This is a genomic window from Niveispirillum sp. SYP-B3756 (assembly GCF_009495745.1).
Lineage (GTDB): Bacteria > Pseudomonadota > Alphaproteobacteria > Azospirillales > Azospirillaceae > Niveispirillum.
Genome location: NZ_WIDQ01000016.1, coordinates 55,298 through 96,561, shown reverse-complemented (window position 1 = coordinate 96,561; position 41,264 = coordinate 55,298). Strand labels below are relative to the sequence as shown.

Sequence of the window (41,264 nt, the reverse complement as noted above, 5' to 3'; positions counted from 1 at the left end):
CCGCGCTTCAACGCGTTCCCGAAGATCTTCTGAATACGCCTTGCCCATGATCCACCTCCGATAAAGATGAATCACATCCAGACCAAAAAGGGAATCCTTCGATTCCGCTTTCTCGCGCGATGCTCTAGCAGACTGCGGAAAGCGGAATCGCTTTGGAGCGTGATTCCGCTCGCTGAATAAGGGCTTAGAGCCGAGCGCGTTTCCGGTTAAACGCGCCCGGCTCTAGCCAGTACCGGCCATTGGGGGCGAAACCGGTCAGGGAGCGTATTTATATTCCGGCAGGCTCTTCAACGATGCCTTGGTAGCGTCACGGAGGATGAACTTCTTGTCCGACACGTTGAGCGCCGCGTAGGAGACGACGACATATTTCGATCCCACGCCGAGAAAGCCGCCGACCGACAGCACGGCGAAGGGCACCTTGTCGTTGGGTGTTACGATCAGATCGTCGATGGTGCCCACCGTCTCGCCCATGGCGTTGTAGACCGTGCTGCCTACAACCTTTGAGGTACGATAGCCCGTGGCCAGCGTGGTCGGGTCCACCTGCGTCAACGCGATGGTCTGCGGGGTGCCCTGCGCGAAGGCCGGGGAGCCGGCAGACAGTGTGGCAAGGGCAACCCCGGCCAGAAGAATGTTGAAACGCTTCATGATTGCTTCCTCCACCTGTGGACTGGATATGGAAAGAGTGCCGGCGTCGGAGGGGCGCCCGACGCCGGCACAGCCAAGCAAAGGGCTATTTCTTCTGCGCGTGCTTGGCGTTGGTGTCCTTGTCATGCTTGTCAGCATGAGCGGCCGGAGCATGGGCCGGCGCCAGGGCGGGCTTGCCCTTACCGGTGTTGGTCGGCGCGACCGTGGGCTTGATCGCGGGCTTGGTGCCAGACTTTTCCATATCGATATCTTTCCTGCTGCTGCCCCCAGGAAGGGGGCAGAGGTCCGGTCGCATCGCGTGTGCTGAGAAAATCGCGCCAGCGACCCTGACAATTCAATCGCTGCCCAAGAGGAGCAGGCCATCAAACATGCCTAAAACATAAAACATATTGCTAATAATGATAGGATCGGAAAATACCCATGTGACAATGTTCAATATTGAAAGAAAAATGAATAATAATGTTGCTTATTACTTAAAATTCATCAATGATAAATTTTCATGATGGGCCGAGTGATTTTCCGTCACCTCCCAGATGCCGAAATCACGGGTATCGTATATTTCGACCTACAGAAAGTCTCCCCAATGACAACCCGTACAATCCGCCAAGCTGTGCGGTTCCACCGCCCATTCGGTTTGCTGGGTGTCGATGGCCTGCTGCCCGCCGGCCAGTATGAGGTCGAAACCGAGGAGGAAACAATGGACGGACTATCCTTTCCGGCTTGGCGGCGGGTGGCAACAACCCTGCATTTGAGCGAAATCGCCAGAGGTTATGGCTTCGCACTCCGCATGGAACCTGAAGTTCTGGATGCGATTATCACCGCGGACGAAGCCGTGCCGGCCCCACCCGTCCCCCTGGACGATATACGCACCCGTAGCAAACGGGATTGGTTCGGCATGTTCACCCCGCCGATGGTCATTCCCATCGTCCTCGGCATGGCGGCCATCGTCGCCGTCATTCTGGGATCCTTCTCCTGACGCCGATGGGTGAGCCGGGAAAGAGCCGGACAGGCCGGCGCCTCCTCACCTCCCGTCCTCACCGATATTCACCACCATGCGAATGAAATCCCGCGCATACTGGTCGGTATCGATGAAATCATGCTCATTGTCTCCTATGCCATGAGGCTTGGAGAATTTCACCTGCAGCCGTTCCAGAAACTTCGGCTCCGCCTCCGTCATATGGGCGATCAATATCTGGAGGATGCGTTCGTGCGCCAGGACGCGCCGTTCGAGGTCGGTATTCTCGATGATCATGATCCGTGCTTTCCAATTGGGTATGCGCCCTTCGACCGGTTGCAGGTGTTGCACCCGGTCGAAGGGCGTTGCATGGCTGAATATCTGTCGGTTACTTGACGACGCCTTCCACCACGCGGTTGAGCGGCTGCTGCGCCCCGTCGCGCTGCGGCACCGGCAGTTCACGCTCGCCGACCCAGCGCACATCGATGCGTGACGCCGGCACGCCGGCAGCGATCAGCGTGTTGCGCACGGTTTCCACGCGCTGGCGTGACAGGTCCATGTTGTAATAGTCGGTGCCCGCCCTCGACGCCTTGCCCACCAGGGCGACACGCCGGTCGGGGTTGCTGAGGATCTCCCCGGCGGCATCGCGCAGGATGGCTTCCCCATCCTGGGTAAGGGTCGCCTTGTCGAAATCGAAATAGGTATTGTAAGAGGTCTGGCGGTAGACGGAAGCCACCGGCCCCGGCGCGGCGATGACCGCCACGACCAGGGTCGTCTGACAGGGTGTGGCCGTGCCCTCGATGGTTGCCGGCGCCAAGCCGATCGCCAGGTTCTGGCAAGCCACTTCCTCCACGGTCATTCCCTTGGCCCAATCCCGGGTGGTTTGCGTGGGCATCAGCCCATGGCCATGGGTTATCGCCCGGCGCAGGAACGGCTCGGCCAGGTCCATACGGCCCTGTGACTGGTAGGAAGCGCCCAGGTTCAACTCGTCAATCGGACTGTTCGGCCACTTGATGTTCGACGCTTCGAGAAGGCGGGTGGATTCCGCGTAATCCCCGGCCTTCAGGGCGACATAGCCCGGTGAACTTGCCGTCACATTGTGTCCCGTGCAGCCCGCCAGCAGAAGTAAGCCGATGGGCAGAGCGTGCATCATGGTGATTCTCAACATGAGGATATTCCTGCATTCGAAATCCAGAAAAGTCTGAATTCATTTCACTACGATTATGAGTATTTATAGTAAAATAATAAATTATCGGAAAATACCCATGTGCGTTAAAAGTGATTTTTTTGTTTATGATAAAGAGCTAAAGCATCAAATAAAACTCACCAGTAAATGATTTTATCCAATATTTGTTTTAAAGACACCTATATTGTTTCCGGGATCATTTCTTAAATTTCTCCCGGCGTGCAGATAACAATTCGGAAGGGTACGAGCCTGCGCTTATCCCCCACTATTCCCCGATCCGTCCCAGTCCGCAGCCAGCACCAGGCGCGCCAAGGCCGGCAAGGAACGCGAACCTGTCTTTTGCATCACCGCCGCGCGGTGCTTTTCCACCGTGCGCTGACTGATGCCGAGGTCGGCAGCGATATTCTTACTGGGATGACCGGCCAGCACCATGTCCATGATCTGCCTTTGCCGCGCCGTCAGTCCCGCGACATGGGTAGCCGCCTGCTGCTGCCACGCCAGCAACTTTCCACCATCCTGTGCCCGTTCCAGTGCCTGACCGATGCTGGACAGCAGGTCGGCGCGGCGGAACGGCTTCTCGATGAAGTCGGCGGCGCCAGCCTGGATCGCCGCCACCGCCACCGGAACATCGCTGCTGCCGGTGATGATGATGGCGGGCGTCGTATCCCCGGACTGACGCAAACGGTGCAGAAGGTCCATCCCGCTTATTCCCGGCAGATAGGCGTCGATCAGCAGGCAGGCAGGCCCGGCCGGCCGGAATCCGGCCAGAAAATCCTCGGCATTGGCATATTCGACCACGCGCCGCCCCTCCCCATCCAACGCCTGGCGGAGGCTGTCGCGCAGCAGCGCATCGTCGTCAATGACATGGATGGTGGTGGCGCTGGTATCGGCATCGGCAGTTCCAGTCGGCATCCGTGCCGTCAGCGGCGGAGCGGACAGTAATCGCTGAATGGCGCGCAGCAGGGCGGCCGGGTTCACCGGCTTGTGCAGTTGCACCTCGTTGTGCAGCGCGATGGCGCGCAGCGTCTCCGTGGAAATGTCGGCCGTCAGCAACAGGCCCGGCACTTGGCGGTGCAGGGCGCGGCGCAACGCCCCCAGCAGATCCAGGCCGTTCATGCCACCCGGCAGGTTGAAATCCACCAGCAGCAGGTCCGGGCGGAAATCCCCCGTCGCCATCTGGCGCAGCGCGGACGGTCCATCAACCGCCAATATCGGCCGATGCCCGGCCTCCGCCAATACCATGCCCAGCAGGTCGCGCACTTCCGGGTCATCCTCCACCACCAGGACGGTAGCCGACACGGTAACCATCGGCTCCGGCGCCGACACCACCGATGGTTCCGGCAGCAGCACCGCGCCGGGGTCGGGTAGGATGTCCACCGCGAACATCGATCCCTTGCCCGGTGTGGAACGGACCCGCACGGGATGGCCAAGCAACTCGCTCAGCCGCCGCACGATGGACAGGCCCAGGCCCAATCCGTTGCCGGGGCGCTCCCCGGCCTCCAGGATCTGGTGATGCTCCTCGAAGATCATCTGCTGTTCGGTCTCCGGGATGCCGACACCGGTATCCCAGATCTCGATGCTGACGATGCCGCCTGCCCGGCGCCGGCACCCCATCAGCACCTTGCCCGTCCTGGTATATTTCAGCGCGTTGGACAAAAGGTTGCGGATCATCTGTTCCAACAGGTGGCGGTCGCTGAACACCATGGCGCTGCAGGAGACCGTGCGCAGGACCAGACGGCGGGCCTGGGCATGATAGCTGAACTCGTCGCGCATCCGGACCAGCAGGTCGTTGAGGGAAAAGCGGGTGACGGTCGTGGTGACGATGCCGGCCTCGATCTGGTTGATGTCCAGCAGGGCGTTCAGCATGCCGGACATGGCCCCAACCGTCTCCCCCATCCGGTCCAGCAGTTCCCGCTGACCGCCCGTGGCCCTGTTGGCCAGCACGCCCTGCAGCAGGGTCAGGGTCTGCAAGGGCTGGCGCAGGTCGTGGCTGGCGGCGGCCAAGAAGCGCGATTTGCCCCGGTTGGCCACGTCGGCCTCGCGCTTGGCCGCGTTCAGGGCGTTGGCCACATGCCGGCGCTCGGTGATGTCGGTGAAGGTGATCACCACGCCTTCCACCCGGTCATCCTGGGTGCGGTAGGGCAGCACGCGGCGCAGGTACCAGGCTCCCGTCCGTGCCTCGATCTCCCGTTCCATCGGCACGCAGCTGCGCAGCACCGACTGCGCATCGGCAATCAGGGCGCCATCGGCGGCCAGCGAGCTGAGATCGGCCAGGGGCCGACCGACATCACCGGGCAGGATGCTGAACAGCGATCGCGTCGCCGGCGTGAAGAACCGGATGGCCAGCCGAGGGTCCAGGAAGATTGTGGCCACATCGGTGCTGTACAGCACGTTCTGCAGATCATTGGCGGTGGTGCGCTGCCGTTCCAGGGTTTCCTGCAGCTGGCTGTTCAGGGCGGTCAGTTCCTCGTTCAGCGACTGCAACTCCTCCTTGGAGGTCAGCAGTTCCTCATTGGCGGACTGGTACTCCTCGTTGATCGACAACGCTTCCTGGGCGATGGCCTTCTGTTCCACCCCGGCCAGTTCCAGGTTGCGGATGGCCGCTTCCAGTTCCGTCCGCGTATAGTCCAGCTCGCGTTCAAGCGCGCGGACGGGGGCTTCGCCGGAGCGAGCGGCCGAAGGGTCGACATGCGTGTCGACCTGGGCCTGGTCCATGAAGCAGACCAGCATCAGGTCTTCCCCGTCATGGCGGACAGGCTGCACGGCGATGCTGAAGGCTTGATTGTCGCCGTCACGGCGGGACCGGCCGCCCGCGACCACGATCCTCATCTGGTCCTGCCGCGCCCGCTGGATGGCACCGCGCAGCTTCACTGACAGGCCGGGAAGCACCATGGACAACAGGTCATGGGTCGGATGACCCGGCGGCACCCGCAGATAGCGTTCCGTCGGCCCCAGGGAATAGAGGCAATCGTGCCGGCGGTTGATCAGCACTGCTGCCGGGGCATAATCCTGCGTCACCAGCCGCTGGCACAGCTCGGCCAGCGCCGCCTGCCGCGACGGCGCGGGGCCGACACCCACCCGGACCGGGGTGCGGACGCCGTCGCCGGCGCTCATCAGGAAGCTGAAATCGCCCGGCCGGCTCCGCCCGACATGCCGGTAGAGCCGGGCGGACTTCGACACCACCTCGAACCGGTCGGCACCGGCCGGCGCCACCGTCTCCGACCCGCCCAACAGCAGGAAGCCGCCGTCGCGAAGCGCGAAATGGAACAGGGCCAGCACCCGCGCCTGCGCTTCGGGCAGCAGATAGATCAGCAGGTTGCGGCAGGAGATGAAGTCCAGCCGGGAGAAAGGCGGGTCTGCCAGCACGTCCTGGACCGTGAACACCACCAGGCTGCGCAGTTCCTGGGTGACCCGGTAGCCCCCGTCTTCATGGATGAAGAACCGGGCCAGCCGCTCGGGCGACACCGCCTCGACGATGCCGGCGGGATACAGCCCCTCGCGGGCCTTCGCCACCGCGTCGGGATCCACGTCGGAAGCGAAGAGCTGTAGCTTGATCGCCGGGCCCAGCAGGGAGATCTGCTCCAGAAGCAGCATGGCCAGCGAATAGGTCTCCTCACCCGTGCTGCACCCGGCCACCCACAGGCGCAGGTGATCGTCCGGCCCCCGCCCCCGGATCAGGTCGGGGATGACGGTGGCCGCCAGCAGGTCGAAGACCACCGGGTCGCGGAAGAAGGCGGTGACGTTGATCAGCAGATCCTTGGCCAGATGGTCGCGTTCCACCGGATCACGGCGCAGCAGGTCCAGATAGGCCTCCATCCCGTCCGCCGCGATGTCGGCCATGGCCATGCGCCTGTCGATGCGGCGGCGCAGCGTGCCTTGCTTGTACAGCGAGAAATCATGGGGCGTATGGGTACGCAGCAGGTCGATGACCGCCGGCAGTCCGTCCAGGGCGCCGGCCTGCGGCTTGGCGCCACCAGCTCCTGAACGGTCCCGGATCATCGCCGGCATGGCGGCCACCGACAGCACATGGTCGACCAGGCCCGTGGCGATGGCGCTGCGCGGCATGCCGTTATATCCGGCCTCCATCGGGTCCTGGACGATGACCAGACCACCGGCCGCATGCACCGCTCTCAATCCCAGGCTGCCATCCGCACCGGAGCCCGACAGCACCACGCAGACCGCCCGCGGACCATAATCCCGCGCCAGTGCCGTCAGCAGGAAATCGAACGGCAGGCGCGCGCCATGCCGCGCCTGCGGCGACATCAGGCGCAAGCATCCATCGGCAACCGACAGGTATGTTCCAGGCGGGATGACATGGATATGACCGGGGCGGACCTCCATGCCATCGGTGACATCCCGGACGGGAAGCGCGGTATGGCCCGCCAGCAGGTCGGTCAGCAGGCTGTCATGGTTGGGGTCGAGATGCTGAACCAGGATGAAGGCTGCACCCCCGCCATCCCCCAGCGCCGCCACGAACCGGGTGGCCGCATCCAATCCGCCAGCCGACGCGCCGATGGCCACAACGGGAAACGCCGTCCCGGCCGGTGCGTCGCCCGGTGGACCTGGACCCTGAGTTGTCATGATAAAATAACCTTTAAATATTCGCCGGAGCGTTTACCGGCGTGATGCGCATTTTAACATGTTTCAAGAATCTGCATAATACGAAAAAATGTATAAAGATTAACACTTTTGGGTCTGGGTATTTTCCGACCCTCCCTACCAATTCTATCCATCATTTATGATCAGGATCGACGGCAGGAGTGATGACCATGCATCAAACGAACAACACCCTATCCGAAGCTGTTCGGGTTCGATCCGTCGAACTGCTGAACCGTCACTTGGCGGCCGCCATCGATTTGCACGCCCAGGTCAAGCAGGCGCATTGGAATGTCAGAGGCCCTGCCTTCAATGTGGGGCATAGGCTGTTCGACAGCACCTCCGTCAAGATCGAAGTCTATACCGACTTGATCGCAGAACGGGCCGGCGCCTTAGGCGGCACCGCACAGGGCAAGGTGCAGGCGGCCGTGGAACAGTCCTTCCTGGCACCCTATCCCCTGGGTTTGTCGGATGTCCGCCATCATGTCATCGCCTTGTCCAGGGCGATAACCGCCTTCGGCCGATCAGCGCGGGAGGCCGTCGATCTCTCCATCTCCCATGGCGATCCGGATACCGCCAACCTGTTCACTGAAATATCGAGAAACATGGGCCGGCAGCTGTGGCTGGTCGAAGCCCATGCGATGCCGTCTTGACGATGGCCGACCGACAGAGCCCGGACCCGTTGCCTCCCGATCCCCTGGCCCGATGGGATAATGAAGGCGGCGCCATCCCCAAGGCGATGGACACGGCCAGGAGCCTGCGCATTGTGATCGCGGAGGATGAACCCCGGATCGCGCTGCAACTGTCCACCCAACTGCACGCGATGGGACATGAAATCTGCGCCATCGTTCAGACCACCGGCCAGGCCATCACGGCCGCGCATCGTTTGCATCCGGATCTGATCATCATGGACGCCCATCTGCCCTGTATCCCGGCATTCATCGGCACGGCACCGATCCTGCGAGCACTGTTGGTTCCGCGCCTGTTCAATGACGGCATTCCGCTGCCCCGGTCTTTTCTGCCACCGGATGCGGTCGTGATCCGCAAGCCGTTCCGCGCCACACATCTTGCCCGGGCCATTCGGCAGGCCATGGATAAGGCAGCGTAGGTGCGAAACAACCGCCGGTATGCACCACCACCCGTCTTCAAAATGGAAGGATCAGCCAATGCCCATCCGTACGACGGAAATGACGGTTACGTTCGAACGTCCCTTTGCCCTCGCCTCGTTCGACAGGCTGCTGCCGGTCGGGATGTACCTTCTGGAAATCGATGAGGAAGAGATCAGCAGCCTGTCCTTTTCCGCCTACCGGCGCACGTCGGCAAGGCTCCATACGCCTGCCATCGGCGTTCTCAGTTCCATTCGCCAAGTTCTTCCCATTGATACAAGAGAATTGGAGGCAGTGCTCAAGGCCGATTGCGCACCCATAATTCTTCCTGCCGGAGAATGACACTTATCATGCAATATCTTGGCGGCCTTAGCGGGGCGGGCACCCTGATCTGCGGCGACGAGCTGATCGCCCCGGTCGAGTATGATTTCGAAGGCTTTCTCGAACTTTCCGGGCAGGTGGTCTGTGCCGGTGAAATCCGGCTGGCGCCGGAAACCCTGCGGGAGGTATTCGGACGCCGGGACCTGTGCCTGCGAACGGCTGACGGACGATGCCTTAGCCTGCGATTCTCCGACAAGCGCCAGCGGCCGCCTGACGATGCTGTCCATGTCGATGTCGGCGGCGACCTGCCAGTCCCGTCGGATTGGCGCCACTGATCACTCGCCGGCACGGCATGCGCTTGTGTCGTTTCCAACCCGAGGCCTGCCGCCCTGACATCAGGGCGCCCCGGGCGGGAGAAGTACCGATGATGCCCACCCTTCGCCGTATTCTGGGGCCGCGGCCGCCGGCCCCGCCCTGGACGGACCCACGGCCCGTCCGCGAGGAACTGTTCGGCATCGAGCGGCTTGAACAGCATGCCGGCACCCTGGCCACCGCCCAGGCCGTGACCAACAGCCCACCTGCCGTCCTGTCCCTCCATGCCAGGCTGGACGACAATGCCCGCGTGTTGCTGGCGGCCTATCGTGCCGGTGCCTTGGAACTGGAGGCGGGCCGGGGCGTGGTGCCCGCCGCCGAATGGCTGTTGGACAATTACCATCTGGTGGAAGAGCAGATCCGCGAAATCCGCGATGACCTGCCGCCGGGATATTACCGCCAGTTGCCCAAACTGGCCGGCGGCCCGTTCGCCGGATATCCAAGGGTGTTCGAGGTCGCCTGGGCCTTCGTCGCCCATACCGACAGCCATGTCGATCCCGACAGCCTGCGCCGCTTCATCGCCGCCTACCAGCGGGTCCAGCCGCTGACCATCGGCGAGCTTTGGGCGGTTGCCATCACCCTGCGCATCGTGCTGATCGAAAACCTGCGCCGGTTGGCAGACCAGATCACCACCGGTCGCCAGGACCGAGCCGAGGCCGGAACATTGGCCGACCGCTTGCTGGCCGCGGACTTCACCGGCCCCATCCCCGATATCAATCTGGGCCCGCTTTCCGAACGGTTCGCGGCCCAGCTTGCCAAGCGGTTGCGCGATCAGGATCCCCGAACCACCCCGGCCCTGGGCTGGCTGGAGGAACGGTTGGCGCGGCAGGGCACCAGCATGGAGGAGGTGGTGCAACATGCCCAGCAGCGCCAGGGCGCCTCCAACGTCACCGTGCGCAATGTCATCACCAGCATGCGGCTGATCTCTGCCATGGACTGGGCCGAACTGGTGGAGAGCGTGAGCCTGGTGGATGCGCGGCTTCGTGCTGAAAGCCCGTTCGCGGCCATGGATTTCCCGACGCGCAATCTGTATCGCAGCGCCATAGAGCAATTGGCCCATGGTTCGCCCCACAGCGAACTGGATGTTGCCGGGGCGGCGCTGATGGCTGCCGCGATGGCATCGGCTACCGGTGGCGGCGAAGCGGAACGACGGTCCGATCCCGGGTACCATCTGATTGCTGGTGGCCGGCCGGCACTTGAACGCCGTATCGGCTTCCGCCCCCCGCCCCGGCTGTGGATCAGCCGGTTCAATGTCCGGCTGGGCATGGCGGGCTATGTCGGCTCCATCCTGTTCGTCACCGGCACGCTGCTGGCGGCAGCACTCTGGGTGACGCTGCCGCCCGATGCAGGTATCATCCTGCCGCTGCTGCTGGTCCTGGCCGCCCTTCTGCCGGCGACCGAACTGGCGACGACCCTGGTCAACCGGGCGGTTACCTGGAGCTTCGGGGCCGTGACCCTGCCAGGCATGGACCTGGCCGGTGGGATACCGGCATCCCTGCGCACCCTGGTCGCCGTGCCGACCCTGCTGACCGGCGAGGCCGACCTGCGCGAGCAGATTGAGCGGCTGGAGGTGCATCATCTGGCCGGCGGGCGTGGTGACCTGACCTTCGCCCTGCTGACCGACGGGGTTGATAGCGACCGCGAGGTGCTGGACGGTGACGCCGCCCTGCTGGCACTGGCCGCAGCCTCCATCGCCCACCTGAACAGCCGCCATGGGCCGGGGCCCGCCGGCAAGCGTTTCCTGCTGCTGCATCGCCACCGCCGGTTCAACCCGTCCGAAGGCTGCTGGATGGGATGGGAACGCAAGCGCGGCAAGCTGCATGAGTTGAACCGGCTGCTGCGCGGCGCCACCGATACCAGCTTCATGGATGTGGACGGTCGGTCGCCTTCTGTGCCCACCGATGTGCGTTATGTTATAACCCTAGATGCCGATACACGCCTGCCTCGTGACGCGGCCCTGCGTCTGGTCGGCAAGATGGCTCATCCGCTGAACCGGCCATTGTTCGACGAAGCCGACCAGCGCGTCAGCGGCGGCTATGCCATCCTGCAGCCGCGCGTCACGCCGTCGCTGCCGCTGGGGCGCGAGGGATCGGCCTATCAGCGGGTATTCTCCGGCCCCGGCGGCATGGACCCCTATGCCGCCACTGTGTCCGACGTCTACCAGGACCTGTTCGGCGAGGGGTCTTACACCGGCAAGGGCATCTATGACCTGGATGCGTTCGAGGCGGCGCTGGCTGGCCGGGTTCCGGAAAACAGCCTGCTGAGCCATGATCTGTTCGAGGGCAGCTTCGCCCGCGCCGGGCTGGCATCGGATGTCGAGGTGGTGGAGGAATTCCCGTCCCGCTACGACGTCGCCGGCAAACGCCAGCATCGCTGGGTCCGGGGCGACTGGCAATTGCTGCCCTGGATCTTCGGGCGGCGGACGGGCCCCCATGCCATGCCCGCCACCGGGCGCTGGAAGATGCTGGACAATCTGCGCCGGTCGCTGCTGGCGCCGGCTGGCATCGCCACCCTGTTCCTGTGCTGGCGGCTGCCCCCGCCGGCCGCGACGGCGGGAACACTGCTGCTGCTGGCAGCACTGGCCGCCCCCGGCTTCCTGCCCGCCGCCTTTGCCCTGCTGCCCCGGCGCCGCGGCATCCGGCTGCGCGCCCACATGGAGGGGCTGAGCGCCGACCTGCGGCTGGCGGCATTGCAGGGCCTGCTGTCGGTCGCTTTCCTGGCCGACCAGACCTGGCGGAACGCGGATGCCATCATCCGCACCCTGACCCGGCTGTTCGTCAGCCGTCGCCACCTGCTTGAATGGACGACCGCCGCACAGTCGACGGGCAGCCCGCGCCTGGACCTGCGCGGGTTCTACAGGCAGATGGCCGGGGGTGTGGCGCTAGGACTGGCGATGCCGGCGGCTTCCATCCTGCTGGCACCGGCCAGTTGGCCGCTGGCCATGTGCTTCGCCCTGCTCTGGCTGGTGGCACCCACCATCGCGCTGCATGTCAGCCGGCCGGCCGTTTTGACGCCGGAACAGGCGCTTACGGGCGACGATGGCGATACTCTGCGCCTGATCGCCCGGCGCACCTGGCGGTTTTTTGAAAGCTTCGTGACGCCGCCCGACAATATGCTGCCGCCGGATAATTTCCAGGAAACGCCCCGGCCCGTCGTGGCCCATCGCACCTCGCCGACCAACATGGGCCTCTACCTGCTGTCCACCGTCGCCGCCCGCGATTTCGGTTGGACCGGCGCACTGGAAACCATCGAACGGCTGGAGACGACCCTGGCCACGATGCAGGGGCTGGCCCGATTCAGGGGCCATTTCTTCAACTGGTATGACACGCAGGATCTGCGCCCCCTCGACCCGGCCTATATCTCCTCGGTGGATAGCGGCAATCTGGCCGGCCATCTGATCGTGCTGGCCAATGCCTGCACGGAATGGACCGATACGCCCATTCCGGCAGCCATTTCCCGCCAGGGCCTGGCGGACAATCTGTCACTGGCCAGGCAGGCCCTGGCCACCCTGCCCGCCGCCGGCGGTGATCGCGGAAGCCTGCTGGCCGGCGGCCTGACGGAGATCGGTACCTTGCTGGCCGGTTCGCTCTCGCTTGATATCCTGGCGCCCGCCCTGAAACGCCTGGGTGACAAGGCGGCAAGGCAGGCGCGCGACCTGCTGCCCGCGAGCGGGGATGACGCTGCCGCCGACCTGCTGTTCTGGGTGGAGGCGCTGGGCAAAACCCTGGCGGAGCAAGCCCGCGACCGGGTTTCAGGCGAAACGGGGGCCATCCCGTTGCGCGACCGCCTGCTGCGGCTGGCGGAAATGGCCCGCGCCCTGGCGCTGGGCATGGATTTCGCCTTCCTGCTCGACCCGGAACGCAAGCTGCTGTCTATCGGCTATTCCCTGCCTGACAACCGCCTGGACCCGAGCTGCTATGACCTGCTGGCCTCTGAAGCGCGGCTGGCCAGCCTGTTCGCCGTGGCCAAGGGTGACGCGCCAACCAGGCATTGGTTCCGGCTGGGCCGGACAGCCGCCCCCATCGGCAGCGGCTCGGCCCTGATCTCTTGGTCGGGATCGATGTTCGAGTATCTGATGCCGTCCCTGGTGATGCGCGCACCCCTGGGCAGCCTGCTGGAACAAACCAACCGCCTGGTCGTCGACTGGCAGCGCTCCTATGCGCAGGCCCTGGGCATTCCGTGGGGCATCTCTGAATCCGCCTATAACGCGCGGGATCTGGAATTCACCTATCAATATTCCAATTTCGGCGTGCCCGGCCTGGGGTTGAAGCGCGGCTTAGCGGAAAACCTGGTGATCGCCCCCTATGCCACGGGTCTGGCCAGCATGGTCGATGCCCATGCTGCGCGGCGCAATTACGATAGGCTGGCCGCCCTGGGCGCCAATGGCCGCTACGGATTCTACGAGGCGGTGGATTTCACCCGCACCCGCCTGCCCGAGGGCACGGATCTGGCCATCGTGCGCAACTACATGGCCCATCACCAGGGCATGACCATCGTCGCCATCGCCAATACCGTGCAGGACGGGCGGATGCGCGCCCGCTTCCACCGCGAGCCGATGATCCAGGCCTGCGCGTTGCTGTTGCAGGAGCGCATGCCGCGTGACGTGCCCATCGCCCCGCCCCGTGCCGAGGAGGTAAAGGCCACGGCAAGCGAGGCCGGCGGTGCCGCACCGGTGGCCCGCCGCGTGGCGCCCCTGTCGCCCGGCGGCCCGGTGACGCACCTGCTGTCGAACGGGCGCTATGGCGTCATGCTGACCGCCACGGGCGGCGGCTACAGCCGCTGGCGCGACATCGCCATCACCCGCTGGCGCGAGGATGCCACCCGTGACAGCCATGGCAGCTTCATCTTCCTGCGCGATTGCTATGGCGGCGGGCTGTGGTCGGTCGGCGCGCAGCCGCTGGGTCCGACGGCGGACGAGCAGGAGGTGCTGTTCAGCGAGGACCATGCCGATTTCATCCGCCGCGACGGCGGCCTGACCACACAGATGACCGTGCTGGTCTCCAGCGAGGTGGATGGCGAGGTGCGCCGCGTGTCGCTGACCAACAGCGGCCGACGCCCACGCCGCATCGACCTGACCTCCTATGCCGAACTGGTGCTGACCGGCCAGGCGGCCGACATCGCCCATCCCGCCTTCGCCAAGCTGTTTGTGCAGACCGAGCATCTGGCCGAATTCGGCGCATTGGTCGCCACCCGCCGGCCGCGCGCGCCTGACGAGCCCCAGGTCTGGGCCGCCCATTTCGCCGTGGTGGAGGGCGAACCGGCGGCCGAACCGCAATATGAGACCGACCGGGCACGGTTCCTGGGCCGCAGCCGGGCCATCGGCTCGGCCATGGCGCTTCAGGATGGGCATCATCTGTCCAATAGCGTCGGCACGGTGCTGGACCCGGTCTTCGCGCTGCGCCAATGCGTGCTGGTGCCACCGGGCGGGGTCGTCAAAATATCGTTCTGGACCCTGGTCGCCGCCACGCGCGCCGAGCTTCTTGACCTGATCGACCAGCATCACGACCGCAACGCCTTCGACCGGGCGCGGACCCTGGCCTGGACGCAAGCCCAGGTGCAGCTGCGCCATCTGGGCGTCGATGCCGCCGAGGCCGCCGATTTCCAGCGGCTGGCCGCCCCCATCCTCTATGCCGATCCGCGTTTCCGGGCCCCTTCCGATGCGATCCTGCGCGGCATCGGCCCGCAATCGGGCCTATGGCCGCACGGCATCTCCGGCGACCTGCCCATCGTCCTGCTGCGGATCGACGATGTGGAGGATATGGACCAGGTTCGCCAATTGCTGCGGGCGCATGAATATTGGCGCATGAAGCGGCTGGCCATCGATCTGGTCATCATCAATGAACGCGCCTCCTCCTACATCCAGGATCTGCAGATCGCCATCGAGACGGCGGTGCGCCGCAGCCAGTCGCGTCCCCGCCATGGCACGGAATTGGCCCAGGGTGCCGCCTACACGCTGCGCGCGGACCTGTTGAGCGTGGAGGCCCGAGCCCTGCTGTCGGCCGTGGCCCGTGTCGTGCTGGTGGCAAGGCGCGGCCCCTTGGCCGGACAGTTCGACCATCTGCCGGCCCTGCCGGCCCGCGTGCCGCTGCCTCCTCATTGCCAAACGCCAGCGACGCCAGCACCAGCCCCGTCGGGGTTGGAATTCTTCAATGGGCTGGGCGGTTTCGACAAGGATGGGCGGGAATATGTCGTCACTCTGGACGGGGTACGGACGACCCCGGCCCCCTGGATCAACGTCATCGCCAATCCGGGCTTCGGCTTCCAGGTGTCGGCCGATGGCAGCGGCTATTGCTGGGCCGGGAACAGCCGGGAAAACCAGCTGACCCCATGGTCCAACGATCCCGTGGCCGATCCGGCCGGCGACGCGATCTATATCCGTGATGAGGTGACGGGAGACCTGTGGTCCGCCACGGCCCAGCCGATCCGCGACGGCGGCACCTATATTGCCCGCCACGGCTTCGGCTATAGCCGGTTCGAACATCAGGCCAACGGCATCGCGCTGGATCTGCTGCATTATGTGCCGACGGACGATCCCGTCCGCATCTCACGCCTCAGCCTGCGCAACCTCTCCGGCACGCCCCGCAAATTGTCGGTCACCGCTTATACGGAGTGGGTGCTGGGCACGTCGCGCGGGGCATCGGGCCCCTTCATCACCACGGAAATCGATGCGGCCACCGGTGCGTTGCTGGCCCTTAACCCGTGGAGCACGTCGTATTCCGGCCGCGTCGCCTTTGCCGACCTGGGTGGACGGCAGACAGCATGGACGGGCGACCGGACCGGGTTCCTGGGCCGTGACGGCAGCATGGCGGCACCAGCGGCGCTGTTGGGCCGCAATGCCCTGTCCGGTCGCGTCGGCGGCGGCCTCGATCCCTGTGCCGCCCTGCAGGGCGTGGTAGAACTGGGCATCGGCGAGACGGTGGAGATCGTCTGGCTGCTGGGCCAGGGTGGCTCGGCGGCGGAGGCGCGGGCGCTGGTCCTGAAATACCGCGCCGCCGACCTGGACGCCGTGCTGGCCGGGGTGACGGCGCAATGGACGCGACTGTTGGGCGCCGTCCAGGTCACCACGCCCGACCGGGCCATGGACATCATGCTGAACGGCTGGCTGCTGTACCAGACCATCGCCTGCCGGGTCTGGGCGCGCTCCGCCTTCTACCAGGCCAGCGGCGCCTACGGCTTCCGCGACCAGCTTCAGGATGGTATGGCGCTCAGCCTGGCGCAGCCGGAGGAGACGCGGCGCCACCTGCTGCGCGCCGCCGGCCGGCAATTCATCCAGGGCGATGTCCAGCATTGGTGGCTGCCCCATTCCGGACAGGGCGTGCGGACGCGGATTTCTGACGACCGCGTCTGGCTGGCCTATGCCACCGCCCAGTATGTCACCGGTTCCGGCGACCATGCCGTGCTGGATGAGATCGTGCCCTTCCTGGACGGGCCGCCCCTGGCACCCGGCGAACATGACGCCTTTTTCCAGCCGATGGCGGCCGACGAGACGGGGTCTCTGTTCGAGCATTGCGCCCGTGGCCTGGACCAGTGCCTGGACCTGACGGGCGCGCACGGATTGCCGCTGATCGGCACTGGCGACTGGAATGACGGCATGAACCGCGTCGGGCAGGAGGGCCGGGGCGAGAGCGTCTGGCTGGGCTGGCTGCTGCTGCGCACCATCGCCCTGTTCGCCCCCCTGGCTGATATCCGTGATCCGGGTCGGGCGGAACGCTGGCGGGCGCATGCCGACCGGCTGCGCGACGCTGTGCAACGGGAGGGCTGGGACGGCGCATGGTACCGCCGCGCCACCTATGATGACGGCACCTGGCTCGGCTCCAGCGACAGCGCGGAATGCCGGATCGACAGCATCGCCCAGTCCTGGGCGGTGTTGTCAGGGGCGGCCGACCCGGCGCGGGCAGCAACAGCCATGGCATCGCTGGACAGCGAACTGATCCACCGGGACGAGGGGCTGGCCCTGCTGTTCACGCCGCCCTTCGACCAGACGCCGCACGATCCCGGCTATATCAAAGGCTATCCGCCGGGCCTGCGCGAGAATGGCGGACAATACAGCCACGCCGCCATGTGGGCGGTGCTGGCCTTCGCCAAGCTAGGCCAAGGGGACAAGGCCGCCGATCTCTTCGCCCTGCTGAACCCGATCAACCATGCCCTCACGCCCCAGGCCGCCGACCGCTACAAGGTGGAGCCCTATGTCGTGGCGGCTGACATCTATTCGGTGGCCCCCCATGCCGGACGTGGCGGCTGGACCTGGTACACCGGCTCGGCCGGATGGATGTACCGCGCCGGGATCGAAGGCATCCTTGGCATCCGTCGAGAGGGAGAATATCTGCTCATCGCCCCCTGCCTCCCCGCCGCCTGGCCGGGCTTCACCGCCACCGTCATCGTGGCGGGCACCCGATGCGATATCCAGGTGGAAAGGGGGGACGGCACCAGCCTTGACGGCGCGGCGATCACCGGAACAGCCGACGGTATCCGCGTTCCGCTGGATGGGATGAAGCATATCCTGCGGATCGCCTGCTGAGTTGGCCGGCGGGGCTGGCAACACGATTTGAACCCGCAAAAATAACTTATTGATTATAATGAATATAGAGCTGGTCCCCCGTGAGCGGACAGTTTGCTAAGCTTGTTTTGCCCTTTTTTGAAGGACGACCGACATGACGGGACAGAGGAAGCGATATTCAGCTGATTTCAAGGCGAAGGTGGCACTGGAGGCGATCCGGGGCGAGTTGACGATGGCGCAGCTTGTGTCGCAGCACGGTGTTCACCAGACGATGATCAGCGCTTGGCGCAAGCAGGCGATCGAGGGGATGGCGGCGTTGTTTTCCGGCAGGGCCGAGGCCGACCTGCTCCCTGGAAATGTCTCCGTCGTAAAGTAGAGTCCCTCCGACCGAGGAGGGCTATTTGATGAAGAAGAGCCGTTTCAGCGAGGAGCAGATTATCGGGATTCTGCGGGAGCAGGATGCTGGTCAGAAGACGGCGGATATCTGCCGGCGACATGGGATATCGGAGGCGACATTTTACGCCTGGAAATCGAAATATGGCGGGCTGGAGGTGTCGGAGGCCAAGCGCTTGAAGGGCTTGGAGGATGAGAACAGCCGCCTGAAGAAGCTGCTGGCCGAGGCGATGCTGGACAACGCGATGCTGCGCGAGGTGGCGGGAAAAAAGTGGTAAGGCCCACCGCGCAGCGCCGGACGGTTGCCCATCTGCGGGCGACGTTCGGGGTCAGCGAGCGGCGGGCCTGCGCTGTGTTCTGAAGGTGCATCGCCGGACGATACGTTACCGGTCGCGTCGCCCTGATGACGGTGTCTTGCGGCAAAGGCTGCGGGACCTGGCATCGGAGCGGCGGCGGTTTGGCTACCGGCGTCTGGGATGTCTGCTGGCCCGGGAGGGGATGGCGGTGAACCATAAGAAGCTGCTGCGGATTTACCGGGAGGAAGGGCTGGCGGTGCGCCGGCGACGGGGCCGTAAACGGGCACTGGGCACACGGGCGCCGATGAATGTGCCCCAGGGCCCCAACCAGCGCTGGAGCCCGGATTTCGTGTCGGATGCGTTCAGCGACGGAAGGCGGTTCCACATCCTGGCCGTGGTGGATGATTTCTCGCGCGAATGCCTGGCCCTGGTGGCCGACACCTCGCTGTCCGGCAAGCGGGTGGCGCGGGAGTTGGATACCCTCATCGCCACACGCGGCAAACCGCTGATGATTGTCAGCGACAATGGTAGCGAGTCCATTTCCAGGGCGATCCTGGCTTGGACGCAGACCAACCGGGTCGAATGGCATTACATCCAGCCCGGCAAGCCCACCCAGAATGCATTCGTGGAAAGTTTCAACGGACGCTTGCGCGATGAATGCCTGAATGAAACCCTGTTCCACGGCCTGCGTCACACCCGACAGGTGCTCGCCGACTGGCGGGATGACTACAACAATGTTCGACCCCATTCCACCCTGGGCGGGATGTCCCCCGCCCAGTTCGCAACGTTCAGGACCGGGGGCATGCCCCCGGTCCTGAACGTCAATCAACCCCAATACCAAACCAGAGGACTCTGCTTATAAACGGTGATGTTTTTGGGGAGCAGGTCAAATCACCTCAAGCAGGTCACGTGCATCGTGACAAAATAGTAAAGTCATTTCTGGCTTCCCTTAACATCATAGCCGCCAAACTATGGTTTCAAGCCATTGTCAACGGGACCTGAGTTCTGGGAACTATTGTTTACCGATGTTTCCCAAATCTGGAGGGAATTGATCGGTCGGGCGATTAAAAGCAAATTTCCATAGCTCTGACTGAACATCGTGCGCACCTGATACAGGGCTTCAAACGATCTTAGACTTCCCCCTACCCGCTGCCTAAGTTCCTCGATCGTGCTGGGGTTGGTAACGATGCCGACCATTTGGTTGACACCAGCATCGCCCGTGCCGGAAATGATCAGGATCTGATTGCCCGAAGGCCCCGGAATGCTGGCTATATAGCCATAGTCGCGCCGAGGGATGATCCGGTCGGCCAATAGATAGGGACTGTCGGACAGGAACTGCCGGCCGGACGGCTTATCGACTAGCTCGTAACAAGTGGCCCCGCAGTCGAATTGCGAAGCATGGAAAAGCGGGTTTTTCAGCAACGGATTAAGTGCGTCGAGGGCACCGACATAGACGATATTCGGGGCTTTTAACATATCGGGGTCGAGCGCCGACGCTGTCACGGCAACGGGCTGATAATCCTTGAGATAGGACCATAGCGTGCTGATCGAACCCACAATGTCCGAACTCACCGCATAGAGATCCTCGTTTCTGAGGCTGCCCCTTTCGCTCGCCGTTTTGGCGACATATTCATAGAAATCATCGACGGAATCGATGGTTGGATCCCGGATGACTTCCTCGACCCCTTTGTCATTCGGCTCCCTGACAAACAAGAAATAGTCGCCGATGACGATGAGGATTTTTTTCTCCTCAAGCGACTGCCAGAGTGTCGGTTGGTCAGCGGGGCCCCCGAAGCTGACGGTGTCTCTGAAAAGAAGCCAGACCAAGGCAATATTCGCTAAAAGCAGGATGGAGGCGGCCACCGAAATGGTTCGGCCATGGCGCGATCCTAAGCGTCTGTCTTCGGCTGGTGCCTCTGCATCATGGATTGGAGCATCTGGTGATTTGAGAATGAATCCGTACTCGCCCTGCGGAATGACGAGGCGTTTCCCGGGCTTGTCCGCATAATAGAGATCTAGTTTTTTGCGGAGGCGATAAATGCCGACGCGTACCTGCGACCCCTGGATGCCCGAGGCGGCGAAACTCCCCGGAAAAACCTCAATGGCGATCTCCGTTTCCTTGGGTCGCCGCCCCTCGATCGACTGCTGAAGGAGAAAATCGAAAAGACGCAGAAGGATCTCGGATCGATTGGAGGCGATGAAACCCCGCACTTCGCGCGCCTCATCGGCAAGGGCGTGCGCAGTTGTATCGGGAGCCGAGTTGCTGATGGTCATCATTCGCCTTTTCGGTCTGGCTCCGGCGGCACCCTGGTTGTTAGTGGCGCGGCACACCAGCGTGGGGGATGGAGCGCCGCGAGACTATGAAACGCCCCAAGATCGTTGCGGCTCAATTCACCTTAACGGACACGGTACCGTCGGGGTTAAACACCGTAAGGCTGGCATCGCAAACATATTCACCGATGCGGTATTTGTCATTGCGCTTGTACTCGTAGGTGAAACGATACGGCGTCTTGAGATAGCTTGGATCCTCGATCGAGATGTCCAATTTCAGCATATCCGGCTTGGTCAAGGTGTAGTGCTCGGTAATGGTCATCGCATCGCTATGGGGAATTTCGAAGAACCTGACGTCCGTCTTCACGCCGCGGGTCTTCACGACGAGCGTGTTGCCATCCCAATGGGCGGAGGAGAAGCCGTAATAGGAGGGTGCAAGGTCATCGGGCGCCGGGAATGGCTGATCGATATAGATGCGGCGCGTTTGCATGAAAATCTCGGCCAGCACTGTGATCTGTCCCGGAGTCTGGAGGATCTGGATGGGATAGACCGCCTGCATGATGGTCGGCATACCTTCGGGCAGACAGCGTGTACTGTTGTCTACGAGCGGCGTTCCGGCATCCAACGCCGCTTGGCGTTTGGCCGCTTGAGCCTTCCACTGGCTTGCATAGGGGTCTTTCAGGTCAGGCCCGTTACCGGGTGGTTGAAGATCCTCGAAGCCTGTGTCCCCTTCCGGAAAGGGGCTGGGATAACGCTCCCAGACGCCGGTGATATTGGGTTCCTGGATTGTACCAGCCGGGGTCGTATCCGCCATAGCAGTGTCGACGATCCACAACAGACAAATGGTAAACGCAAGAGCAAGTCTCGCTATATCCTTGAAGCTCAATTTAGTATCCTCCCTTGTCCTTTTTTATTCTGACACGGGGTTGCAAGCATCGGTCACCACGCTGTCAACTTCTGGCCGTCAGACAGGGTCGCGGCTTTAAGCGCCCCGCCCGGGTCACCATTGCGTAGCGGAAAAAACACGACGTCGATTTTGTCACCCCCCTTGAGCGTATTGAACTTCCAGCCCAATCCTCCCATGTTGGAGATGCTGCCGCATTCCAGCATGTAGGTCGTCGTGTCATTTCGGACGATGACAAAAACGTGTGGATTTGCCCAGGTGTATTGAACCACCGTCACGTTCTTGAGTTCGGACAATTTATTCTGGTCAAACATAGCGAAGGAATGATGCGCCATGGCAGGCTCGCTGATGGCGGCAACGCAGATGCCCAACGCCAGAGCAAACTTTCCTATTCCATACATCTGAGAACTACTCCTGTCTAGCGATACAAGGCGCCGTTCTGAAGCGGCGTGGTGCCCGATCGCGGCGTTGCGGCAGCGCTGGCTGTCCATCCGATCCATTCGTGGCCAATCAAAAATAGCGGCGGCGAAAGGCCAGAAAATCGAGAATCGGTTGTGAAACGGCTCCTCACGTGTCGTGTAACATCGCGTGCGTCGCATTTTTCCTACAGCTTCGCCTTGGAACGGAGTGCGCCCCTTGGGGGGTGGAGCACGGCGGGTATAAGAGATTAACGGTGATATCGGCCCTTGCGGGAGTAGGGCCGTGGCGAAGCACCGAGTTCACGGCTTGGGCGAAACGGCATGGCATCTGCCGCAATCTGATACCAAGCTGCCAGATGGCAGCGCCCGGCGCATGAGGAAACGCAAAATCTCCCCGGATCGGTCACGATCAAGGGAGATTGGTATTTGTCTGCCCGCGATCGGATCGCCCAAAGGCGAAAGCAGGCGAATTCGACGAGGAGGTTGAGGCGTCGAACATGCTGGCGGAATACGAAGGCCGGATCGCCGCGCTGGAACGGCTGGAGCATGACCTGCAAGCCCGGCACCGGCAGCGCTTCTCGTCGGCACGACAGACAGCGACCATGACGAGCCGATTTCCACAGCTCGAATCACGCCCTCGCCTCGGACAGAAGATCAAATATCAACAGGCCCTAGTGAGCAGCGGTCTTCGGCGTTTTTAGCGGTCGCGCGATCAAAAGGCTCGTGTCAAATATCAAGCCCCCGGTGGTGCGGATAAGATAGAGCGCCTCGAACGCCGCCGCGTCATGCGTCTGCCGGGCCAACAGGTCAAGTTCACGCTTGTCTGATACAAGCTTGATCATCTGAGACAGTCCGACATCTTCGACGCCGGAGATGACAAGTATCCGGTTGCCCGACGGCCCGGGGTAGCTGGCGACATAACCATAATCACGACCGTAGGACTGCTCAATCGGATGCGTAGCGTCCAGGCTCTGTGCGGACTGTGCCGTAAATACCTTGCCCGAAGGTATGTCCTTCAGCTCATCGAAACTCTTTCCAGGGGTGAAGCCGGACATTTGGAGAATAGGGGACCATAACGTCTCCACCTGTGCGAAATAGTCGATAAATATTATGTCGTTCGAATCAATCACGTCCTGCGAAAGCTGCGACACCGGGGTGATTGTCGGAATACCACGATCGGCACGCAGGGCCGAGACCAACGACAAGATCGCCGCCGCTCCGGTGGCAACGCGCGCCGGCACCCGGCGAATGTCGCGATCGTGCAGCTTGCTGAAGTCGTCGGGATGCATCGTCAGATAATTGTCGAGATCCCGTCCCGACTGGATCAAACGATTCATGATAAGGCGCCGTGGCTTGCCATCGGGTCCGTTTTCCACAACCATGTAGAAGTCGCCAACCGCGATCACAGGAAGCCGCTTGTGCGCAGCGATCTGCCTCCAAAAGGCTGTCTGCGAGAGGGCCGATGGGCCGTGGCTCAGTTGTCCGAAAATGAAAAGCGCGATCCACGCCAGCACGTTCACCGCGAATATGATCGCAAGGGTACGCCAAGCCGCACTTCGGACAGGTGGCGGGTCGGGAGGAGGTACGGCTTCTTCCCGCGCATCCTCAGACCCAGGGGTCAAGATCAGGCGATATTCCCCTTTGGGGATCTGCAAGCGAGGCCCGCTTTTTCCCGTATTGAATTGGTCCAGCCGCGCGCGGAGCCGGGACGCATTCGCTCGAACCGTCGAATCCTGCGAGGTATCGAGGTCCGCGCTTTTGCCGAACACGGCCATGGCGATTTCGATTTCTTTGGGCGCCCGATCATCAGCCGAATGCTCCAGGAGATAGTCGAACAACTGCATCAGGGTCCCCGTGCGACGTTGGCCCAGCAGCATCGCCCGGAACTGAGAAACCTCGGCAGCCATCAGCGCACCGTCCTCATCCTCAGACGGATCAGGTGTCGCGGAAAGGCTTGTACGCGCCGCGACTACCGGCGGGACAGTCCTACCCCTCCCCATCCAGAGTACCAATCCGCCCCCCTTGTTCAAATAGTTTGGCCATCACTGCAATAAGGCTGGTGCAACAGGGGTCTATCGTCAAGCGACACCGGGCATAGCCTAGATTTGTTCTGTCACCCTACATCAAGGTCGACACGCTGGGCGTTGAATGAATAGCCTGGCATGGCTTTCCGCGTAAGGCCGGATGAGATAATGGCGGCTTCCTCGGGGGTTCTTGGGGGCGCATTGCCGGCACGGTCCATATCTCCGCTGAATTCGCGGATTCCCTTTAGATCGGCCCAGACAAGCCAGAAAGATTTACCGTCTGGCGCGATCCATTTGGGCGCGATCTGGGGTGAATATGCCCGTGCGGCGGGGTCGCCACCCGGCGTCCAGGCGGCCTCCTCATGCACCTGACGCCACGGCCCCCAGGGTGTCGCGGAAATCCAGAAGCCCAAATAGCTGGGCTTGGCGAATTCAGTGCCATCGGGTGCGCAGCCTGTTCCGGCGCTGGCCATCATGTACAAATCCAGGGGCTCGTTATAGACCACGCTCGGCAACCACGTTTCAACGACGATATCGCCGGGGAAAAGATTGGAGTGGTTGACCCAGCCACGCGGAAACACATGGACCGGTCTTCGCCCAGCAATGTCCGCCACCCACCGCGCCGAGCCATTGTTCCTGATCCCCCCGAAGAATTCATAAGCGCTGCGGTCCAGTATCCGGCCGATGGGCACCCGGAACATCACCAGTTCGTTCATCAAGCCGTCGATATTGCCGTTGGGGCCATACACGTAAATATACCCGTCGCGGTTCGCGCGGTAATCCCGGCCCATCTGGAGAACGGAAAGCAGCGAGAAACATCCGTTCAGCTCGTTGAAAAAGACTAGCCGTTTATGTGATTGTTCTTTCCATCCCTCCCATCTGACAGGAGAGATACCATCCTGATTGCGCCATGACCGCCCGCTGTCATCGGATTGAATGAGCTTGGCCGCCATCCAGCGGCGGGGCCGCTCCTCCGCCCGATCCAGCGCACTCAGAAACTGGTATACATGGCCGCGTACGGCCAGCAGGCCATGGCCGTGATAATGAGGAGCGTCCTCCGCCTCGCTAGCCTCATCGACATTCGGATAAGCCGCGACCAAACTCACTTGGGCGTTGGTCGGGTCGCCGCCAATGCTCCACAGGGATCTCTTAAAGACTCTCGTGGGAGGATCGAGCCAGCCTGATCCGTCATTGACGACCACAAACTGCCGGTCGTCTGCTCCCCAACTCATCTTGTAGCCATCCCCGAGACTGGGCAGCCTCAATATCGTTTCATCTCGCCGCCGCAGGGACCGGACGGTAGCCGAAACGCCCTGCGAAGGGCGGAATGCTGCCCATGCTCCCGCGCTGGGCAGCATCTGCGCTGCCATGCCCATTGCCAGGCCCCGTACCAGGAAATCGCGTCTTTGTGGCATACAAGATCACTCCGCAATCAAGGCGTTCGTCGCCCTGCGAAAATCGGAAGGTCTTTCCAGTGGGGCAAGCAGCCTCCCCTGACCGCTTGCCCCAGACAGTCAAGCCGGCGACCTCGGAATTCAAGACGCCGCCAAGCCTGATCCTCAGAAACTCTGCTGGAATTGCACACCGAACTGGCGTGGGCGGCTGACCACGCCACGGGGGTAGCGTTCATAGTTTCCGTCACCAAGAAGCTTCTGACGCTCAAAACCGGCGGCAGGCTGGTCGCCAAAGTTCAGGCGCTCATCAAGCAGATTCTTGACATAGAATAAGATCTGGGACTGTCCGAAACTCACGCCGATATTGCCGTTGACCATATTAAACGCCTGCCGCGTCACAAAGCCGCCGCTGCCAGTCGGAACATCGACGGAGCCGGTATAGCTGTAGTCAGCCGCAATAAAGAGCTGACGGTCGTGACTGAGATCCACCTGGTAAAGTCCAGATATGGTCCCGCTCCATTGCGGAACCTGGGAAAGGGGACTGTTCGCGGGTTGCGGCAGCACGCCGGGTTCCAGCAGAACCCCATCGGTATAGCCGAGCCCGACCATGATCGAGAAAGGTACTCCGGCGAAGGGACGGCCAGAGACCTCCATTTCGCCGCCCCGGATGCGCGCCTTACCCGCATTCGTCGTGACGGACAGGGTGCAAGTGGGCAAGTAAACCGATTGCTGGATGTCGGACCAGTCAACTTGAAAGACCGCCGCCGACGCGGAGAGCCGGCCCTCTGCCAGCAGGCTCTTGATTCCGGCCTCATAGCTCCACAGCGTGTCGGATCGATATTGCCGCAACGCATCGCTATTCAGGCCCAAACGCGCGACGTCGGCCGAACAAAGATCCGCCGGAAGGGATTGCTGCGCGCCTCCGACCCTGAAGCCCTTGGACACCGAGGCATAGATATTGCCCTGCTTGCCCAGCTTATAGGAGGCCACGGCTTTGGGAATGAGCCCCGACTCGCTGTTCGCCTTAGCCGGCTGATAGGATGACCCCTCGGGTAGGAAGACGAATCCGTAGTCGGTGGATTCGTCGGTCTTCTGATTCATCCAATATTGCCGCAAGCCTGCCGTGACGGTCAGCTTCGGGATGATCTCATAATATAATTCGCCGAAAAGCGCCGTGTCGTTGCTGTGCCTGAGCTGGGTACTGGCGGCGAGATTGGACGGATCAAAGCCCGCTGCGGCCAGCGCCGGAATCGGAGTAACCGGCACTTTGTCTCGGAAGTTCCGATGTTGGTAGAACACCCCGGCAACGCCGGAAAGATGCGGCAATAGCGTGCCGTCATCGACGAAAATGCGACTTTCGTGCGTGAACCGCGTCTGGTTATGGTGGCTGTCCTGGTAAATGGGTGTATTGCCAAAGTTGATCCCCGTGGCCTGGGTAAGGTACAGGTTGCTCCCCTCGGTGTCGTCTTCCCGCTCGTTGATCCGGCGTGCGAAATAGCTGGTGGAAGAAGCTGCGGAGAAACCGTCTCCGGCATAGTTCAGGACAAACGACCCGATACCCCAACGGTCCCGGGAATATTCCTGCACGTCCTGGGCGCGATCCACCTTGTAGGACAAGGGTTTATAATCGGGATAAGGCACGTAGGCGGCCGGAAAGCCGTGCAAATTGCTTGCCTGGCCCATGGCACTGATGGTCGCCTCCACCTCATCCGACAGCTCGGCCCGCAGCGTGAGCGAAGCCGCATAGGTGTCGTTGCGACCCTGCCCATCCTTGGAGACGAGATTACCCGACGCATCGGGAAATCGGCGCGTGATGAAGCCGGAATCACGCGTATTGGCAATGGCGACATCGAGGCCGAGCCGACCAGGAGCAAGCACGATATTCGCCACGGCATTGCCCTCATAATCGAGACCACCGCCTTCGGTTCTGCCGCCCTGCACCTGCACTTCGCCCGAATTCTCGGTCAAAGAAGGCTTCCGGGTGATGAAACGAACGTTGCCACCCATGGAACTGGCACCGAACAGGGTTCCCTGAGGGCCCTTGAGCACTTCGATGCGATCGAGGTCCAGTGTCAGCGGACTGACCGACGAGGGCACCGGCGTGTCATTTATATAGTAGGATGTTGTCTCACTGCCGGCGACGCCGCGGATGGTCGTCTGGCGGCTGCCGCTCCACAACAGATCCGCTCCCTGACCATACTGGAAGGTCAGGTTGGGAACGCGGGTGGCATAATCGACAAAATTCTGAATATTCTGCGTCTTTAGATAATCGGACGAGTAAGCGGTGATGGAGGCCGGAACATCCAATGCCTTTTCATCCTTCCGCCTGGCCGACACGACGATCTCGACGAGCTCATCGAGTCCAGCGCTACCATCATTCTGCCTCAGGGCCTGCTCTTGTGCATAAGCCACGCTTGTGGGCGCGGATAAGACGGAACAGGCGAGAAGCATCATGCGCAAGGATACGGAATTTTCTCGTTCATTTGGACTCTTAGCTCCGAACTCCCAAATAATCCGGCTTTTTGGGACTCTCATGACGTCTCGCCTCCTGTTTTGAAATATAATTATTAGTTAACAAGCGCCACCGCTCCTGGCCGGCGCTTGTCGTGGTCCCGAGCCTCGACACCGCCATTGTTTCAAAATAGCAACAGTTGCGTCATTTTTTGCGTAACTATTGCCATAACGATGCCATGGTTACCCGCTGGCCACCCTGGTGGCTACCGAGGCTAAGACGCGACCGGGACGCTCGAAACTGCCCGGAAACGTTCCGATTGGACCCTGTAACGTTGTCTGGCGACGCCCGTACGCGTAGTGCAGCGCCCCAAGTGCAGTTCCGGGACACCGCGTTAAGGCAGCCGCGGGGGGAGCAGCTGGCAATCTCCGTGACCGCAGGCATACCGCCTGCCGGGGGCATTACTGTTCGCCTTGCGCCATTTTTGCGTAATTGATGGCTTAACAATGCCACGGCTACCTAGTGGCAGCCCTGGTGGCTACCCAGGCCAAGACGCGTCCGGGACGATGAAACCGCCCGGAAACGTTCCGATTGGACCCTGTAACGTTATCCGAGGACGCCAGAGCTGGTCCCCCGTGAGCGGACAGTTTGCTAAGCTTGGTTCGGCCTTATTGAAGGACGACCGACATGACGGGACAGAGGAAGCGATATTCGGCTGATTTCAAGGCGAAGGTGGCACTTGATGCGATCCGGGGCGAGTTGACGATGGCGCAGCTTGTGTCGCAGCACGGTGTTCACCAGACGATGATCAGCGCTTGGCGCAAGCAGGCGATCGAGGGGATGGCCGCGTCGTTTTCCGGCAAAGCCGAGGCCACTCCAGTTGTTGATGCGGTCGAGATCGACCGGCTGCACGCCAAGATCGGTCAGTTGGTGGTGGAACGGGATCCCGGATCGGGTCCGGGACAAGCTTTTTGCGCAAGGCCTCCGGTCGATGAGCGCCGGTCGGAGGCGGGAGATGGTGGATCGATCCCATCCCGGCTTGTCGGTTGTCCGGCAATGCGCGCTGCTGTCGATCAGCCGGTCGTATTATTACGGGCCGGTACGGGGCGAGAGTGCTGAGAACCTGGCGCTGATGCGCTTGATCGATGCCCAGTTCCTGGAGACGCCCTGGTATGGCAGCCGGCAGATGACCCGCCATCTGCGGCGCCAGGGTCACGTCGTCAATCGTAAACGGGTGCGCCGGCTTGATGGGCCGGATGGGGTTGGCAGCCATCTACCAACGGCCGAAGACCAGCGTTCCCCATCCCGAGCACAAGATCTGGCCCTACCTGCTGCGGGATCTGACCATTGACCGGCCGGACCATGTCAGGTGTACGGACATCACCTACATTCCCATGCGGCGGGGCTTCCTGTACCTGATCGCCGTGATGGACTGGGCATCGCGTAGGGTGCTGGCCTGGAAGCTATCCAACAGCATGGACATCGATTTCTGCCTGGAGGCCCTGCAGGAGGCCATGGCCGGCCACGGCAAGCCCGAAATCTTCAACACCGTCCAGGGCGGACAATTCACCAGCCCGAGGTTCACCGGCATCTTGACCGAACAAAAACTGTCCGCTCACGGGGGAACAGTTCTACCTCCATCAGACCCTAATTTTAGGACGATGGCTCTCCACTTTTTTCCAGGGCAAGTCCATCGCCCGGATCGGACGCAACGGATGCGCCGCCGGAACACGCGCCTCGCCGCTCACATACAAAAACAGGCTGTCACTGCGAACGTCGCTCCCGCACAACGTCCCCCTCCCCCACAAAAACTCAACGGAATCGAAAGCCTGTTAGATCAACCCCAGTTCCAGCCGGGCGCTTTCCGACATGCGGTCCTGCGACCAGGGCGGATCCCAGACCAGATCCACCGTCACCAGCGTGACGCCCGGCACCAGGGAGACTAGGTGCTGTACTTCCGCCGGCAGGGCGGAGGCGACGGGACAGGCGGGCGTCGTCAGGGTCATCTCGATATGGACCATGCCGTTCTCACGCATCTGCACGTCATAGATCAGACCCAGATCGACCAGATTGACGGGAAGTTCCGGGTCACGAATGGTGCAGATCGCTTCCATCACATCGGCCTTCAGCGCCGCTGTGTCGAAGACGCGCCGGACGGGCATATCCTGGTCGATGTCGTATTGCGGGCCGGCGATATCCATCGTCCCCTCCTATTCCGTCTTGACCGGGGCAGACAGGCCGCCGCCCTTCACCGCCGCGTCCAGCGTGTGCCAGGCCAACGTCGCGCATTTGACCCGGGCGGGATAGGCCTTGACCCCGGCGAGCGGCTGCAGCCGCTCGCCATCCTCTGCCAGATCGGGCGGCAGTTCGGCACCATCGCCCTTGGTCACCGTGTCATGGAAATGGCCGAACAGGGTCGATGCCTCCGCCAGGGTCTTGCCCAGGACAATCTCCGTCATCAGCGAGGCCGACGCGGTGGAAATGGCGCAGCCCTTGCCTTCAAAGCTGACATCGGCGATCCGGTCGCCGTCCAACCGCAGGAACACGGTGACCTTGTCGCCGCACAGCGGGTTGTGGCCATGGGCCAGATGATTGGCATCGGTCAGCACGCGGAAGTTCCGGGGATGCCGCCCGTGATCCAGGACAATGTCCTGATAAAGATCGCGCAGGTCCATCTTTCTCCCCCTTCAACAGCCGAACAGTTTCTGCGCGGCGCGCACCGCCGCCACCAGCGCATCGACATCGGCCCTGGTGCTGTAAACCCCGAAGGAGGCGCGGGTGGTGGCCGGCAGGCCCAGCCGGTCCATCAGCGGCTGGGCGCAATGATGCCCGGCGCGCACGGCCACGTCATACTGGTCAAAGATGGTGGCCAGATCGTGGGGATGGATGCCATCGACCAGGAACGACACGGCCCCCAGCCGTTCGTCCCCGGCGCCGACCAGACTGACGCCGGGCACATCGCCCAGCATCGCCTCCGCATAGCGGGTCAGGTCCGCTTCATGGTCGCGGATGGCATCACCGCCCAGCCCGGTCATGAAGTCCAGCGCCAGGGCCAGACCGATGGCGCCGGAAATGTCGGGCGTCCCCGCCTCGAACCGCTGCGGCCCATCCTGATAGGTGGTCTCCTCAAAGCAGACGGTGCGGATCATGTCCCCGCCGCCCTGCCAGGGCGGCATCGCGTCCAGCAGCCCCTCGCGGGCATAAAGCGCACCGATCCCCGTGGGGCCATAGCATTTATGGCCGGAGAAGACATAGAAGTCGCAGCCCAGTGCCCGCACATCCACGGGCAGGCGCGGCACCGCCTGACACCCGTCCAGCAGCACCCTGGCGCCGGCCTCATGGGCCAGCCGCACGATGTCAACCACCGGCACGACACAACCGCTGACATTGGCGACGTGGGTAACGGCCACCAGTCTGGTGCGCGGCCCCAGCAGGCGGGCAAAGGCCACCATGTCCAGCCCGCCCGTGGCGTCGATGGGCACCACGACAAGCTCGATACCCAGGCGCTGGCGCAGCATCTGCCAGGGCACGATGTTGGAATGATGTTCCAGTTCCGACACCAGCACCTGATCGCCCGGCTTCAGGAAGGCCGGTCCCCAGCTCTGGGCCACCAGATTGATCCCTTCCGTGGCACCGCGCACGAAGACGATTTCCGACGCGGCAGCGTTCAGGAACCGGGCCACGGTTTCCCGCGCGGCCTCGTACCGCTGCGTGGACCGCGCGCTCAGGCGATAGACGCCGCGATGCACATTGGCATAGTCGCCGCGATAAAATTCGGCCAGCCCGTCAATGACGGCGACCGGCTTCTGCGCGCTGGCGGCCGTGTCCAGGAAGACCAGACCGGGGTTGCGGGCGAAGATGGGGAATTGCTGGCGCAGTTCCTCCGGATCGAACGCCGGTGCCGCCGCCGGCGTGGCGCGTTCCTTCAGCAGCAGGTTCATCCCAGCCCCCCTTCCCCGCCCAGCCAGCGGGCAAGATGCCGGCGCAGCAGCGCTTCCACCTCTCCCTCCAGTCCGGCGGCATCGATCACTTCGGCGGCAAACGCCGCCACCAGCATGGACCGGGCCGTCACCGGATCGATGCCACGGGCCTGGAGATAGAACAAAGCCGCCTCGTCCAGGCTGCCCACGGTGGCACCATGGCTGCATTTGACGTCGTCGGCGAAAATCTCCAATTCCGGCTTGGTATCGACGCGGGTTGACGGGCTCAGCAGCAGGTTGCGGTTCAACTGCCTTGCATCGGTGCCGTCGGCCCCCGGCCGCACCGCGACCGTACCCAGGAACACGCCGTGCGCGGCCCCTTGCAGCACGCCCTTCACCACCTCTTCCGTGCGGCAGTCAGGTACCTTGTGGTCGGCCCGCACGGCCAGCGTCGCTTCCTGTCCGCCATCCAGCAGATAGGCCCCGTGCAGGGTGAAGACGGCACCGGGCCCGGACAGCGTGACCTGCATGTCACGCCGGGAAAGGCTGGCCCCCGTGATCAAGGCAAAGGTCCGGTACCGGGCCCGGCTGCCCAGTTCGGCTGTCAGCAGGCTGGTATGGGCCGCATCCGCGCCCTCGCCTTGCACATGCACATGGGTCAGTTCCGCATCCGCCCCCAGGGTCACGTCGATGACGGCATTGGTCCAGCCATTGCCGTCGCCGGCGGCGGTTTCCACCAGCGTGGCGCGAGCCCCGTCGCCCAGCATGACCCGCAGCCGGGGATGCGCCGACACCTGGGTGTCGCCCGTGCTGTAATGGATGATCTCCACCGGCATTTCCAGCACCGTTCCCGGTGCCAGCACCAGCACGGCCCCGTCGGTGAACAGGGCGGCGTTCAGGAAGGCAAAGGCATTGCCATCGGCACCGAACGCCATGGCCGCCACGTCGGGACGCCGCAGCACCGTCTCCGCCAGGGGGGCCAGCCACACCCCGTCCGGCAGGGTGCCGATGGTGGACAGGGCCGGTTCGAAGCGGCCATTGACCAGCACCAGCCGATGGGTTTTACCCGCCAGACGCCAGGGTTCCAGCAGGTCCGCCGGCAGCGGCGGGGCGCCATCCAGGCTGGGCAGGCGCGGCTGCGCCGTCAATTGTTCCAGGTCAGTGAAGCGCCAGGCCTCCTGCCGGCGGGTGGGAAAGCCCAGATCGGTGAACCTCTCCATTCCCGCCTGCCGCTGCGACCGCAGCCAGTCCGGCTGGTCCGTCCCGGCCAGCAGATGGCGGTAGGCTTCCTGGAAGGGGGCACTGTCATCGGTGATCAGCATGGCGGCTCCCCCCCTCAGGCGGCATCGCAGAGATGGGCATAGCCGGTGCGTTCCAGCTCCGCCGCGAAATGCTTGTCGCCCGACGCCACGATGCGGCCATCGGCCAGCACATGCACATGGTCGGGCACGACATAGTCCAGCAGCCGCTGGTAATGGGTGACCAAGACAATGGCCCGGCCCGGATCGCGCAGCCGGTTCACCCCGTCCGACACGGTGCGCAACGCATCGATGTCCAGGCCGCTGTCGGTTTCGTCCAGCAGCGCAAGATTTGGCTCCAGCATGGCCATCTGGAAAATCTCGTTGCGCTTCTTCTCCCCGCCGGAGAAGCCGACATTGACGGCGCGGCGCAGCAGATCGTCGCCGATATCCAGCAGCTTCAGCTTCTCCTTCACGGCCTTCAAGAACTGCTGTGCGTCCAGTTCCGGCTGGCCGCGCTGCCGGCGGCCGGCATTCAGGGCGGCGCGCAGGAAATACATATTGTTCACACCGGGGATCTCCACCGGATACTGGAAGGCCAGGAACACGCCTTCCCGCGCCCGCTCATCCGGCGGCATCGAAAGCAGGTCCACGCCCTTGTAGAGCACCGATCCCGCCGTCACCTCATAGCCGGGCTTACCCGCCAGCACGCTGGACAGCGTGCTTTTACCCGCACCATTGGGCCCCATGATGGCATGCACCTCCCCCGGTGCGACAGTCAGATCGATGCCTTTCAGCACCTCCCGTCCACCCGTGATGCGGGCTCGCAGGTCGCGGACTTCCAGAATATTGACCATGGGGAAAATCCTTTCGTTCCAGGGCGGGGAGACCGTCGAACATGAAAACGGGGGAACGGGGCCGCGATCAGCCCACGCTGCCTTCCAGACTGACGGCCAGCAGCTTCTGTGCCTCGACCGCGAATTCCATCGGCAGCTCGTTCAGCACTTCCTTGCAGAAGCCGTTGACGATCAGCGACAGGGCATCCTCGGCCGTCAGGCCGCGCTGCTGGCAATAGAACATCTGCTCGTCGCTGATCTTCGACGTCGTCGCCTCGTGCTCCACCTTGGCGCCGGGGTGGCGCACGTCGATATAGGGCACGGTATGGGCGCCGCAGGACTTGCCGATCAGCAGGCTGTCGCACTGGGTATAGTTGCGGGCGCCGTCGGCGGCGGACAGAACCTTGACCTGCCCGCGATAGGTGTTCTGGCCGCGCCCCGCCGATATGCCCTTGGAGATGACGGTCGAGCTGGTATTGCGCCCGATATGGATCATCTTGGTGCCGGTATCGGCCTGCTGGCGGTTATTGGTAATGGCCACCGAATAGAAGGCGCCAACCGAATGGTCGCCCTCTAACAGGCAACTGGGATATTTCCAGGTGATGGCCGAACCCGTCTCCACCTGCGCCCAGGAGATCTTGGCGCGGGCACCACGACAGGCGCCGCGCTTGGTGACGAAATTATAGATGCCGCCCCGGCCTTCCGCGTCGCCGGGATACCAGTTCTGGACCGTGGCATATTTGATCTCGGCATCCTCCAGGGCGATCAGTTCCACCACGGCGGCATGCAACTGGTTCTCGTCGCGCTGCGGGGCCGTGCAGCCCTCCAGATAGCTGACATAGGCACCCTTGTCGGCGATCAGCAGCGTGCGCTCGAACTGACCGGTCTTGGCCGCATTGATGCGGAAATAAGTCGACAGTTCCATCGGGCAGCGCACGCCGGGCGGCACATAGACAAAGGAACCATCGCTGAACACAGCCGAATTCAATGCGGCGAAGAAATTATCGGCCACCGGCACGACGGAGCCCAGATAACGGCGCACCAGGTCGGGATGCTCGCGCACCGCCTCCCCGAAGGAACAGAAGATGATGCCCAGTTCCCCCAGCTTGTCCTTGTAGGTGGTGGCGACCGACACGCTGTCGAACACGGCATCCACCGCCACACCGGCCAGGGCCGCCCGTTCGCCGAGCGGAATGCCCAGCTTCTCATAGGTCTTCAGCAGCTCGGGATCGACCTCGTCCAGGCTTTTGGGTGCGTCCTTCAGGGATTTGGGCGCAGAATAATAGCTGGCCGCCTGATAATCGATGGGGGCGATGTTCAGCTTGGCCCAGTCCGGCGGGTCCATCGTCTGCCAGCGGCGGAAGGCCCTCAGCCGCCATTCCAGCAGCCAGGCGGGTTCACCCTTCTTGGCCGAAATGAACCGGACGATATCCTCGTTCAGGCCCGGCGGCGCTTCCTCCGCCTCGATCTCGGTGAAGAACCCGTATTTGTAGCCCTCTTCTGCCTGGACAAGGCTGTCCAGAATGTTTTCGGGAGCGGCGGTGGCGCGTTCAGCGATGGTGGCATCGGACATGGCGATCGATATCCCGGTCGTGGCGATGCGAATGGCTCCCCATCCCTACAGCAACCACCGTGCCAGCAGCCGATCCGCCCTGTTTGTGCGGTTTTTCGACAAACAGACCACGTCGGCAATCCGACTTTGTCGCAATCCCGACAGGGGGATTTGAGACGAAATCCCCGCCCCACCAGCCGTTACCCGACCCTCTCCCCCGGCATGTTTTATGCAGCCCGTCTGTCCGCAACCCGATCGGCAGAATTGAGCGAGCCATGATGACGCAAACAACCCAGCAAGCGGTGATCTATGAAGTGATCGGTGGTGCCCCCACCATCGCCCGGCTGGTGGACCGGTTCTATGATCTGATGGACAGCCTTCCCGAAGCGCGGGAACTGCGCGCGATCCATGCACCCGACCTGACGGAGACCAAGCGGGTGCTGCGGCTTTATCTGGCGCAATGGATGGGCGGACCCGGCGATTATTCCGCCGAGCGCGGCCATCCGCGCCTGAAGTCCCGGCATATGGGCTTCCCGGTCGGTATCGCGGAGCGGGATGCCTGGCTGCACTGCATGCGTCTGGCCCTGGAGGACACGGTGCCCAGCGCCCAGGCGCGCGACGCCATCATGCAGGCCCTGACCCCCTTGGCCGACTGGATGCGCAACAGGCCGGAGGGGTGAACACCCCCCGGCCTGTTGCGGTCATTTTGTAGCCGTATCGATTATCGGAAACCGGGGCGGCCTCTCGTCAAGCCGCCGCCTTCAGTTCCTGAACCAGTTCACGCGGCAGCCGAAACAGGCCGCGCCCACCGGCATAGGCCTGATAACGGCCCATCGCCTTGTCGCTCAGCAGATTGAACCAGGCCTGCGCCGGCAGGCCTGGCGGACGTTCACCGATTTCCGTCACGCTGCCATCGGGCGCGAAACGGACATGGATCATCAAACTTTCCTGTTCCATCGCCTTATCCTCCTGTCTTGGGTTGCTCAGAAGCCGGACGCGAAGCCCAGCAGTTCCACCTTGATCGGCTCGGTCCCCAGCACCTTGGCCTGACAGGCCAGCCGCGATTTCGATCCGACGCCGACAATGCTGTCCAGCTTCTCATTCTCTTCCCGCGCGACGCGCGTCAGGCCCTTGCGGCCCTCATGTACAAAGACGTGACAGGTGCCGCAGGAGGCATTGCCGTTGCATTTGTGGGTCAGGGTTTCGTCGGCGGCCAGGATCGCGGCCAGCAGGGTCATGCCCTCCGTGGCGTCGATGGTCTTGCCGGAAGGCATGATGGTGACGAGGGACATCGCAAAGCTCCTTCTAATGCTGGATCAGTAGATCGCCGCCCCGGCACCCACATTGATGGAGGCATCCTTCATGGTGGTGACGATGAAGGCGATCTGGTCTTCGGTAAGGTGACTGTGGAACGGCAGCGCCACGGCCCGGTCCGCCACCTTTTCGGTAACGAAATAATCGCCGCGACGGTAGCCAAGGTCGAAATAGCGCCGCTGCAGATGCAGGGGCTGGCAATAGGCGGCGGCCTCCACATCGGCCTGGCGCAGATCCTCGACGATGGCGTCGCGGCTGGACCTTGAAAAGCGCGTGCCCAGATGCACGAGGTAGAGGAACCAGTGCACCTCTGTAACGTCCGGCCCGATATAGGGGTCCTTGATGCCCTCGAACGACTGGATATGCCGGAAATAGAAATGCTGGACCTGCCGGCGCTTCTCCAGGATCTCCTCCAGCCGGCTCAACTGCGCCCAGCCCAAGGCGGCAGCCAGATCGCTCAGCGGCGCCTGATAGGGGGCGGTCGCCCCCACCACCACCGATGTCCGTTCATCCAGCCGGCGCCGGCATTGCCGCCGCAGGGCCATGGCAATGTCGACATCATCCGTCACCACCATGCCGCCCTCCCCGCAGCTCAAGGCCAGCGGCTGGGAGAAATCGAACACGGCGGTATCGCCGAAACTGCCCACCAGCTTGCCCTGATAGCGCGAACCGATGGCCTCGCTGGAATCCTCGATCAGGACCAGCCCATGGGCGTCGGCCAGCGCGCGCAGCCCCGCCCAGGCGGCGGGGTGGCCATTATTGTTGGCGGCGATGATGGCCCGCGTGGCCGGCGTGATGCGGGCTGCGGCCTTTTCCGGCACCAGCGTGCCGGCCCAATAGTCGATATCGGCGAAAACTGGCCGCGCACCGCAGAGTGCGATCGCATGCTGGGTCTCGCGGAAACCGTATGGGGAGGCGATGACCTCGTCACCCGGACCGATGCCATGGGCCTGCAAGGCCATCAGCAGGCCCAGCGTGCCACTGGCCACGCCAACGGCATATTTGCGCCCCAGATAGCGGGCGAACGCATCTTCGAAGGCGGCCGTCACCTCCCCCGACGCCAGATGGGCGGAGCGCAGCACCCGCTCAACCGCCGCCATTTCCACGGGCGTGATATCCGGATCGCTGAGGGGGATCAGTTCCTCTTCCACCATCGGCGGCACCAGGGACAGGGGGGATGCCGTCATGACACCCCTCCCCGCCGCGCCAGCAGGACACCCGTGGCCCTGTCCGGTTCCGGCGTCAGCCGCAGGCAATGGTCACTGCCGTCCAGCAGATGCAGGTCGAAGGGGCCGATGGACCGGAACGGTTCCTCCAGCACGTCGGCGGCGTCACAGCGCGTCCAGACAAGGTGGGCAAAGCGCTGCCGCAAACTGGGGAACGGATCAGCGCCCCCCGGAATGCGCAGCATCCCCTCGATCAATTCCAGCTCATTGCTGCTCACAGCCATGGTCCGCGCCCTCCTTCACTGCCAGAACAGCCGGTCGGCATCGACATTCAAAAGCGCCAGCAAGTCGCCCAGCCGGGGGAAATTGCTGTGGAAGGCCCAGGTCCCACCGCCGTGATCCTTGCGGAACAGCCGCCAGTCGCCCTCGCGGAACTGGATCAGCGCCACATCGACGATGCCACCATCCGGGTCGACATTGCGTGAACAGCAGGGGCTTTCCACGCGATAGCCGCCGGCCACCGGCACCACGGACGGTTCGACATAGAGATAGCGCTGGCGTCCCTTCAGGGCCCGCTCAATGCGCCGCCGATCCAGTTCATTGGGATGCGGGGCACGCATCGGGGCCAGCGCATCGATCTGAACAGCCCGCTCACCCATCGCTGCCGGCCTCCTTACCCTGTCAAAGAGCTGTAATCTCTTCCTCCCGGCAGCCGATGACGCGCCGGTCGGGAAATTCGACAAGATAGACGGGCAGGTTCGCCTCGACATGCATGCCGACCTGCACGATCTCCCCGACGGCCCCGGCGGGTGCCAGCACCAGATCGGGAGCGGCATCGGGGAAGGACCCGTCATTGATCAGATCCTCCAGCGTGCGCACACGCTGGCCCCATTGATATTTCGGTTGTCTGGGTTCGATCATGCCCGCGCTCCCGGCAATGGCAATCCCGTGGGCAGGGGCAGATCATCCTCGTCCGCCAACGCCTGGGCTGATTCCAGCTCCTTGCGTTTCATGCCGACACGATTGCCGCTGCCCAGGAATTCCACGCCATAGATGTAGAATTGCTGAAGGAAGGTCCCGATGCTGACCACATAGCCCTCCTCGCCCTTGCGGGCCAGGATGTCGCCGATCTCCTTGCCGGCATAGGTACCGTCATTGCGGATGGTGCGGCGCGACCGCACCTTGTCCCCGTAGGTGAAGAAGGGGGGATCAACGATCTCCACCACGTCGCTGTCGCGGACAATGTTGCTCATGGGCTTGTCTCCAGAAGCAGGGGCCGACCGGTATGCGGCAGCGCCGGGATCGACAGCCGGGCGGCCACCATCTCCCGCACCAGCATGTCTTCATCCCGCGCCATGTCGGCGACAGCGGGCAATGGCAGGCGACTGGCCACTTCAAACCGGATGCGCCAGTCCTGGTCATATTTCAGGATCGCCAGCAGGTCTTCGCGCAGCCGCAGGGCAGCTTCATAACGGACGTCGGCATCACTGTCGCGGGCCATGCCGACCAGCCATTCCACCGGGGCCCGCCGCGCCACGGCCCGGCGCACCTCTGGCTCCGGATCGGCCACCAGACGGGCCAGCAGACCCGGACCGACCCGCCGCGCCAGGACCAGGCGGACATAATAATCCGGGTCATGGATCATGGGGATCAGGTCCGCCTCTTCCAGCAGGGTGGCGACGCGGATGCGCACCTCCCTATGGGGGTCCTTGCGCAGGCGCAGGGCATAGCGTTTTGGCAGGCGACGCACGGCGTTCCAGCGCACGGTCTCGTCCGGGTCATCCAGAAGCGGCGGCAGCAGGAAGATATCGGCGAATTTGGCGGCAATCGCCCGCACCTCGAAATGCGGATGGTTCAGATAGGTCGATGCCAGCCCCTGGTTCCAGGTGAAGAAGCGGTCGATGCGGCGGGCATAGCGATCCCGCACACAGGCATGCAGCAGACGGCATCCCCCGCCAGCCTGAAGCTTCTCGTGATCGCAGCCGCCGCAGGAGACGGCACACCCCTGCCAGTCGATGGCCTCGTCGATCTCAGTCATCGTCGGCCTCCCCCCGGCGCTGGATGACAGCCAGCAGGACCTTGGCCCCGATCTTGTCACCGGGGTCCAGTTCCAGCAGCTTGCGCACCGCCGCCTCCCCCTCCTCCAGATTGCCCAGCCGCATCTGGAGATAGGCATAGCCCTTCAGCACAAAGAGAAAGAAACGCGGCAGTACCGCCTCATAATGACCGAAGGCGGCATCGCCAGCGGCGACCAGCCGCCAATCCGACGGCAGGTTGTTTTCTGCGGCGGCCTTCGCCAGGCAAAGCCGGGCGATGTGCAGCGCCTCCGCCAGACGCCCCTTGTAGAAATAATAGCGATAATAGGCGATCAGCACGGCGGCGTGACCAGGGGCTGCCGCCTGTGCCAGGGATAGATGTCGCTCGGCTTCCGCATCCAGGTGATAAGCTGCACCCGCTGCACAAAGATGATGATAAGCAGCGGATGGCAGTCCACCGCCTAGCAGGGCGTCCGGCAACGGGGGCGCTTCGAGCATTTTGGCGGCGACCTGACGGAGCGACATCGTCCCTTCACCCCTATTGAAGCTGGACCAGATCAACCGGTGCCAGGGTGCCGCACGAAACAGCGCGCGCTTCACGGAAGACCAAGCCGGTTTGGGCGGCATTGTCCGCGAAATCGATGGTGACGCCGTCCAGCAGCAGCCGGCTCTGTGCCGGCAGGAACAGGCGGACACCATCGCGTTCAACAATGGCGTCCCCCGGCTCCGGGGCGGCCTTGACGCTGATATCAGCCGACAGGCCAGAGCAGCCACCGGGGCTCAACAACAGACGAAAGCCACTGGTGGGCCCGCCATCGCTGCGCAGCATCAGGCGGATGAAGCGGCTGGCCGCGGGGGTCAGGGTAAAGTTCATCTCCGCGTCCCCCTCAGCGTGCGGCCTGATAGCGCGGATAGGAGGTGTCGATGACACAGGTATTATCCACCGGACAGACGGCCACGCATTGCGGCACGTCGAAATAGCCGATGCATTCGGTGCATTTCTTCGGATTGATGACGAAGGTGCCCCCCTTTTCCGAAATCGCGACGTTCGGGCATTCCGCCTCACACGCGGAACAGCTCGTGCATTGCGAGGCGACGATCTTGAAGGCCATGGTCGATTACTCCCGTTGAAACCGGACAGCGCCCGGCGGCTGGAACTCAGGCGGCGACGATCAGGGCGCCCTGGCGGATGGCGGCATCGCCGCGCGGGGCATGGGTGACGGCACCCGATGCCACCTTGGCCAGGTAGTCCTTGAACCAGGCGATCGCCGATTTCTCGATGAACTCGTGGGCATACTGTTCCACCGGCTCGATGCCGGCCGCCGTCAGGTCCGCCTTGGGGCAGCCGCCGATCTTGGCTACGAAGACCGC

At 63.1% G+C, this 41,264-nt stretch carries 36 protein-coding genes and 3 pseudogenes (1 of these 39 cut by a window edge); 10 read left to right on the top strand and 29 right to left on the bottom strand.

The window, feature by feature from the left end:
* Positions 1–255 precede the first annotated feature (255 nt).
* Both GE253_RS21645 and GE253_RS21640 read right to left on the bottom strand, forming a co-directional pair.
* Complete coding sequence (locus GE253_RS21645) at positions 256–645, bottom strand: PRC-barrel domain-containing protein (RefSeq protein WP_153206217.1); 390 nt, start codon at positions 643–645, stop codon at positions 256–258.
* Positions 646–730: 85 nt separating this feature from the next.
* The gene (locus tag GE253_RS21640; RefSeq protein ID WP_153206216.1) at positions 731–886 is read right to left on the bottom strand and encodes a hypothetical protein; all 156 of its coding nucleotides are present in this window, start codon (positions 884–886) and stop codon (positions 731–733) included.
* Between the two features lie 258 nt (positions 887–1,144).
* Between GE253_RS21640 and GE253_RS21635 the strand changes: the two genes are divergently transcribed.
* Positions 1,145–1,621 (top strand): hypothetical protein, encoded by a 477-nt coding sequence (locus GE253_RS21635; RefSeq protein WP_153206215.1) that lies wholly within the window; start codon positions 1,145–1,147, stop codon positions 1,619–1,621.
* A 45-nt stretch (positions 1,622–1,666) separates the two neighbouring features.
* Here the strand turns inward: GE253_RS21635 and GE253_RS21630 are convergent, their stop codons facing one another.
* The 3 genes from GE253_RS21630 to GE253_RS21620 all read right to left on the bottom strand — a co-directional run bounded on the left by GE253_RS21630 (position 1,667) and on the right by GE253_RS21620 (position 7,367).
* Complete coding sequence (locus GE253_RS21630) at positions 1,667–1,897, bottom strand: hypothetical protein (protein WP_153206214.1); 231 nt, start codon at positions 1,895–1,897, stop codon at positions 1,667–1,669.
* Between the two features lie 91 nt (positions 1,898–1,988).
* On the bottom strand, positions 1,989–2,768 hold the full coding sequence (locus GE253_RS21625) for an OmpA family protein (RefSeq protein WP_153206213.1): 780 nt from the start codon (positions 2,766–2,768) through the stop codon (positions 1,989–1,991).
* A gap of 273 nt (positions 2,769–3,041) precedes the next feature.
* A complete protein-coding gene (locus tag GE253_RS21620; RefSeq protein WP_153206212.1) occupies positions 3,042–7,367 on the bottom strand; it encodes a chemotaxis protein CheB in 4,326 nt (1,441 codons plus the stop codon).
* Between the two features lie 188 nt (positions 7,368–7,555).
* On the opposite strand from GE253_RS21620, the gene dps reads away from it, so the two are divergent.
* From dps to GE253_RS21585, 7 genes and pseudogenes are all read left to right on the top strand, one after another.
* Positions 7,556–8,035, top strand: coding sequence for a DNA starvation/stationary phase protection protein Dps (gene dps, locus GE253_RS21615; protein WP_153206211.1), 480 nt, complete (start codon positions 7,556–7,558; stop codon positions 8,033–8,035).
* On the top strand, positions 8,032–8,490 hold the full coding sequence (locus GE253_RS21610) for a response regulator (protein WP_153206210.1): 459 nt from the start codon (positions 8,032–8,034) through the stop codon (positions 8,488–8,490). The genes dps and GE253_RS21610 overlap by 4 nt, the downstream gene beginning before the upstream one ends.
* A gap of 58 nt (positions 8,491–8,548) precedes the next feature.
* Positions 8,549–8,830, top strand: a complete 282-nt coding sequence (locus GE253_RS21605; RefSeq protein WP_153206209.1) for a hypothetical protein — start codon at positions 8,549–8,551, stop codon at positions 8,828–8,830.
* Positions 8,827–9,144, top strand: a complete 318-nt coding sequence (locus GE253_RS21600; RefSeq protein WP_211101541.1) for a hypothetical protein — start codon at positions 8,827–8,829, stop codon at positions 9,142–9,144. The genes GE253_RS21605 and GE253_RS21600 overlap by 4 nt, the downstream gene beginning before the upstream one ends.
* 89 nt (positions 9,145–9,233) lie before the next feature.
* Entirely contained in the window at positions 9,234–17,699 is an 8,466-nt protein-coding gene (locus GE253_RS21595; protein ID WP_153206208.1) for a glucoamylase family protein, read from the top strand.
* Positions 17,700–17,832: 133 nt separating this feature from the next.
* Positions 17,833–18,018, top strand: a pseudogene (locus GE253_RS21590) (transposase); the annotation flags it as partial.
* A 64-nt stretch (positions 18,019–18,082) separates the two neighbouring features.
* A pseudogene (locus GE253_RS21585) lies at positions 18,083–19,229 on the top strand (IS3 family transposase).
* 107 nt (positions 19,230–19,336) lie between these two features.
* On the opposite strand, the gene GE253_RS21580 reads toward GE253_RS21585, so the two are convergent.
* The 6 genes from GE253_RS21580 to GE253_RS21555 form a co-directional block, all read right to left on the bottom strand.
* On the bottom strand, positions 19,337–20,644 hold the full coding sequence (locus GE253_RS21580; RefSeq protein WP_153206207.1) for a hypothetical protein: 1,308 nt from the start codon (positions 20,642–20,644) through the stop codon (positions 19,337–19,339).
* 109 nt (positions 20,645–20,753) lie between these two features.
* Complete coding sequence (locus tag GE253_RS21575; protein ID WP_153206206.1) at positions 20,754–21,524, bottom strand: hypothetical protein; 771 nt, start codon at positions 21,522–21,524, stop codon at positions 20,754–20,756.
* Between the two features lie 53 nt (positions 21,525–21,577).
* A complete protein-coding gene (locus tag GE253_RS21570; RefSeq protein ID WP_153206205.1) occupies positions 21,578–22,033 on the bottom strand; it encodes a DUF6152 family protein in 456 nt (151 codons plus the stop codon).
* A gap of 599 nt (positions 22,034–22,632) precedes the next feature.
* On the bottom strand, positions 22,633–23,868 hold the full coding sequence (locus GE253_RS21565; protein WP_153206204.1) for a hypothetical protein: 1,236 nt from the start codon (positions 23,866–23,868) through the stop codon (positions 22,633–22,635).
* A gap of 206 nt (positions 23,869–24,074) precedes the next feature.
* Entirely contained in the window at positions 24,075–25,217 is a 1,143-nt protein-coding gene (locus GE253_RS21560; protein ID WP_153206203.1) for a DUF4185 domain-containing protein, read from the bottom strand.
* A gap of 327 nt (positions 25,218–25,544) precedes the next feature.
* A complete protein-coding gene (locus GE253_RS21555; protein WP_153206202.1) occupies positions 25,545–27,914 on the bottom strand; it encodes a TonB-dependent receptor in 2,370 nt (789 codons plus the stop codon).
* A gap of 604 nt (positions 27,915–28,518) precedes the next feature.
* On the opposite strand from GE253_RS21555, the pseudogene GE253_RS21550 reads away from it, so the two are divergent.
* Positions 28,519–29,429 (top strand): annotated as a pseudogene (locus tag GE253_RS21550) (IS3 family transposase); the annotation flags it as partial.
* Positions 29,430–29,663: 234 nt separating this feature from the next.
* On the opposite strand, the gene GE253_RS21545 reads toward GE253_RS21550, so the two are convergent.
* The 6 genes from GE253_RS21545 to sufB form a co-directional block, all read right to left on the bottom strand.
* A complete protein-coding gene (locus GE253_RS21545; protein WP_247878801.1) occupies positions 29,664–30,032 on the bottom strand; it encodes an iron-sulfur cluster assembly protein in 369 nt (122 codons plus the stop codon).
* A gap of 9 nt (positions 30,033–30,041) precedes the next feature.
* Entirely contained in the window at positions 30,042–30,506 is a 465-nt protein-coding gene (gene sufU, locus GE253_RS21540; protein ID WP_153206201.1) for a Fe-S cluster assembly sulfur transfer protein SufU, read from the bottom strand.
* Between the two features lie 12 nt (positions 30,507–30,518).
* Positions 30,519–31,772 (bottom strand): cysteine desulfurase, encoded by a 1,254-nt coding sequence (locus tag GE253_RS21535; RefSeq protein ID WP_153206200.1) that lies wholly within the window; start codon positions 31,770–31,772, stop codon positions 30,519–30,521.
* Entirely contained in the window at positions 31,769–33,073 is a 1,305-nt protein-coding gene (gene sufD / locus GE253_RS21530) for a Fe-S cluster assembly protein SufD (protein WP_153206199.1), read from the bottom strand. Before sufD ends, GE253_RS21535 begins: the two co-directional genes overlap by 4 nt.
* A gap of 14 nt (positions 33,074–33,087) precedes the next feature.
* Positions 33,088–33,837: a Fe-S cluster assembly ATPase SufC gene (gene sufC, locus GE253_RS21525; RefSeq protein ID WP_348770925.1), complete on the bottom strand. Its 750-nt coding sequence runs from the start codon at positions 33,835–33,837 to the stop codon at positions 33,088–33,090.
* Between the two features lie 76 nt (positions 33,838–33,913).
* Complete coding sequence (sufB, locus tag GE253_RS21520) at positions 33,914–35,398, bottom strand: Fe-S cluster assembly protein SufB (protein WP_173012766.1); 1,485 nt, start codon at positions 35,396–35,398, stop codon at positions 33,914–33,916.
* A gap of 254 nt (positions 35,399–35,652) precedes the next feature.
* On the opposite strand from sufB, the gene GE253_RS21515 reads away from it, so the two are divergent.
* On the top strand, positions 35,653–36,057 hold the full coding sequence (locus tag GE253_RS21515) for a group II truncated hemoglobin (RefSeq protein WP_153206197.1): 405 nt from the start codon (positions 35,653–35,655) through the stop codon (positions 36,055–36,057).
* Positions 36,058–36,124: 67 nt separating this feature from the next.
* Here the strand turns inward: GE253_RS21515 and GE253_RS21510 are convergent, their stop codons facing one another.
* The 12 genes in view from GE253_RS21510 to nifB are tightly spaced (at most 46 nt apart) and all read right to left on the bottom strand, a layout consistent with a single transcriptional unit that may run on beyond the window.
* Positions 36,125–36,334, bottom strand: coding sequence for a hypothetical protein (locus tag GE253_RS21510; protein ID WP_153206196.1), 210 nt, complete (start codon positions 36,332–36,334; stop codon positions 36,125–36,127).
* 26 nt (positions 36,335–36,360) lie between these two features.
* Entirely contained in the window at positions 36,361–36,669 is a 309-nt protein-coding gene (locus GE253_RS21505) for a 2Fe-2S iron-sulfur cluster-binding protein (RefSeq protein WP_153206195.1), read from the bottom strand.
* A 24-nt stretch (positions 36,670–36,693) separates the two neighbouring features.
* Positions 36,694–37,878: a DegT/DnrJ/EryC1/StrS family aminotransferase gene (locus GE253_RS21500; protein WP_153206194.1), complete on the bottom strand. Its 1,185-nt coding sequence runs from the start codon at positions 37,876–37,878 to the stop codon at positions 36,694–36,696.
* Positions 37,875–38,141, bottom strand: coding sequence for a hypothetical protein (locus GE253_RS21495; RefSeq protein ID WP_153206193.1), 267 nt, complete (start codon positions 38,139–38,141; stop codon positions 37,875–37,877). The genes GE253_RS21500 and GE253_RS21495 overlap by 4 nt, the downstream gene beginning before the upstream one ends.
* Positions 38,142–38,156: 15 nt before the next feature.
* Positions 38,157–38,516, bottom strand: coding sequence for a hypothetical protein (locus GE253_RS21490; RefSeq protein WP_211101540.1), 360 nt, complete (start codon positions 38,514–38,516; stop codon positions 38,157–38,159).
* A 22-nt stretch (positions 38,517–38,538) separates the two neighbouring features.
* Complete coding sequence (locus GE253_RS21485; RefSeq protein WP_153206192.1) at positions 38,539–38,778, bottom strand: nitrogen fixation protein NifZ; 240 nt, start codon at positions 38,776–38,778, stop codon at positions 38,539–38,541.
* The gene (locus tag GE253_RS21480) at positions 38,775–39,110 is read right to left on the bottom strand and encodes a nitrogen fixation protein NifZ (protein ID WP_153206191.1); all 336 of its coding nucleotides are present in this window, start codon (positions 39,108–39,110) and stop codon (positions 38,775–38,777) included. Before GE253_RS21480 ends, GE253_RS21485 begins: the two co-directional genes overlap by 4 nt.
* Positions 39,107–39,895 carry a 4Fe4S-binding leucine-rich repeat protein gene (locus GE253_RS21475; protein ID WP_153206190.1) on the bottom strand — a complete coding sequence of 263 codons (789 nt, stop codon included), beginning with the start codon at positions 39,893–39,895 and terminating at the stop codon, positions 39,107–39,109. The genes GE253_RS21480 and GE253_RS21475 overlap by 4 nt, the downstream gene beginning before the upstream one ends.
* Entirely contained in the window at positions 39,888–40,391 is a 504-nt protein-coding gene (locus tag GE253_RS21470; RefSeq protein WP_211101539.1) for a hypothetical protein, read from the bottom strand. The genes GE253_RS21475 and GE253_RS21470 overlap by 8 nt, the downstream gene beginning before the upstream one ends.
* Positions 40,392–40,431: 40 nt before the next feature.
* Positions 40,432–40,767: an iron-sulfur cluster biosynthesis family protein gene (locus tag GE253_RS21465; protein WP_153206188.1), complete on the bottom strand. Its 336-nt coding sequence runs from the start codon at positions 40,765–40,767 to the stop codon at positions 40,432–40,434.
* A 13-nt stretch (positions 40,768–40,780) separates the two neighbouring features.
* The gene (locus GE253_RS21460) at positions 40,781–41,005 is read right to left on the bottom strand and encodes a 4Fe-4S binding protein (protein ID WP_153206187.1); all 225 of its coding nucleotides are present in this window, start codon (positions 41,003–41,005) and stop codon (positions 40,781–40,783) included.
* A 46-nt stretch (positions 41,006–41,051) separates the two neighbouring features.
* On the bottom strand, positions 41,052–41,264 hold the 3' end of the coding sequence (gene nifB, locus GE253_RS21455; RefSeq protein WP_247878803.1) for a nitrogenase cofactor biosynthesis protein NifB. Its footprint extends 1,287 nt past the window's final position; the window shows 213 of its 1,500 coding nt (coding positions 1,288–1,500); its start codon lies off the right edge, out of view — the gene reads right to left on this strand; it ends in the stop codon at positions 41,052–41,054.

Excerpts from the sequence above, each read along its gene's own strand:
- GE253_RS21645 (WP_153206217.1), bottom strand. The coding sequence starts at position 645 with ATGAAGCGTTTCAACATTCTTCTGGCCGGGGTTGCCCTTGCCACACTG.
- GE253_RS21640 (WP_153206216.1), bottom strand. The coding sequence starts at position 886 with ATGGAAAAGTCTGGCACCAAGCCCGCGATCAAGCCCACGGTCGCGCCG.
- GE253_RS21635 (WP_153206215.1), top strand. The coding sequence starts at position 1,145 with ATGATGGGCCGAGTGATTTTCCGTCACCTCCCAGATGCCGAAATCACG.
- GE253_RS21630 (WP_153206214.1), bottom strand. The coding sequence starts at position 1,897 with ATGATCATCGAGAATACCGACCTCGAACGGCGCGTCCTGGCGCACGAA.
- GE253_RS21625 (WP_153206213.1), bottom strand. The coding sequence starts at position 2,768 with ATGTTGAGAATCACCATGATGCACGCTCTGCCCATCGGCTTACTTCTG.
- GE253_RS21620 (WP_153206212.1), bottom strand. The coding sequence starts at position 7,367 with ATGACAACTCAGGGTCCAGGTCCACCGGGCGACGCACCGGCCGGGACG.
- dps (WP_153206211.1), top strand. The coding sequence starts at position 7,556 with ATGCATCAAACGAACAACACCCTATCCGAAGCTGTTCGGGTTCGATCC.
- GE253_RS21605 (WP_153206209.1), top strand. The coding sequence starts at position 8,549 with ATGCCCATCCGTACGACGGAAATGACGGTTACGTTCGAACGTCCCTTT.
- GE253_RS21600 (WP_211101541.1), top strand. The coding sequence starts at position 8,827 with ATGACACTTATCATGCAATATCTTGGCGGCCTTAGCGGGGCGGGCACC.
- GE253_RS21595 (WP_153206208.1), top strand. The coding sequence starts at position 9,234 with ATGATGCCCACCCTTCGCCGTATTCTGGGGCCGCGGCCGCCGGCCCCG.
- GE253_RS21580 (WP_153206207.1), bottom strand. The coding sequence starts at position 20,644 with ATGATGACCATCAGCAACTCGGCTCCCGATACAACTGCGCACGCCCTT.
- GE253_RS21570 (WP_153206205.1), bottom strand. The coding sequence starts at position 22,033 with ATGGACAGCCAGCGCTGCCGCAACGCCGCGATCGGGCACCACGCCGCT.
- GE253_RS21565 (WP_153206204.1), bottom strand. The coding sequence starts at position 23,868 with ATGGCTGCCGAGGTTTCTCAGTTCCGGGCGATGCTGCTGGGCCAACGT.
- GE253_RS21560 (WP_153206203.1), bottom strand. The coding sequence starts at position 25,217 with ATGAGTTGGGGAGCAGACGACCGGCAGTTTGTGGTCGTCAATGACGGA.
- GE253_RS21555 (WP_153206202.1), bottom strand. The coding sequence starts at position 27,914 with ATGAGAGTCCCAAAAAGCCGGATTATTTGGGAGTTCGGAGCTAAGAGT.
- GE253_RS21545 (WP_247878801.1), bottom strand. The coding sequence starts at position 30,032 with ATGGATATCGCCGGCCCGCAATACGACATCGACCAGGATATGCCCGTC.
- sufU (WP_153206201.1), bottom strand. The coding sequence starts at position 30,506 with ATGGACCTGCGCGATCTTTATCAGGACATTGTCCTGGATCACGGGCGG.
- GE253_RS21535 (WP_153206200.1), bottom strand. The coding sequence starts at position 31,772 with ATGAACCTGCTGCTGAAGGAACGCGCCACGCCGGCGGCGGCACCGGCG.
- sufD (WP_153206199.1), bottom strand. The coding sequence starts at position 33,073 with ATGCTGATCACCGATGACAGTGCCCCCTTCCAGGAAGCCTACCGCCAT.
- sufB (WP_173012766.1), bottom strand. The coding sequence starts at position 35,398 with ATGTCCGATGCCACCATCGCTGAACGCGCCACCGCCGCTCCCGAAAAC.
- GE253_RS21515 (WP_153206197.1), top strand. The coding sequence starts at position 35,653 with ATGATGACGCAAACAACCCAGCAAGCGGTGATCTATGAAGTGATCGGT.
- GE253_RS21510 (WP_153206196.1), bottom strand. The coding sequence starts at position 36,334 with ATGGAACAGGAAAGTTTGATGATCCATGTCCGTTTCGCGCCCGATGGC.
- GE253_RS21505 (WP_153206195.1), bottom strand. The coding sequence starts at position 36,669 with ATGTCCCTCGTCACCATCATGCCTTCCGGCAAGACCATCGACGCCACG.
- GE253_RS21500 (WP_153206194.1), bottom strand. The coding sequence starts at position 37,878 with ATGACGGCATCCCCCCTGTCCCTGGTGCCGCCGATGGTGGAAGAGGAA.
- GE253_RS21495 (WP_153206193.1), bottom strand. The coding sequence starts at position 38,141 with ATGGCTGTGAGCAGCAATGAGCTGGAATTGATCGAGGGGATGCTGCGC.
- GE253_RS21490 (WP_211101540.1), bottom strand. The coding sequence starts at position 38,516 with ATGGGTGAGCGGGCTGTTCAGATCGATGCGCTGGCCCCGATGCGTGCC.
- GE253_RS21485 (WP_153206192.1), bottom strand. The coding sequence starts at position 38,778 with ATGATCGAACCCAGACAACCGAAATATCAATGGGGCCAGCGTGTGCGC.
- GE253_RS21480 (WP_153206191.1), bottom strand. The coding sequence starts at position 39,110 with ATGAGCAACATTGTCCGCGACAGCGACGTGGTGGAGATCGTTGATCCC.
- GE253_RS21475 (WP_153206190.1), bottom strand. The coding sequence starts at position 39,895 with ATGACTGAGATCGACGAGGCCATCGACTGGCAGGGGTGTGCCGTCTCC.
- GE253_RS21470 (WP_211101539.1), bottom strand. The coding sequence starts at position 40,391 with ATGCTCGAAGCGCCCCCGTTGCCGGACGCCCTGCTAGGCGGTGGACTG.
- GE253_RS21465 (WP_153206188.1), bottom strand. The coding sequence starts at position 40,767 with ATGAACTTTACCCTGACCCCCGCGGCCAGCCGCTTCATCCGCCTGATG.
- GE253_RS21460 (WP_153206187.1), bottom strand. The coding sequence starts at position 41,005 with ATGGCCTTCAAGATCGTCGCCTCGCAATGCACGAGCTGTTCCGCGTGT.